This window comes from Micromonospora sp. H61 (assembly GCF_018070325.1).
Taxonomy (GTDB): domain Bacteria; phylum Actinomycetota; class Actinomycetes; order Mycobacteriales; family Micromonosporaceae; genus Micromonospora; species Micromonospora salmantinae.
The window spans coordinates 1-43615 of sequence record NZ_JAGPXY010000058.1 but is presented as its reverse complement, the minus strand read 5'-3'; the positions used below and the strand labels follow the sequence as shown (position 1 = coordinate 43615).

At 73.1% G+C, this 43615-nt stretch carries 33 protein-coding genes and 3 pseudogenes; 22 read left to right on the top strand and 14 right to left on the bottom strand.

The window, feature by feature from the left end:
- Both KBX08_RS24505 and KBX08_RS24500 read right to left on the bottom strand, forming a co-directional pair.
- Window positions 1-1065: polyprenyl synthetase family protein (locus tag KBX08_RS24505; RefSeq protein WP_210785728.1), on the bottom strand; the 1065-nt coding region annotated here is incomplete at its 3' end.
- 9 nt (window positions 1066-1074) lie between these two features.
- Window positions 1075-1464 carry a helix-turn-helix domain-containing protein gene (locus tag KBX08_RS24500; protein ID WP_238690617.1) on the bottom strand — a complete coding sequence of 130 codons (390 nt, stop codon included), beginning with the start codon at window positions 1462-1464 and terminating at the stop codon, window positions 1075-1077.
- Between the two features lie 249 nt (window positions 1465-1713).
- Between KBX08_RS24500 and metF the strand changes: the two genes are divergently transcribed.
- Both metF and KBX08_RS24490 read left to right on the top strand, forming a co-directional pair.
- The gene (gene metF / locus KBX08_RS24495) at window positions 1714-2631 is read left to right on the top strand and encodes a methylenetetrahydrofolate reductase [NAD(P)H] (RefSeq protein WP_112623915.1); all 918 of its coding nucleotides are present in this window, start codon (window positions 1714-1716) and stop codon (window positions 2629-2631) included.
- A gap of 44 nt (window positions 2632-2675) precedes the next feature.
- The gene (locus tag KBX08_RS24490) at window positions 2676-3365 is read left to right on the top strand and encodes a CDP-alcohol phosphatidyltransferase family protein (protein WP_210785727.1); all 690 of its coding nucleotides are present in this window, start codon (window positions 2676-2678) and stop codon (window positions 3363-3365) included.
- 44 nt (window positions 3366-3409) lie between these two features.
- Here the strand turns inward: KBX08_RS24490 and KBX08_RS24485 are convergent, their stop codons facing one another.
- From KBX08_RS24485 to KBX08_RS24460, 6 genes are all read right to left on the bottom strand, one after another.
- The gene (locus tag KBX08_RS24485; RefSeq protein ID WP_210785726.1) at window positions 3410-4897 is read right to left on the bottom strand and encodes an NAD(P)/FAD-dependent oxidoreductase; all 1488 of its coding nucleotides are present in this window, start codon (window positions 4895-4897) and stop codon (window positions 3410-3412) included.
- 12 nt (window positions 4898-4909) lie between these two features.
- Window positions 4910-6037 (bottom strand): glycosyltransferase family 2 protein, encoded by a 1128-nt coding sequence (locus tag KBX08_RS24480; protein WP_210785725.1) that lies wholly within the window; start codon window positions 6035-6037, stop codon window positions 4910-4912.
- The gene (locus KBX08_RS24475) at window positions 6034-6912 is read right to left on the bottom strand and encodes a carotenoid biosynthesis protein (protein ID WP_210785724.1); all 879 of its coding nucleotides are present in this window, start codon (window positions 6910-6912) and stop codon (window positions 6034-6036) included. Before KBX08_RS24475 ends, KBX08_RS24480 begins: the two co-directional genes overlap by 4 nt.
- Window positions 6909-7460, bottom strand: a complete 552-nt coding sequence (locus KBX08_RS24470; RefSeq protein WP_210785723.1) for a GNAT family N-acetyltransferase — start codon at window positions 7458-7460, stop codon at window positions 6909-6911. The genes KBX08_RS24475 and KBX08_RS24470 overlap by 4 nt, the downstream gene beginning before the upstream one ends.
- Window positions 7457-8167 (bottom strand): monooxygenase, encoded by a 711-nt coding sequence (locus tag KBX08_RS24465; RefSeq protein ID WP_210785731.1) that lies wholly within the window; start codon window positions 8165-8167, stop codon window positions 7457-7459. The genes KBX08_RS24470 and KBX08_RS24465 overlap by 4 nt, the downstream gene beginning before the upstream one ends.
- Before the next feature lie 98 nt (window positions 8168-8265).
- On the bottom strand, window positions 8266-8754 hold the full coding sequence (locus KBX08_RS24460) for a YbaK/EbsC family protein (protein ID WP_210785722.1): 489 nt from the start codon (window positions 8752-8754) through the stop codon (window positions 8266-8268).
- Window positions 8755-9199: 445 nt separating this feature from the next.
- On the opposite strand from KBX08_RS24460, the gene KBX08_RS24455 reads away from it, so the two are divergent.
- The 9 genes and pseudogenes from KBX08_RS24455 (at window position 9200) to KBX08_RS24415 (ending at window position 18791) form a co-directional block, all read left to right on the top strand.
- Entirely contained in the window at window positions 9200-9649 is a 450-nt protein-coding gene (locus KBX08_RS24455) for an SAV_6107 family HEPN domain-containing protein (RefSeq protein WP_007463070.1), read from the top strand.
- Window positions 9650-9730: 81 nt separating this feature from the next.
- On the top strand, window positions 9731-10456 hold the full coding sequence (locus tag KBX08_RS24450; RefSeq protein ID WP_210785721.1) for a hypothetical protein: 726 nt from the start codon (window positions 9731-9733) through the stop codon (window positions 10454-10456).
- Entirely contained in the window at window positions 10453-12066 is a 1614-nt protein-coding gene (locus KBX08_RS24445) for a DNA polymerase Y family protein (RefSeq protein ID WP_210785720.1), read from the top strand. Before KBX08_RS24450 ends, KBX08_RS24445 begins: the two co-directional genes overlap by 4 nt.
- A 33-nt stretch (window positions 12067-12099) precedes the next feature.
- Window positions 12100-15483 (top strand): error-prone DNA polymerase, encoded by a 3384-nt coding sequence (locus KBX08_RS24440; RefSeq protein WP_210785719.1) that lies wholly within the window; start codon window positions 12100-12102, stop codon window positions 15481-15483.
- Window positions 15484-15576: 93 nt separating this feature from the next.
- Window positions 15577-15753: a hypothetical protein gene (locus KBX08_RS24435; protein ID WP_167492956.1), complete on the top strand. Its 177-nt coding sequence runs from the start codon at window positions 15577-15579 to the stop codon at window positions 15751-15753.
- A gap of 75 nt (window positions 15754-15828) precedes the next feature.
- Window positions 15829-16027: pseudogene (locus KBX08_RS24430) on the top strand (SAM-dependent methyltransferase); the annotation flags it as partial.
- A pseudogene (locus KBX08_RS24425) lies at window positions 16007-16954 on the top strand (alkaline phosphatase family protein); the annotation flags it as partial. The pseudogenes KBX08_RS24430 and KBX08_RS24425, both read left to right, overlap by 21 nt.
- 62 nt (window positions 16955-17016) lie before the next feature.
- A complete protein-coding gene (locus KBX08_RS24420) occupies window positions 17017-18276 on the top strand; it encodes a DNA polymerase IV (protein ID WP_210785718.1) in 1260 nt (419 codons plus the stop codon).
- A 116-nt stretch (window positions 18277-18392) separates the two neighbouring features.
- A complete protein-coding gene (locus KBX08_RS24415) occupies window positions 18393-18791 on the top strand; it encodes a DUF3040 domain-containing protein (protein WP_030334542.1) in 399 nt (132 codons plus the stop codon).
- A 324-nt stretch (window positions 18792-19115) separates the two neighbouring features.
- Here KBX08_RS24415 and KBX08_RS24410 read toward each other — a convergent pair whose 3' ends face one another.
- From KBX08_RS24410 to KBX08_RS24400, 3 genes are read right to left on the bottom strand one after another with little or no spacing between them, the layout of a single operon-like run.
- Complete coding sequence (locus KBX08_RS24410; RefSeq protein ID WP_210785717.1) at window positions 19116-21587, bottom strand: DUF3488 and transglutaminase-like domain-containing protein; 2472 nt, start codon at window positions 21585-21587, stop codon at window positions 19116-19118.
- A gap of 16 nt (window positions 21588-21603) precedes the next feature.
- Window positions 21604-22902 carry a DUF58 domain-containing protein gene (locus tag KBX08_RS24405; protein WP_210785716.1) on the bottom strand — a complete coding sequence of 433 codons (1299 nt, stop codon included), beginning with the start codon at window positions 22900-22902 and terminating at the stop codon, window positions 21604-21606.
- 1 nt (window position 22903) lies between these two features.
- Complete coding sequence (locus KBX08_RS24400; protein WP_091407670.1) at window positions 22904-23959, bottom strand: MoxR family ATPase; 1056 nt, start codon at window positions 23957-23959, stop codon at window positions 22904-22906.
- Window positions 23960-24363: 404 nt separating this feature from the next.
- Here KBX08_RS24400 and leuS point away from each other — a divergent pair, with 404 nt between their 5' ends.
- A complete protein-coding gene (leuS, locus tag KBX08_RS24395; protein ID WP_210785715.1) occupies window positions 24364-27204 on the top strand; it encodes a leucine--tRNA ligase in 2841 nt (946 codons plus the stop codon).
- 336 nt (window positions 27205-27540) lie between these two features.
- On the opposite strand, the gene KBX08_RS24390 is transcribed toward leuS, so the two are convergent.
- The 3 genes from KBX08_RS24390 to KBX08_RS24380 are packed head-to-tail and all read right to left on the bottom strand — an operon-like array spanning window position 27541 to window position 30180.
- Window positions 27541-28227 (bottom strand): TVP38/TMEM64 family protein, encoded by a 687-nt coding sequence (locus KBX08_RS24390; protein WP_210785714.1) that lies wholly within the window; start codon window positions 28225-28227, stop codon window positions 27541-27543.
- Window positions 28224-28943, bottom strand: coding sequence for a type 1 glutamine amidotransferase (locus KBX08_RS24385; protein WP_091407683.1), 720 nt, complete (start codon window positions 28941-28943; stop codon window positions 28224-28226). Before KBX08_RS24385 ends, KBX08_RS24390 begins: the two co-directional genes overlap by 4 nt.
- On the bottom strand, window positions 28933-30180 hold the full coding sequence (locus KBX08_RS24380) for a MurT ligase domain-containing protein (protein WP_091407686.1): 1248 nt from the start codon (window positions 30178-30180) through the stop codon (window positions 28933-28935). The genes KBX08_RS24385 and KBX08_RS24380 overlap by 11 nt, the downstream gene beginning before the upstream one ends.
- A gap of 355 nt (window positions 30181-30535) precedes the next feature.
- Here KBX08_RS24380 and mraZ point away from each other — a divergent pair, with 355 nt between their 5' ends.
- The 10 genes and pseudogenes from mraZ to murC all read left to right on the top strand — a co-directional run.
- Window positions 30536-30967, top strand: a complete 432-nt coding sequence (gene mraZ, locus KBX08_RS24375; protein WP_030488958.1) for a division/cell wall cluster transcriptional repressor MraZ — start codon at window positions 30536-30538, stop codon at window positions 30965-30967.
- A 206-nt stretch (window positions 30968-31173) separates the two neighbouring features.
- Window positions 31174-32211 (top strand): annotated as a pseudogene (rsmH, locus tag KBX08_RS24370) (16S rRNA (cytosine(1402)-N(4))-methyltransferase RsmH); the annotation flags it as partial.
- A 63-nt stretch (window positions 32212-32274) separates the two neighbouring features.
- A complete protein-coding gene (locus KBX08_RS24365; protein ID WP_210785713.1) occupies window positions 32275-32880 on the top strand; it encodes a hypothetical protein in 606 nt (201 codons plus the stop codon).
- 3 nt (window positions 32881-32883) lie between these two features.
- Window positions 32884-35025, top strand: a complete 2142-nt coding sequence (locus KBX08_RS24360; protein WP_307850642.1) for a penicillin-binding protein 2 — start codon at window positions 32884-32886, stop codon at window positions 35023-35025.
- Window positions 35026-35077: 52 nt separating this feature from the next.
- Complete coding sequence (locus tag KBX08_RS24355; protein WP_210785712.1) at window positions 35078-36640, top strand: UDP-N-acetylmuramoyl-L-alanyl-D-glutamate--2,6-diaminopimelate ligase; 1563 nt, start codon at window positions 35078-35080, stop codon at window positions 36638-36640.
- Window positions 36637-38034, top strand: a complete 1398-nt coding sequence (murF, locus tag KBX08_RS24350) for a UDP-N-acetylmuramoyl-tripeptide--D-alanyl-D-alanine ligase (RefSeq protein WP_210785711.1) — start codon at window positions 36637-36639, stop codon at window positions 38032-38034. Before KBX08_RS24355 ends, murF begins: the two co-directional genes overlap by 4 nt.
- On the top strand, window positions 38031-39155 hold the full coding sequence (gene mraY / locus KBX08_RS24345; protein ID WP_030334519.1) for a phospho-N-acetylmuramoyl-pentapeptide-transferase: 1125 nt from the start codon (window positions 38031-38033) through the stop codon (window positions 39153-39155). The genes murF and mraY overlap by 4 nt, the downstream gene beginning before the upstream one ends.
- A 374-nt stretch (window positions 39156-39529) precedes the next feature.
- Window positions 39530-40981 carry a putative peptidoglycan glycosyltransferase FtsW gene (locus KBX08_RS24340; RefSeq protein WP_307850643.1) on the top strand — a complete coding sequence of 484 codons (1452 nt, stop codon included), beginning with the start codon at window positions 39530-39532 and terminating at the stop codon, window positions 40979-40981.
- Window positions 40981-42087, top strand: a complete 1107-nt coding sequence (gene murG, locus KBX08_RS24335) for an undecaprenyldiphospho-muramoylpentapeptide beta-N-acetylglucosaminyltransferase (protein ID WP_210785710.1) — start codon at window positions 40981-40983, stop codon at window positions 42085-42087. The genes KBX08_RS24340 and murG overlap by 1 nt, the downstream gene beginning before the upstream one ends.
- On the top strand, window positions 42084-43615 hold a 1532-nt coding region (gene murC / locus KBX08_RS24330), incomplete at its 3' end, for a UDP-N-acetylmuramate--L-alanine ligase (protein WP_247669979.1). The genes murG and murC, both read left to right, overlap by 4 nt.

Here is a 43615-nt window from a genome sequence, read left to right as displayed (position 1 = left end):
GGCGGCGATGGCCAGGTCGACCAGGGCTTGGCGGGCCTCGGTGTCGAGGTCGTCGGCGGTCAGGGCGGCCAGGGCGGCGTCGGTGAGTGTGACGATCCGCTGTTCGGTACGGGCCAGCGCCCCGCTCTCCGAGATCACCTCGCGGAGCCGGGCCACCCCGTGCTCGTCCAGCGCCGGGTCGCCGAGCCGGCCGAGCAGCAGCTCGCGGCCCGCGTCGTCGGTGGTCTCCACGGCCGCCGCCACCAGGTAGGTGCGCTTGCCCTCGCGTAGATCGTCCCCGGCCGGTTTGCCGGTCAGCGCCGGGTCGCCGAAGACCCCCAGCACGTCGTCGCGGAGCTGGAACGCCTCGCCCAGCGGCAGCCCGTACGCCGAGTAGGCCGTCCGCACGTCCTCCGGCGCGTCGGCCAGCGCGGCGCCGAGCAGCATCGGGCGCTCGACGGTGTACTTCGCGGACTTGTACCGGGCGACCTTGCTGGCCCGTTCCACCGAGGTGTCCCCGGTGACCTGCGTGAGCACGTCGAGGTACTGCCCGACGGTGACCTCGGTGCGCATCTCGTCGAAGACCGGCCGGGCCCGGGCCAACGACCACAGGTCCAGGCCGGCGGAGTGCAGCAGCTCGTCGGACCAGACCAGGCACAGGTCACCGAGCAGGATGGCCGCGGCGTCGCCGAAACCGTCCGCGTCGCCGCCCCAGCCGGCCTCCCGGTGCCGGGTGGCGAACCGTCGGTGTACGGCGGGCTCGCCGCGACGGGTGTCGGAACGGTCCATCAGGTCGTCGTGGATCAGGGCGCTGGCCTGGACGAACTCCAGTGATGCCAGGGCGGTCAGCACCTGGTCGCCATCCAGCCCGCCGGCCCCCCGGAACCCCCAGTACGCGAATGCGGGACGCAGCCGCTTGCCGCCGCCGAGCACGAACGCCTCGATGGCCTCGGCCACCGGACCCAGAGCGTCGTCCACGGCGGCGAGCCGGACCCGTTGGCCGGCCAGGAACTCGGTGAGAGCCTTGTCGACCCGCTGCCGCAGGCCGGCGCGGTCGACGGGGGACACGGGAGCAGCGTGGGTCACGTCCCGACGCTAGCCGGTCGTCCGTGCTCGTGCTCCACCGCCACGCGTAGTCCCGCCGGTGCGGCCGGGCCCCGTCCGCCCGGCCGGTCGCGTGCCGGCCGCCGCCGCGCGGCCCGGCCCGGTGGCCCGCGTCGAGCTGGCCCGACGGGTGGTCGCGGCGGCCTCGGCGAGCACCACCAGCGGCACGTCCAGGACGACGGCGAGCCAGCCGAGCCAGAACCCGCCCGGCACGCGACGCTGTCGTTCCCACCGGGAAACCTCGTGCCGACTCAACGTCGGCACCCCGGCGGCGGCACACAACTCGGCGGCGGCTCGCTGCTGGCTCAAGCCCCGGTCCAGTCGGCACCGGGCCAGCAGCGGCCCGAGCTGCGCGGGGCGCGGCGATGTGGGCGGGATCATGGGTCCTCCTGGCGGGCGTCGGTGCGGTGACGACCCACCCGCCCGGCCGGACGGGAGCGGCGTCACCGCTCGGTTGCTGACCCCCGCGCGGGACCCGGGCCACCCCCGCCGCCCCTCCCGCACCGTCCCTTCCTACCTCGGAGGTACGACGCCTTATCCGGGCGAAGCAGCCCACCGGACCGGGGCGGCACCGGGCCGCTGGGTGGGAAGGGCCTGGGTCCTGGTGCCATCGACCGCTAGAGTCGGGTCGTGGCGCTCGGTCTTCCCTCGACACTCCCCAATCCGCAGCCGGCGATCGGGGAGCTCATCCGTGAGCACCAGCCGACCTTCTCGTTCGAGTTCTTCCCGCCCAAGACCGAGGCGGGGGAGCAGTTGCTCTGGCAGGCCATCCGCGAGTTGGAGTCCCTGCGCCCGTCGTTCGTGTCGATCACGTACGGCGCCGGCGGCTCGACCCGGGACACCACAGTGGCGGTGACCGAGCGGATCGCCACCGAGACCACTCTGCTGCCGATGGCCCACCTCACCGCGGTCAACCACTCCGTCGCCGAGCTGCGGCACGTGGTCGGCCGCCTCGCCGGGGTGGGGGTGCGCAACGTGCTGGCCGTTCGTGGTGACCCCCCGGGCAACCCGGGCGGTGAGTGGATCCGTCACCCCGAGGGCGTCGACTACGCCGAGGACCTGGTCCGGCTGGTGCGCGACGCCGGCGACTTCAGCGTCGGCGTGGCGGCCTTCCCGTACAAGCACCCCCGCTCGCCCGACGTGGCCAGCGACACCGCCCAGTTCGTCCGCAAGTGTCGGGCCGGCGCGGAGTTCGCGGTCACCCAGATGTTCTTCGACGCCGACGACTACCTGCGGCTACGGGACCGGGTGGCCGCTGCCGGCTGTGACACCCCGATCCTGGCCGGCGTGATGCCGGTGACCCAGTTCAGCACCATCGAGCGGTCCGTGCAGCTGTCCGGTGCGCCGTTCCCACCGGCGTTGGCGGCCCGCTTCGAACGCGTCGCCGACGACCCGGACGCCGTCCGCCGGCTCGGCATCGAGCAGGCCAGCGAGATGTGCCGCCGACTGCTGGACGAGGGCGTGCCGGGAATCCACTTCATCACCCTCAACCGGTCCACCGCGACCCGCGAGGTCTGGCAGAACCTGAAGGCCGGCGCCCGCGTGTGAACGATGCGCCTGCGACACCTGTTGCCCGGCACGACGGTTGATCCGTGGTGGGCACACAGCTGAACTGGGATCAGTACGCCACGGCGTGGGCGCGGTTGCACGGCGGGTTCGACCCTCGGGTCGCCGCGCCGGTGGTGCGCGCCTGGCTGCGATTCGCGTACCACGTCGGATATGTGCTGGGTCGGCTGCGGGTCAGCCCCACCGCGGTGACCGTGGCCGGGGTGCTGCTCTGCTTCTGCGTACCGTTGCTGGTGGGCCGGCCGGGGGACGGGCCGTTCCTCGGCGCGCTGTTCGTGCTGCTCGCCGCCGTGGCGGACAGCGTGGACGGTGCGGTGGCGGTCGCCACCGGCCGCACCACCCGGCTCGGCTACGTCTACGACTCGGTCGCCGACCGGCTCGGTGAGGTGGCGTGGCTGCTGGCGTTCTGGCTGGTGGGAGCGCCGGGTGGGCTGGTGGTCGCGGGCGGCGCGCTGTCCTGGTTGCACGAGTACGTCCGGGCGCGGGCGGTCGCCGCCGGCATGCGGGAGATCGGCGCGGTGACAGTGGGCGAACGCCCCACCCGGGTCTCGGTGGCGCTGGCCGGCCTGCTGGTCGCCGGGCTGGCCGGGCTGATCGAGCCAGACCTGGCCGCTGGCACCATCACCATGGCGACCGCGGTCTGGGTGCTGCTGGCCGGTTTCGGCCTGGGGCAACTGCTCTCCAGCATCCGCCGCGCCCTGCTCGAGGCCGACTGAGCGGGCCAGCCCGACGCCGACCGAAATCAGGCGCCAGGCCGGGTCTACCAGGCGGGGCCGATCTCGTCGGCGACGATCTGCGCGGAGAGGGTCACCATCGGCAATCCGCCGCCCGGGTGGGTGGAGCCACCCACCAGCCACAGCCCGTTCGCCGGGCCCCGGTTCGCCGGGCGGAGCAGCCCACCGGCGGTGCCGTAGATCGAGCCACCTGGCGCGCCGGTCGCCACGTCCAGGTCGGCCGGGGTACGGATCTCGCGGAACAGCAGCCGATCGCGGACGTCCACGCCGCGCCGCGCCAGCACGTCCAGGATCCGGTCGGCGTACGCGTCGGCCAGCCCTGGGCGTCGCCAGTCGACCGCGCCCGCCGCGGTGCCCTGCCGGGCGGCGTTGACCAGCACGAACCACGCCTCGTGTCCGGCTGGGCGGACCATCGGGTCGTCGGCCACTGTGACGAACACCGCCGGGTCGGCCGCCGGCCGGGCCCGTACGCCGCGCCCGGGGTCACCGAAGACCGCGTCGAACTCGGCGTCGTAGTCGTCCGGGAAGAAGACGTTGTGGTGGGCCAGCCCGGTGCTGCCGGAGACGCCGAGCAGCAGCACGAAGCCGGCGAGGCTGCGGTCGGTCAGCGCGGCCAGCCGACGCGGGTGCGGCAGCAGGTCACGGTAGACGGTGAGCGCGTCCACGTTGGCCACCACCACGTCGGCGGGCACCGGGGCGGTGACGCCGACGAGGCGTACCCCGTGCACCCGGCCGCCGGTGGCGTCGATCCGGGTGACAGTGGCGTCGGTCTGCACGACCACGCCGAGGTCCAGGCAGCGGGTCAGCAGCGCGTCGGCGAGTGTGCCCAGCCCACCGCGCAGGTACCAGCCGCCGAAGGCCAGCTCGGCGTAGGGGACCGCGACCAGCGCCGCCGGTGCCCGACGTGGGTCGGCGCCGGTGTAGGTGGCGTACCGGTCCAGCATCATCCGCAACCGCGGGTCGGACAGGTGCCGGCGGCCCAGGCCGCGCAGAGTGCGGCCCGGGGCGATGGCGGCCAGGTCGCCGACGCGCCAGGCCAGCGACGCGAGGTCGCGGGGAGAGTCGACGGTACGACGCAGGATGTCCTGTGAGGAGGCCTGCCACACCCGCGCCGCCCGCCGCCACAGCCGCTGCCAGTCGGCTGCCGCCCGGTCACCGAACGCGGCCCCGATCCGGGCGGTGAACTCCGCCGGGTCGGCGCACGAGTCCAGGGTCGGGCCACCGTCGGGAAAGACGTGCCGGACGATCGGGTCCAGTCCGACCAGGTCCAGGTATTCGTCGAGCTTCGCCCCGGTCGCCTCGAACAGGTCGTGGAAGACCTCGGGCAGGGTGAGCAGGCTCGGCCCGGTGTCGAAGTGGAACGACCCGGCCGGGGTGTCGTGCGCGTACCGGCCGAGCTTGCCGCCGACCGTGTCGGCCCGCTCGAAGACGGTCACCTGGTGCCCGGTAGCGGCCAGCCGGGCGGCGGTGGCGAGGCCACCCACCCCGGCGCCGACGACCACGATCCGCGCCATGCCGCGTCCTCCCTAGCTGACCGGGCGGCCCCGCCAGGTCAGGCGGCGTCGCTTTCGCAGATGGTACGACCGCAGGGTCAGCCAACCGAGGACCACGACCGACACGGGGTGTGCGAGCGCGTCGGGCCACCACCGGCCACCGGTCGCGCGGGCGGTGAGCACCCGTCCGGCCACCCCGAGCACGTACGCGGCCAGGCCCACGGCGGCCACCCTCGGTGCGCCGGCCGCCGCACCCGTCAGCGCGATCAGTGGTGGGGCGGTGTAGAGCAGCAGCAGCGCCGCCACCACGGCTGCCGCCGCGCCGGGGTGCCCGAAGGACGCCCAGAGCGACTTCGAGTACCCGTCGCGCAGTTGCGGCCAGTTGTCGTACATCCGGCAGGTGGCCAGCCGGGAGCCGTCGGCCAGGGCGATCCGCCCACCGGCCCGCTTGACCGCCCGGGCCAGCTCGACGTCCTCCAGGATCTTGTCGGCGACCGCGGCGTGCCCGCCGGCGGTGGTGTAGCCGGCCCGGTCCACCACCAGGAACTGCCCGCCCGCCGCGGCCAGCGACGGCCGCGACGAGCGCTCCATCGCGCGCAGCGGCAGGAAGGTCAGCCAGAGCCACTGCAACAGCGGCTGCACCAACCGGTCGCCGGCCGTCGCCACCACGATCCGGGGGTACGGCGACAGCAGCGTCACCCGGGCGGCGCGCAACTCGGTGACGGCAGCGGTCACGGCGTGCGGGGCGAGCACCACGTCGGCGTCGACGAAGACCAGCGCGGTGGCGTCCGGGTCGGCCCGGGTGGCCAGCTGCCAGCAGGCGTGCGGCTTGCCCAGCCAGCCCGGCGGTGGGGCGACCCCGGTGAGCAGCGTGACCCGGGGGTCGTCGCCGGCCACCGCGCGGACCACGTCGGCGGTACCGTCGGTGGACCCGTCGTCGAGGACCACGACGCGCAGCCCGGGTACGCCGCGCTGGGCCAGCAGGGCGCGCAGGCAGGGTGTGACCCGGGTGGCCTCGTCGCGCAGCGGCAGCAGCACGGTGACCGGCTCGTCGACGTCGCCGGGCCGGTCGGTGGGTCGGCGCAGCCACCGGGTGGCGTTGAGCCAGGTGTGCCCGGTCAACGCGGCGACGGCGATGAGCAGGGCGAGCAGGGCGGTCATCGGGTCGCGTCGACGCCGGGGCGGTGTGGCTGGTGGGTCTCCCGACCGGGGTCACCGCCCCGGCGGGCACGCAGGAGGGTCACCGCCAGGGGTACGGCGGTCACCGACATGCCGGCGGCGCCCCAGAGCGCCGAGGCGGGCAGGTCGAGGAAGACGGCGTGGGCCAGGATGCTGGAGAAGTACGTCCACAGGTAGAGCGCGACCATCGGGTGGTCCCGTCGGTCGGTGTGTTCGGCGGCCGGCCCGGCCAGCGGGCGCAGCGCGCTCATCATCAGCACGGCGAAGAGCAGCCAGCCCAGGTAGTTGCTGACCGGGATGCCGGCCAGGCCGGGCAGGGCCGGGGTGGCGTCGCGCCAGACCCAGTAGCCCTCGGCCACCATCTGCGGGTCGAGGAAGAGGTCCCAGGCGGCCAGCCCCACGGTGGCCAGCGCGATCCGCCCCACCCACCGCCCCACCGTCGACCCGCTGCCGCCGCCTGCCGACCCGCTGCCGCCGGCCGTTGCGGCAGTGCCGCCGGTCAGTCGGACCGCTGCCAGCCAGGCCGGCCAGGCCATCCAGGTCCAGGCCAGCGGAATGATCAGTGGCACGCCGGCCAGCTTGGGGCCCAGCTCTCCGGAGTAGTCGTAGCTGCCGAACGGCACGCCGGTGGCCACCCCGATCGCCTCGATCGCGAACCCGCCGCCGGTGGCCACCGCGACCAGCGCCGCCGCCACCCGTAGGCCCCGGCTGAGCAGCGCGTGGCCGACCGAGAGCAGCCAACCGAGGACGACGGTGGCCACTGTGAGCCCGGCCCGGGTGGCGCCGGTGGTGAGCGGGTAGCAGATCTGGGCGAGCACCAGGACGGCGAGCATCGTCCAGGAGATCCGCCGGGTCATGACGCCGGTGGCTCGAGCGGCAGATCCCGACCGAGTACGCCGAACGGTCGCTCGTCGCCGGGGAAGTGGAAGTCGCGCAGCACGTCGACGAAGCCGAACCGTCGGTACAACCGCCAGGCCCGCGAGGTCTGCTCGTCGGCCTCCGGGGTGGACAGCAGCACGGTGTCGCCCTCCGCCATGCCGAGCAGCGCGCGCAGCTGACCGGCGCCCAGGCCGTGCCCCTGCGCCGGTGGCCGGACGTGCAGCTCGACCACCTCGAAGCAGTGGGTGAGCCAGCGCGTGCGGGTCGGGGTGTCCAGCGCGCGGTGCACCTGGTCGTGCCACCACTGACCGGAGGCGCCCAGGTAGCCGTAGCCGAAGCCGGCGAGGTGACCCTCACTGGTCAGGCTGGCGACCGCCCGGAAACCCGGCCGGCGGACGTGGGTGGCGATGTAACCGCGCCGGGCCTCCAGCAGGTCGGTGCGGTATCCCATCGCCTCGCCGTAGACGGCCACCACGTCGTCCAGCCGCCGGACGAGATCGTCCGGCGTCCAGCGCACCAACCTCATGCCCGTCCACCCTTCACCGTTTCCGGGCCGCCGTCGGCGACCCATCCGAGCACCGACCGGTCGCCGACCACGTCGCGCACCTCGAACCGGGCGAACAGCTCCTCGGCGTACCAGCCCGCGGTGGGGGTTCGCATGATCGCCGCCCGATGCTCCGGGTGACGGTACGCGAACGCCACCAGGTCCGTCGGGGCGCGCCACACGCTCACCGTGCCCTGCCAACCCAACGGGGCCTCTCCGACCCCGAACCGGGCCAGCAGCCCGGGCGCGTCGCGCAGGGCGGCGACCACCGGCGGGATCGCCCGCCAGAAGGTGGCCGCCCGGCGGGCCCGCAGCCGGGCCCGGGTCAGCGCCAGCACCGGGCCGGCGACCCGGCCGCCCGACGGGTCGCCGAACGGCCGCTGGCCGGACCACTCGCCCCGGCTGGTCAGCGGGCGTAGGTCGATTCGCGCCTGGGCGTGGGCGATGCGCGCCCAGGCCCGCCCGACCGGCGAGTCGTCGAAGCCGGCCGCCGCGGCGGGAGAGTCCCAGACGGTCAGCGCCGCCCACCGGGTCAGGTCGGCGTCCCGTGGCCCGAAGTCGGTGCCGGTCCCGGTGCCCAGCAGCTTGCCGAACCGAACGCCGGGGAGGGCCCGCAACCGGCGGGGGTCCACCGCCATCCGGGTCAGCGCCCGGGGCAGCGCGCCGTGGGAGGTCCGCCACACGTGCAGCGTGACGAGCTCCGGGGCCGCGCTGACGTCGCCGCTGGGCCCGCTGGTTCGCTCGCTCCGCTCGTTGCTGTGCCCGCTGGTTCGCTCGCTCCGCTCGCTCACGCCACCTCGGCCGGGATGCCGGCGGTGACCCGCAACAGCTCGGGGTAGGTGGTCGGGAAGACCGCCTGGGGTACGCCACCCGCGGCCCAGATCTCCGGGTACGCCGCCAGCGCCGTGTCCACCAGGGTGCGTAGCGGGTGCGGGTGCCCGAGTGGGGCGACCCCGCCGATCGGCTGCCCGGTGTGGGCCCGGACGAACTCCGGGGTGGCCCGGCGCAGTCGGGTGACGCCGATCGATGCCGCCAGGCCGGCGGTGTCGACCCGGTGTGCGCCAGAGGTGAGGACGAGCAGCGGAGTGTCGTCCGCGTCGAAGATCAGTGAGTTGGCGATCTGGCCGACCTCGACGTCGAGTGCCTCGGCGGCCGCCGAGGCGGTGTGCACCGCGTCGGGCAGCAGACGGACCATGCTGGGCTCACCGGCGCCGTCGAGAGTGCCGGCGGCGGTGAGCGCGTCCTGCACCGCCCGTACGTTCGGGTGTGGCTGCATCCCGCCATTCTTCCCGGTCCGCTGGTGGCCGGTTCAGCCGGCCGGCACGCTCGGCGCGTCACACGTTGCATTTTCGTCGGAGGGGAGGTGTACTGTCAGCAGCAGTTAGAACGAGTGTTCGATTGCCTCGAACGCCCGTTCCAACCAGCCGGAGCGCGGCGTTTCGCGGCGCCACCTCCGGGCGGTGCGGCTCCGCGGGCCGCACCTGGGTTTCCGGGCAGTCGCGAGCCTGGTCCCAACAGGCAGGAGCGTTGCCCGCCGCCCACGACCCCCGGGCGGCGGGCGACGCACCCGCCGGTCCGCCGGCCGGGTGTGGTGTGGGGAAGCATCCACACCCGGCCGGCCACACCCGGTGCGTCTTCCTCCGCACCACCCCGACCTCGGCGTCTCGTCGGCGGCATCAGCCGCCGCAGTGGCGTCTCGGCCACGTGGAGGAGAGACATCCATGCCGACCAACCCGGCTCAGGCACCGACGGTGCCGGCGCACGTGTTGCCGCACCGCACCCCCGCCCAACTCCTCACGTTGGCCCGCCGTGGGCTGGTCGAGGCCGGCCAGACCCGACCTGACGGTCTGCGCTACGCGGCTGCCCACCTTGCTGCCCTGCGCGCGGCGGCGGCCCTGCTCGCCGCCCGGGCCCGACCCGCGCCGAGTCGACGCAACCGGATCACCAGCGTCTGGGTCCTCCTCTGCGCCGTCGCTCCGGAGCTCGACGAGTGGTCCCGGTTCTTCGCCGCGGGGGCCAGCAAGCGCGCCGCCGCCGAGGCCGGCATCCCCCGGGTGGTCAGCGCCCGGGAGGCCGACGATCTGCTCCGCGCTGCCGAACAGTTCGTCACGGTGGTGGAAACCGCGCTCGGCGTGGCCCACCAACCGGCCCTGGACGGCCTCGCCGCCTGATCCCGCCGTGCCACCGGGCGCCCGTGGGCACGGCGTGCCGGTCCTGATCTGATCCACAGCAACGACGGGGGAGTTGGTCCAATGGCGGGCCGCATGGTGGTCGGTTCCGCCGCGCTGGCCGATCTGGTGCGCCCGGCGAGCGCGCCCGACCCAGTCGGTGGCCACCGGGTGCTGCCGGTGGTGCCCGAGCTGACGGGTCTGCTGCCCAACAGGGGCCTGCGCCGGGGCAGCACCATCGCTGTCGCCGCCGGCCAGCCCCGCCGCAGCGGTGGCACCTCGCTGATGCTGGCCCTGCTCGCCGAGGCGTCCCGGGCCGGCTCGTGGTGCGCCGTGGTCGGGGTGCCGACGTTCGGTGCGGGCGCGGCGGCTGAGCTGGGCATCGCCCTGGACCGGCTGGCCCTGGTGCCGAACCCCGGCCCCGAGTGGGCCACAGTTGTCGCCGCGCTGATCGACGGGGTGGACGTCGTGGTCACCACAGTGCCGGCCTCGGTCTCCGCCTCGGTCGCCACCCGGTTGGCAGCCCGGGCCCGGCAGCGCGGCAGCGGGCGCGTCCCGTACGGCCGGTGGGACGGCGCGGACGTGACGCTGCAGGTGGTCCGGGGAGTCTGGGAGGGTCTCGGGTTGGGTCGGGGGCGGTTGCGCCGCCGGGAGATCACCGTTTCGGCGCGCGGGCGCGGGGCGGCCGCCCGGCCCAAGGAGATCAAGGTCTGGCTCCCGGGTGACGAGCTGACCCGGGTGATCCCTCGTGCGCTGCCGTCGCCCGTGGGCCGATCGGCCGCGCCACTCGCGCTGGTCGGTCGGGGGTGACCGGCGCGCCGGCGCGCACGCTGCTGCTGTGGTGCCCGGACTGGCCGGTGCTCGCCGCCGAGATCGTCGACGGGGTGCCGGCGACCGGCCCGGTCGCCGTGCTGCACGCCAATCGGGTGGTCGCCTGCTCCGAGCGGGCCCGCGCCGAGGGGGTGCGTCGAGGGCTGCGCAAGCGGGAGGCGCAGGGGCGCTGCCCGCAGCTCACCGTCGTGGAGTACGACCCCGGCCGGGACGCCCGGGCGTTCGAGCCGGTGGTCGCCGCGGTGGAGGAGTTGGTCGCCGGTGTCGAGGTGGTCCGTCCGGGTGCCTGCGCGGTGGCCGCCCGGGGGCCGGGCCGTTACCTCGGCGGTGAGGAGGCGGCCGCTGAGCGGATCATCGAACACGTGGCGCAGTCGTGCCTGGTGGAGAGCCAGGTCGGCATCGCCGACGGGGTGTTCGCGGCCGGGTTGGCCGCTCGCGCTGGCCGGGTGGTGGCACCGGGTGGGACACCGGAGTTCCTGGCCGGGTTGCCGGTCGAGGCGCTCGGCCGGTCGGCGCTGGCCGACCTGCTGCGTCGGCTGGGGGTACGCACCCTCGGCGACTTCGCGGCCCTGCCGGCCGGCGACGAGCTGGCCCGGTTCGGGTTCGACGGTGCGCTGGCCCACCGGCTGGCCGCCGGGCGGGACCACCGCCCACTCGCCGTCCGACAGCCGCCGGCCGACCTGACGGTGACCGCCGAGCACGACGAGCCGATCGACCGGGTCGACGCGGCGGCGTTCGTGGCCCGGGCGCTGGCCGAGCGGCTGCACGAACGGCTGGCCGGGCACGGGTTGGCCTGCACCCGGCTCGGCATCGAGGCGGTGACCGAGCACGGGCAGGAGTTGCACCGGGTGTGGCGGCACGATGGCCTGCTCACCGCCGCGGCCATCGCCGACCGGGTGCGCTGGCAGCTCGACGGGTGGCTCTCCGGCAGCAACGGCCGCGCCGGTGCCCGGCCGGCCCGACCGACGGCCGGCATCATCCGGCTGCGACTGATCCCGGACGGGGTGATCGCCCAGGCCGGTCTGCAGGCCGGGCTCTGGGGGGAGACCGGCGAGGAACGGGAACGCGCGCACCGGGCGTTGAGCCGGGTGCAGGGCATCCTCGGCCCGGAAGCGGTGGTCACCGCGGTGCTCGGTGGTGGGCGCTCCCCGGCCGACCAGGTGCGACTGGTGCCGTGGGGCGACGAACGCGTCCCCGCCCGTCCTGGTCCGCCGGCCGATGCCGGCGCCGACCCGGCCACCGGCCGGGGTGCAGGCGGGGTTCCGCCGTGGCCGGGCCGGCTGCCGGCGCCCGCGCCGGCGGTGGTGCTGCCCAGCCCGCTCGCGGCGACGGTGCACGACGCCGCCGGCGAGCCGGTGGTGATCAGCGCGCGGTTGGCGGTGAGTGCCCCACCGGCTCGGCTGGTGGTCGGCACCGGTCAGCCGGCGGAGATCGTGGGCTGGGCCGGCCCGTGGCCGGTGGACGAGCGGTGGTGGGCGCCGGTCGAGGCCCGCCGCCGGGCCCGGTTCCAGGTCAGCCTGGCCGACGGCGCCGCCCTGCTGCTGGCCGTCGAGGCCGGGCAGTGGTTGGTGGAGGCAATCTATGACTGAGCCGGTGCTCCCCAGGTCGGAGGCGGATGCTCGATGAGCTTCCACAACCCGAAGATGCCCTGGTCGGAGCTGGAGCGGGTGCTCTCCGGGCGGGCCAGCGGCTCCGGCCGGTCGGGCGGCGGTCGGTCGCGCGAGGAGCGGCACCTGCACGTGGTGGATCCGCTCGCCGTGGACGCCGACGGCGGCGACTCCCCGGCGTGGAGCCGCCGCCGCGAGCAGTACCAGCCACCGGAGCTGATCCGCCCCGACGGCGTGGTGCCCTACGCGGAGCTGCACGCGCACACCAATTTCAGCTTCCTCGACGGCGCCAGCCACCCGGAGGAGCTGGCCGAGGAGGCGGCCCGGCTGGGGCTCACCGCGCTCGCCGTCACCGACCACGACGGCTTCTACGGGGTGGTCCGCTTCGCCGAGGCGGCTCGTACGCTGGGCCTGCCGACCATCTTCGGCGCGGAGCTGTCCCTCGGCCTGCCCGGCCCGCAGAACGGCGAGCCCGACCCGCACGGCGCGCACCTGCTGGTGCTCGCGCACGGCCACGAGGGGTACGCCCGGCTGGCCACCACCATCGCCCGCGCCCAGCTGCGCGGCGGGGAGAAGGGCCGCCCGGACTACGGGGACCTGGAGGAGGTCGCCGCCGAGCTGCGTGACCATGTGCTGGTGCTGACCGGCTGCCGCAAGGGGCACGTGCCGGGGGCACTGCTCACCGAGGGGGTGGACGCGGCGGCCCGCGAGTTGGACCGGCTGACAGCGCTCTTCGGCGCGGAGACGGTGGCCGTGGAGCTGACCGACCACGGCCATCCCATCGACGCCGACCGTAACGACGCGCTCGCCGAGCTGGCCGCCGCGGCCGGGTTGCCGACTGTGGCCAGCAACAACGTGCACTACGCCAGCCCCGGCCGGCGTCGGCTGGCCACCACCGTCGCCGCGGTCCGGGCCCGCCGCAGCCTGGACGAGATCGACGGCTGGTTGCCCGCGGCGGCCACCGCCCACCTGCGCAGCGGCGCGGAGATGGCGGCCCGGTTCGCCGCGTACCCGGGTGCGGTGGCGCGGGCCGCCGAGTTCGGCGCCGAGTTGGCCTTCGACCTCCAGCTCGTCGCGCCGCAGCTACCGGCGTACCCGGTGCCGCCGGGGCACACGGAGATGAGCTGGCTGCGGAAGCTGACAGCTGACGGGGCACACGAGCGCTACGGGCCGCCGCAGGCGCACCCGACGGCGTACGCGCAACTCGACCACGAACTGAACATGATCGAGGAGCTGGGTTTCCCCGGCTACTTCCTGGTGGTCTACGACATCGTCACGTTCTGCCGTGACCAGGACATCTACTGCCAGGGTCGGGGTTCGGCGGCCAACTCGGCGGTCTGCTACGCGTTGCGGATCACCAATGTGGACGCGGTCCGGCACCAACTGCTCTTCGAGCGGTTCCTCGCCCCGGAACGGGACGGTCCACCCGACATCGACGTGGACATCGAGTCCGACCGCCGGGAGGAGGTGATCCAGCACGTCTACACCCGTTACGGCCGGGAGCACGCCGCCCAGGTCGCCAACGTCATCTCCTACCGGCCCCGGTCGGCAGTGCGGGACGTGGCCAAGGCGTTCGGCTACTCGCCGGGGCAGCAGGACGCCTGGAGCAAGCAGATCGACAGGTGGGGCTCGGTCGCCACTGTCGATGTCGAGAACATCCCCGAGCAGGTGGTGGAGTACGCCAACGAGTTGCAGACGTTCCCGCGACACCTGGGCATCCACTCCGGCGGCATGGTGATCTGCGACCGGCCGGTGATCGAGGTCTGCCCGGTGGAGTGGGGGCGGATGCCCGGGCGCAGCGTCCTGCAATGGGACAAGGACGACTGCGCCGCGGTGGGCCTGGTCAAGTTCGACCTGCTCGGCCTGGGCATGCTCTCCGCCCTGCACTACGGCTACGACATGATCGGGTCCCGGCTCGACCTGGGCGACATGACCCTGGACGACCCGGAGGTCTACGACATGCTCTGCCGGGCCGACTCGGTCGGGGTGTTCCAGGTGGAGAGTCGGGCCCAGATGGCCACCCTGCCCCGACTCAAGCCCCGCGAGTTCTACGACCTGGTGGTCGAGGTGGCGCTGATCCGCCCCGGCCCGATCCAGGGCGGATCGGTGCACCCGTTCATCCGTCGCAAGAACGGCCAGGAGCCGGTGACCTTCGCGCACCCATTGATGCGTAACGCCCTGGAGAAGACCCTGGGTGTGCCGTTGTTCCAGGAGCAGCTGATGCAGCTCGCCATCGACCTGGCCGGCTTCGACGCGGCCGAGGCCGACCAGTTGCGCCGGGCGATGGGCGCCAAACGGTCGGTCGAGCGGATGACCCGGATCGCCGACCGGCTCTACGCCGGGATGGCCGAGCGGGGCATCACCGGTGAGCTGGCCGACGACGTCTACCGCAAGCTCACCGCGTTCGCCAGCTACGGCTTCCCGGAGAGCCACGCGATGAGCTTCGCCTACCTGGTCTACGCCAGCTCCTGGCTCAAGCGTTACCACCCCGCGCCGTTCCTGGCCGCGCTGCTCAACGCCCAGCCGATGGGTTTCTACTCGCCGCAGACCCTTGTCGACGACGCCCGCCGGCACGGGGTGGAGGTCCGTCGTCCGGACATCAACGCCAGCGGGGCTCTGGCGGTGCTGGAGTCCACCCCGGAGACCCGGTGGGGCAGCGGGCCGGGGGAGCCGCCGCACGCCTGGGGGCTGGGCGGTCCCGCCGTCCGGCTCGGCCTGTCCGGTGTGCGGACCCTCGGCGCCGACGTGGCCGAACGGATCGAGGCCGAACGGGTCGCCGGTGGGCCGTACCGGGACATGCCGGATGTGGCCCGGCGGCTCGGTCTCACCGCCGCGCAGCTGGAGGCGTTGGCCACCGCGGACGCCTTCGCCTGTTTCGGGCTGACCCGGCGGCAGGCGCAGTGGGCCGCCGGCGCGGCGGCCCCGGACCGGCCGGGTCGGCTGCCGGGCACGGTGACCGGCGCGGCGGCGCCCACGCTGCCCGGGATGGAGGCGGTGGACCGGCTGGTCGCCGACGTGTGGGCCACCGGGTTGTCGCCGGAGAGCCACCCCGCCCGGTTCATCCGGGCTCAGCTCGACGTGCTCGGCGCGGTGCCGATCGCCCGGCTCGGCCGGGTGGAGCCGGGGCAGCGGATCCGGGTCGGTGGCATCGTCACCCACCGGCAACGCCCGGCGACCGCGGGCGGGGTCACCTTCCTCAACCTGGAGGACGAGACGGGGATGCTCAACGTCACCTGTTCGCCGGGGCTGTGGCAGCGCTACCGGCGGGTGGCGCGGACCAGCGCCGCGCTGGTGGTCCGGGGGCGGTTGCAGCGGCACGAGGGGGTGACCAACCTGGTCGCCGACCGCCTGGACGCCATCGAGCCACCGGTCAGCCCCGCCTCCCGTGACTTCCGCTGATTCAGTGATCCACATTACGGTTTCCCGAGCCGTCGAGCGGGAGACTCGTTCCGAGCGGGCAGAGCGGCCCGTGATCCGTGAGGGGGAACGACAGTGACGGGAAATCACGCGTACACCGGTGGAATCGCCAACGCCCGGCGGACCCGACTGGGCACCGGCTGGGTGCCGTCGCACCTCGCCGACCCCCGCGAGTACGAGGTGACAAACGGTCCGGTGGCCAACGAGCGCCGGTCCCGGGCGGAGGACGAGGCCGAGGGCACCGAGGCCTGACCGGCCGCCGCACCACGCACCGATCGGGCGTGTGGTGGGCGCCCCCGCCACACGCTCGCACCACCACCGGGCCGGGTGACTAGGCTCGACCGGGTGGAGCAGACCCGAGGCCGGTTCGCCGAGCCGCCGCTGACACCCCGTACCGCCGTGATCTGGTCGGTGCTCCGCGCCGAGCTGGACCGGCGCGGCGACGCCGAGCTCACAGTGCTGGACGTGGGCGGTGGCACCGGCGGTTTCGCCGTTCCGCTGGCCCGCGCCGGGCATCGCCGGGCTCGCCGCGACTGTGGCCCGGCCGCTCATCGCCGGCTTCCCGTCCACCACCCCGACCAGCCTGGTGTCGCTGGGCACCGGTGTCGCGCCGGGCGCACACGGGGTGCTCGGCTTCACAGTGCGGGTGCCCGGCACCGATCGGGTGCTCACCCACACCGACTGGGCCGCCGATCCGTCGCCGCTGCGCTGGCAGCCGGTGCCCACCCAGTTGGAGCGGGCCCGCGCCGCCGGGGTGACGACGAGCGTGGTGAGTCGTCCGGAGTTCGGCGGCAGTGGGTTGACACTGGCCGCCAACCGGGGTGGCGACTTCCGGGGCGCCGCCGGTGGGGACGCGGTGGCCACCGCCATGCTGGCCGCGCTGGCCGCCGGGGCCGGGCCCACACTGGTCTCCGGCTACCACGCCGACCTGGACCGGCACGGCCACGTCAGCGGCGTCGACTCGGCACCCTGGCGGGTCGCCGCCACCGAGGTGGACGCCCTGGTCACCCGCCTGGTCGACGGGCTGCCGCCGGACGCGGCGCTGCTGGTGACCGCCGACCACGGGCAGCTCGACATCCCTGCCGCGCACCGCTTCGACCTGGACACCGATCCGCGACTGCGCGCCGGCGTGCGGCTGGTGGCCGGCGAGGCCCGGGTGCGTTACCTGCACGTCGAGCCGGGCGCGGTCGACGACGTGCGGGCCGCCTGGTCGGAGGCGCTGGGCGCCACGGCCCGGGTACGCACCCGCGACGAGGTGGTGGCCACCGGCTGGTTCGGGCCGGTGCCCGAGGAGCACCTCGGCCGGATCGGCGACGTGGTGGTGATCTGCAACGACACGTACGCGGTCATGGCCAGTCGCACCGAGCGGCCGATGGCGTCGAAGTTGGTGGCCTACCACGGGTCGGACACCGCCGCGGAGCTGACAGTGCCGCTGCTGGTCGTCCGGGGCTGACCCGGGGACGGTTCGGCCCACTGGCCGATGGTGGTGTCGTACCCCCGGGTTAACCTGCCGGGATGGGCCGCAGCCAGTCGTTGCCCCGGGGCGACGATCCACGCTTCGGGCCGGACGCCGACGACTCCGCCAGCCCGATCCTGCACGTCGACATGGACGCCTTCTTCGCCGCCGTCGAGGTGCGCCGCCGCCCCGAGCTGCGCGGCCGACCGGTGGTCGTCGGCGGTGTCGGCCCGCGCGGGGTGGTCAGCTCGGCCAGCTACGAGGCCCGCCGGTACGGCGTCCGCAGCGCGATGCCGACCAGTCAGGCCCGGGCCCGCTGCCCCCACGCGGTCTACCTGCCACCGGATTTTTCCGCCTACACGGCCGCCTCCCGGGCCGTCATGCAGATCTTCCGGGACGTCACGCCGCTGGTCGAGCCGCTCTCCCTCGACGAGGCGTTCCTCGACGTGACCGGCGCCCGGCGGCTCTTCGGCTCTCCGGCCACCATCGCCCGGCTGATCCGTCGCCGGGTCGCCGACGAGCAGGCGCTGACCTGCTCGGTCGGGGTGGCGCCGACCAAGTTCGTGGCCAAGCTGGGCTCCACCCGGGCCAAGCCGGACGGCCTGCTGGTCGTGCCCCCGGGGCAGGTGCTCGACTTCCTGCACCCGCTGCCGGTGAACGCCCTGTGGGGGGTGGGGGAGCGCGCCGCCGAGGCGCTACGCCGGCTCGGCCTGACCACCGTCGGCGACCTCGCCGAGGCACCGGTGGGCATGCTCCGCCGGGCCGTCGGTGCCGCCTCGGCATCCCACCTGCACGAGTTGGCCTGGGGGCGCGACCCGCGCGGGGTCAGCCCCGAGCACGTCGACAAGTCGATCGGCGCCGAGGTGACCTTCGACGTCGACGTGGCCGACCCGTTGGAGATCCGCCGTGCGTTGCTCGCGCTCAGCGCGAAGGTCGGTGTCCGGTTGCGCGGCTCCGGGCAGGTCGGGCGCACCGTCTCGCTCAAGGTCCGGCTGGCCGACTTCCGCACCGTCAGCCGATCTCGCACCCTCGACGTTCCCACCGACACCGCCCGCGAGATGTTCGACACGGTCTGGGCGCTCTATACCGCGTTGGACCCTGGCGAGCGGATCCGCCTCGTCGGTGTCCGGGTGGAAGGGCTCGCCTCGGCGCAGGGCGCTCCCCGGCAACTCACCCTCGGCGCGCCCGAGCGTGGCTGGCGCGAAGCGGAAGCTGCCGCGGACGCCGCCGCTGCCCGTTTCGGGCGGTCCGTCATAGGTCCGGCCAGTCTGATGGGCGACCGTGATCCCCGTCGAAACGAAAATCCACCCCGCCCATAGGTCGTCCCGCTTTCCGACGCGCGACCCCCCTCGTAGACTTGCGGGTAAGCAGCCGGTTGGCTGCCACGGTCTGTCGGCCCGAGTGGGCCCGACCAACGTGACCGGGGAGGAGTGCCGTGCCGCTCTCGGAGCACGAGCAGCGGCTGTTCGAGCAGATCGAGCGGTCGCTTGCCGAGGACCCCAAATTCGCCTCGGCCGTGCGCGCCAGCGATCCGCGCTTCCATGCGCGGCGTCGCCTGCTCGTCGCCGCCGGCGTCATCATCGCTGGCTTGGCTCTACTGGTCTATGGCGCGGTGATCAAGACTCCACCACTGGCGGTGGCGGGCTTCGTCGTCATGCTGGCGTCGGCGGCGTTCGCGGTGCAGTCGCACCGGCGGGCGCAGTCACCCGACCTGCACGTGGTGGGCGGCACGACGAGTCGTCGTCGTCCCCGCGGTGGCCGATCCGGTCGCCGGTCGTCAATCCTGGACCGCATGGAGGACAGGTGGCGGCAGCGCCCGGAGGGGCACCGCTGAGCCGGTCCCGCCGCTGAGGCGGGCCGTACGCCGCGACGAGCGGTCGCCGGGCACAGCCCCCGGCGACCTCCGTCGTATCCGCGCGCCCTCTGCCGTTGCGCGCCCTCTGCCGTTGCGCGCTCTCCGCAGGGATGCCCCGACCCGCAGAAGCACCTCACCGAGGAGCGACCACTCTGCGCATGATCGTGCTCGGTCCTGGATGTAGTGGCATCGTGCGCCCGGGAAGGGCCTATCTCCTGGATCGAGCACGACCTAGGGTGGCGGCAGCTGAGGCGGGTGGGGCGGCGGTGGTGGCCGCCGCCCCACGGACCTGGAACTGGTCGGTCAGCGAGCGGCCCGGTCGGCCAGCAGCCGTCGAGGGTTCCACCGCAGCAGCCGGTACCGGGCCTGCCCGGTGAGCGCCACCATCCGGCCGGACCTGTCGGCCATGGCGGTGCGCCAGCGCAGCAGCACCGAGGGCGGCAGCACGGCGGCGAGCAGGCGGGTCCGTCGGTCCGCCCGTGTCGCGAGCGCCGCACGGACCGCGCGTAGCGCCGGCAGCAACCCCTCACCGGTCAGCGGATCCCGCGCGTAGCGGGCCCGCTCCTCCGCCCGGCCGAGCAGCCGCGCCGACCCGATCGCGTCGTCATCGTCGAGGGAGTCCCGGACAAGCCGGTCCGCTGTCGCCCTGGGCGTCTCGGTCGGATCGACCGGGACCCGGAAGTCCACAAGCGTGTCGAGCAGCTCCGCCCAGGCGGCGTGCGCGTCCGCGCGGGCGCGGTTGGCGTCCGCGCTGACCACCACCGGACGTGCCCCCGGCTCGCTGCCGCCGTCGACCCTCGCGGAGACCATCGCCCCGCTCGCCGCGCGGCCACTGCGTCGGCGGCGCAGGGCCATCCGGCGCAGCGCGGGCACCGCGAGCAGCACCAGCAGGGCCACCAGGCCCGCTGCCCACCACGGCCAGACCGGTGGCTGCTCGTTCGGCGTCGTCCCGCCGAGAGAGAGCCCGTCGTCGGTGTCCCGGTCGGCGTTGTCCGGGCCGGTCGACTCCGTCGAGGCGCCCGGGTCCGTCGGGGCGCTGGTGGCGCCGCTGCTCGGGCTGGGCTCCTCCGGCGCGTCAGTGTCCGGTGCCCAGGCCGACCGGGTGGAGCCGGGCACCCCGTACGCCGGGGTGGCGTCGAACGGCACCCAACCAGCCCCGTCGAAGTAGACCTCGGTCCAGGCGTGCAGGTTGAGATTGGTCAGCGTGAAGGTGTCACCGTCGCGCTTGCTGCCGTTGGTGAACCCGAAAGCCACCCGGGCCGGGATGCCGGCCGAGCGGACCAGCCAGGCCATCGCGGCGGCGTACTGCTGGCAGTAGCCGACCTTGTTGGTCAGAAAGTTGACGATGTCCTGACCGCTGCTGCCGCTCTCGGTGCTCAACCGGTAGCTGAAACCGTTGTCCGCCGAGAAGTGCTGGTAGATCGACAGCACCCGGTCGTAGTCAGTGCGTTTGCCCTGGATCAGCCCCTTGACCAGCTCCTCCACCTCGGGCACCGGCCCGGGGGTCGCGGTCATCTGTCGGCGTACGGGGTGTTCGGTAGGCAGCGGCTTCGCGGTCCGCAACGCGTCGGGTGTGAAGGTCGAGCGAACGTAGTCGAAGGAGTACTTCCGACCGCGGGAGTTCTCCCGGTTGGAGAAGACGACCTGCTGGTTGGCGTCGTAGAGCCAGTTGTCACTGAGGTCGTCGGCGCGGGTCGGTTCGGCGTACACCGGCATCAGCGACATGCTCAGGCTCTTGGTGACCTCGACGGTCGCCTGGTAGGTGGCCTGCCGCACGCCTGGCCCGGCCCGGTCGGCCGGGTTCGGCAGGTCCCGGTTGACCGACCTGCCGCTGGGGCTGCGCGCCTGGAAACCAGCGGGGCGCAACTCGTCGGCGACCGCGTAGCGCAGGTAGAACGGGTTCTGCTCGGACGTCTTCACCTTCACCAGGTCGGCCACCTGGGACTGGTTGAGCTGGCCGGCGAGCGAGGCGAAAAGGTCGATCCGACCCGACGTGCCCCCCGAGCCGGACCCGTTGCCGGTGCCGTTGCCCGGCCCTCGGCTGAGCGAGTCGAGCAGCCCGCCGGTCATGCCGGGCACCGCCAGCGGCAGCACCACCGCCAGGGCCACCCCGACCGCCGCGAGCCGACGGCCGGCGGACGCCAGCGGAGAGGCCTCCCACACGTCGACGTCACGGCCATCACCGGTGAACCGGCGCCCGAAGCGGCGCACCCGGTCGACGTTGTCGGTGACCAGCAGCCAGAGGTAACCGGCGGCGCCCACCACGAACGGCACCGCGGGGACGCTGTCCACGTAGACGGCGACCGGCACCGAGTAGATGGCGAGCATCGGCAGCCCCGCCAGCGCGGGCCGGCGCAGCCCCACGGCCAGTACGTCCACCAGCACGGCGACCCCGCCGACGCCGAGCACGGCGATGAACAGCAGCGGGTCGGTGTCCGGGACCTCGACCCCGTACGAGCGCATGTCCTGCATGGAGCCGGCGAGCAGGTCCCCGAAGTACGCGAACGTGCCCGGGGTGGGCAGGATCGCGAACAGCTCCTGGCCGCTGGGGAACAACCAGGTCAGGGCGAGCATCAGGCCGGCCAGCATGCCCAGCACCTGACCCCACAGAGGTGCCCGGGCAAGGCGGGTCAGCGCGGCCACCCCGGCCACCACGGCGACCGCGATGATGGACTCGATCAACCACGTCCAGCCCTGGAAGATGGCCGACAGCGGCGCGGCGGCCAGCAGCGTGGCAGCGGCCGCCACCATGCCGATGTTCCGAGTGCTGATCATGCGGAGAACCTTCCGTTCATCGCACACCGCCGGCGACCGTCTCGGCCAGCGCGGCCCGCAGGGCGAACCCCTGGGCGCCCCGACCGACCTGCGGCCACAGCGCCGGCAGCCGGCCGCCGTGGTCGACGCCGACCACCCGCCAGCCACTCTGCAACATGGCGAGGACGGCGGCGGCGTGGGCGTGCTCCGCCTCGGCCCGCGCCTTCTCCGGCAGGCTGAGCCAGGTGGAGCTGTTCAGGAGGAAGCCGACACAGGTGGCGCCGTTGCCCCGCAGCCCGGCCAGCAGCTCCGCCTCGGCGACGCTCACCGTGCCGAACAGGCCGATGATCAGACCGCCGTCGGCGCGTTGGCGGACCCGCTGCACGAGGCCGGTGACCTCGGCGCGCTGATCCAGTCGGACCTCCGCGAGGTGGTCGAGCAGCGCACCGTCCCCGCCGGCCTCGGAGGCGTCCACATCTGCCCCCGAGCCGGTGACCAGGCGCAACTTGTAACCGGCCTGCCGCAGGTGAACGGCGATGCTCGCGGCGGCCGAGACCGACCACTCGAAACTGGCCGTCGGCCCCTCGCCCCGGTGGCCGTACGCCCGGGTGTCCAGGACGACGGTGGCCCGGCTCTCCCACGGTTGCTCCTCGCGGCGCACCATCAGCTCACCGGTGCGGGCGGTGGACTTCCAGTGCACCCGGCGCAGGTCGTCGCCGCGCCGGTACTCCCGGGTCGCCGCGTCGTCCTCGCCGTGCACCGCCACCGAGCGGGCCCGGCTGTCGCCGCTGCCCGCGTACTCCCCGGGGAGCCGGACCGACGGCAGCGGGGTGACCTGCGGGATGACCGTCAGGTGGTCGGTGCTGGGGAAGGAGCGGGTGAGCTCGCACAGGCCGAACGGGTCGGTCATCCGGACGACCAGCGGGCCCACGTCGTAGCGGCCCCGCACGTCGGCCCGCACCGTGTACGCCACGGAGCTGGCCTGGTGCGCGCCGAGCCGCTCCAACACCACCCGGGGCCGGCTGCCCAGCGCGTAGGGCAGCCGGTCCTCCAGGAGCAGGGTGCCGGTCGGCAGCCGGGACAGGTTCTGTAGGCGCAGCACCACCCGGGAGTTGGCGCCGACCGGAACCCGGTGCGGGTCCAGGGAACGGTTGCAGGCCAGCTTGTACCGGCTCCGCCCGACGTAGGCGGCGGCCAGCAACGGCAGGATGGCCAACAGCACAGCCACCCGGAGCAGGTCCTTCTCGCCGAGGATTCCGGCCGAGATCGCCGCCGCGACCGCAGCGGCGAGGAAGGACCGCCCGCGGGTGGTCAGCCCGCGCAGCCCGGCACGCACGTCATGGCCTCCGCGGCTCGTAGGGTGCGCGACCGTTGCCGGTGGCGGGGGGCCGGGTGTCGTACGGGTTGCGCTGCCGGTCGTGTGGCAGCGGCAGGCGGTGCACCAGCTCGGAGACGATCGCGTCGGTGGTGCGCCGGGCGAGCTGCGCGTCGGCGGTCGGGATGATCCGGTGGGCGAGCACCGGCACCGCCAGGGCCTGCAGGTCGTCGGGGAGGACGTAGTCGCGGCCCTCCAGGGCGGCGACCGCCCGGGCGGTGCGCAACAGTTGCAGGGTCGCCCGGGGGGACGCGCCGAGCCGCAGGTCGGGGGCCTCGCGGGTGGCGGTGACCAGGTCGATCGCGTACTGCTTGACCGCGTCCGCCACGTGCACCTGCCGGACGGTGGCGATCAGCTGCCGGACGATGGCCGCGTCGGAGACCGCGCGCAGCTCGTGCAGCGGGTCGGTGGCGCCGTGCCCGTCGAGCATGGCCAGCTCGGCGTTGGAGTCCGGGTAACCCATAGCGATGCGGGCGGTGAACCGGTCGCGCTGCGCCTCCGGCAGCGGGTAGGTCCCCTCCATCTCGATCGGGTTCTGGGTGGCGATCACCATGAACGGGGTCTGGAGCTGGTACGTCACCCCGTCGACGGTGACCTGCCGCTCCTCCATGCACTCCAGCAACGCCGACTGGGTCTTCGGCGAGGCCCGGTTGATCTCGTCGCCGACCACCAGGTTGGCGAACACGGCACCGGGGCGGAACTCGAAGTCGTGCGTCTCCTGGTTGTAGACGCTGACCCCGGTGACGTCGCTGGGCAGCAGGTCGGGGGTGAACTGGATCCGTCGCACTGTGCAGTCGATGGACCGGGCGAGGGCCTTGGCAAGCTTGGTCTTGCCGACACCCGGGACGTCTTCGATCAGGAGGTGACCCTCGGCGAGCAGGACGGCCAGGGCGAGCCGCACGGTGGCGGTCTTACCCTCGATGACCTGCTCGATGTTGGCCACGATGGCCTCGCTGGCGGCGCGGAACTCGTCGTGCGGCAACAGGCCGCCCACCTCGTCCCAGGTCTGTTGTGTCACGGGCCTCCTCCTCGTCGCCGTCACGGCAGCTCTCTAGAGAGCACCTGGACCCGCCGTTGGGTTCGCGACGTCGAGCCTCGTTTGCCGCAGGAATCTCACTAGTCTCTCAGGCTAACCATGTTTGTCGTTATCGCCGACCCCCGCAGGTAGTCCGTCGGTTACGCACCGATATTCGCCAGCTCGGGGGAACGGGTTCGACACCGCCCGGGGGCCGGGCAGGGCGAACCGTGGAAGAGGTACACTGCGGGGCATGGCCGGAGTCTTCCTGCTTCTTACCGGGCCGTGCTGATGCGCTGAACCCAGCGACAGCACGGCGGCCCCTCCTGCGCGAGGGGCTTTTTTGTGCCCGCCGCCGGCCCGGCCCGGTGGTGCCGAGACGAAGCGAAGCGAAGCGAGGAGAGACGATGAGTGAGGCAGCCGCACCGGCGGGCGACATTCCCCCGTTCCGGTACACCGCGGCCCTGGCCGACGAGATCGAGATTCGTTGGCAGGACAGCTGGGCGCGCGAGGGCACCTTCCACGCACCGAACCCGACCGGCCCGCTGGCCGACCCGACCCACCCACGCGCTGGCGCGGAGAAGCTGTACGTGCTGGACATGTTCCCGTACCCCTCCGGGGCGGGCCTGCACGTCGGCCACCCGCTGGGCTACATCGGCACCGACTGCTACGCCCGCTACCAGCGGATGGCCGGCCGCAACGTGCTGCACGCGATGGGCTTCGACGCGTTCGGCCTGCCCGCCGAGCAGTACGCGGTGCAGACCGGCACCCACCCCCGGACCACCACCGTCGCGAACATCGAGCGGTACAAGGCGCAGCTGCGCCGGCTGGGGCTGGCGCACGACGAGCGTCGCTCGGTGGCCACCATCGACACCGACTTCTACCGCTGGACCCAGTGGATCTTCCTGCAGATCTTCAACTCCTGGTACGACCGCGACGCCAACCGGGCCCGTCCGATCGCCGAGCTGATCGCCGAGTTCGAGGGCGGTAACCGGCCCACCCCGGACGGCCGCGCCTGGGCCGAGCTGAGCGTCGCCGAGCGCCGCCAGGTCGTCGACGACCACCGCCTGGCGTACGTCTCGCAGGCGCCGGTGAACTGGTGCCCGGGGCTGGGCACCGTGCTGGCCAACGAGGAGGTCACCGCCGACGGCCGTTCCGAGCGGGGCAACTTCCCGGTCTTCAAGCGCAACCTGAAGCAGTGGATGATGCGGATCACCGCGTACGGTGACCGGCTGCTGGACGACCTGGACAGCCTGGACTGGCCCGAGCCGATCAAGCTGATGCAGCGCAACTGGATCGGCCGCTCCATCGGCGCCCACATCGACTTCCCGACCAGCGCGGCGCCGGTGCGGGTGTTCACGACCCGCCCGGACACCGTCTTCGGTGCCACCTACATGGTGCTGGCGCCCGAGCACGAGCTGGTCGACGCGCTGGCGCCGGCCAGCTGGCCGGACGGGACGAGGGACGCCTGGACCGGCGGGCACGCCAGCCCCCGGGAGGCCGTCGAGGCGTACCGCAAGGCGGCGGCCGCCAAGACCGACGTCGAGCGGCAGTCCGACAGCAAGGAGAAGACCGGCGTCTTCATCGGCGCGTACGCCACCAACCCGGTCACCGGTGGGCAGATCCCGATCTTCATCGCCGACTACGTGCTGGCCGGCTACGGCACCGGCGCGATCATGGCGGTGCCGGCGCAGGACGAGCGGGACTGGGCGTTCGCCGAGGTCTTCGAGCTGCCCATCGTCCGTACCGTGCAGCCCGCGGAGGGCTTCGACGGCAAGGCGTACACCGGGGACGGCCCGGCGATCAACAGCGCCGCGCCCGAGCGCGGCCTGGACCTGAACGGCATGGGGGTCGCCGACGCCAAGGCGGCGATCATCGCCTGGCTGGAGGCGAACGGGCACGGCGCCGGCGCGGTGACCTACCGGCTGCGCGACTGGCTGTTCTCCCGGCAGCGTTACTGGGGCGAGCCGTTCCCGATCGTCTACGACGAGACCGGCGCGGCCATCGCCCTGCCGGAGGAGATGCTGCCGGTCGAGCTGCCGGAGGTCGACGACTTCTCCCCGAAGACGTTCGAGGCCGACGACGCCAACAGCAACCCGGAGACCCCGCTGTCGCGGCGGCGCGACTGGGTCGAGGTCGAACTGGACCTGGGTGACGGACCGAAGCGCTACACCCGGGAAACCAACGTGATGCCGCAGTGGGCCGGCTCCTGCTGGTACGAGCTGCGCTACCTGGACCCGACAAACAGCGAGCGGTTCGTCGACGCGGAGAACGAGCGGTACTGGATGGGTCCGCGCGCCGACGGCGACTGCGGGGGCACCGACCTGTACGTCGGTGGCGCCGAGCACGCCGTGCTGCACCTGCTGTACGCGCGGTTCTGGCACAAGGTGCTGTTCGACCTGGGGCACGTGTCGTCGTTCGAGCCGTTCCGCAAGCTGTTCAACCAGGGCATGATCCAGGCGTACGCGTACACCGACTCGCGCGGCAGCTACGTGCAGGCCGAGGAGGTCTTCGAGCGCGACGGCGCCTACTACCTGGGTGACCTGGCGGTCAACCGCGAGTACGGCAAGATGGGCAAGTCGCTGAAGAACGTGGTGACGCCCGACGACATGTGTGCCGCCTACGGCGCGGACACCTTCCGGGTGTACGAGATGTCGATGGGCCCGCTGGAGGTCTCCCGCCCCTGGGAGACCCGGGCGGTGGTCGGCTCGTACCGGTTCCTGCAGCGGGTGTGGCGGGCCGTCGTCGACGAGCAGACCGGTGCCCTGCGGATCACCGAGGACCCGGCCGACGAGGCGACCCGCCGGCTGCTGCACAAGGTGATCGACGGGGTCCGTGGCGACATGGACGGCATCCGGTTCAACACAGCGATCGCCAAGCTGATCGAGCTGACCAACGGGCTGACCCGACTGTCGGCCACGCCCCGCGAGGTGGCCGAGCCGCTGGTGCTGATGGTGGCGCCGTTCGCCCCGCACGTGGCCGAGGAGTTGTGGCGCAAGCTGGGCCACGACACCTCGCTGACGTACGCGGACTTCCCGACCGCCGACCCGGCGCTGCTGGTGGCCGACACGGTGACCTACCCGGTGCAGGTCAACGGCAAGGTCCGTGGTCGCATCGAGGTCCCCGCCGACGCCTCCGAGGAGGTCGTCCGCGCGGCGGCCCTGGACGCGGTGGCGGCGACCCTGAACGGGAAGGAACCGCGCAAGGTCATCGTGGTCAAGGGCCGGATGGTCTCGGTCGTCGCCTGACTGCGAGCGATACGCACCGTGACGTCCACGGAGGCGGGCACCGCGGTGAGCGTTATGACTCAGGGGCATAAATATGCCTCTGAGTCATAACGCTCTCCGGCGTATCCCCCGCCGGTCTCCGCACAACCGGCTCGTGCAGTCGCCGGATCAACCAGACCAGCCACCCGACGGTTGCGCTCCGGTGGTCACGGGCGGGGCGGCAGTGGCGGCAGCCGGTCCGCGCGGAGCAGCGAGTACGCGTGCTGCTGTGCGGGGTCCGAGTTGTTCCTCGCCGAGGATCCTGGTGACGGCGAGCTTCCCGTCGCGCAACGGGGGCCGGAAGAGGAAGTCCGCGGTTCAGACCGGCATGGTGCGACGGCGGCGGCGTTCGGCGCGCCACCACTGGTGGATGAGCACCAGGCTGGCGATCAGGCCGAGGCTGGCCGGGGCGGCGGCGTACCAGTTGACGTGGCCGGGGGAGCTGACCGCCGCGCCGATCGCCGCGTAGCCGAAGGCGGTCGGCGCGGACGCGATCACGCTGCCGGCGAGGAACGGCAGCACTCGGGCGCCGGTCGTGCCGTAGCCGTAGCTGACCAGGCCGAAGCCGGCGATCGGCAGCAGCCGGACGGTGACCACACCGAGCACGCTCTGCCGGGCGAACCAGCCGTCGAGGCTGGCCAGGCGACCGCGGACCCGTTCGGCCACGAACTCCCGCCCGAGCAACCGGCCGACAGTGAACCCGATCGCCGCCGCCACCAGCGCGGCGCCGAGGGCGTACGCGGCGCCCTCCAGCGGGCCGAAGATCGCACCTGCGGCGAGCGTGATGAAGGTCCGGGGCACCAGCGCGACCAGCAGCAGCGCGCCACCGAGGATCGCCGCCACCGGAGCGAGGTCGCCCAGCCGGTCGGCGACCAGCGGTAACTGCGCCGGATCCGGCCGGGGCACCAGCAGCAGCAGTAACCCGCACCCGCCGATCAGCAGCACGAGCAGGGCGAACCGGGCGGCCGACGGCTGCCGGAGCAGCCGTCGGACGGCACGGATCATGCCCGGGCGGCGGCCACCGCGGAGCGGCGCTCGTTGCGGAGCCGGTCCGACCAGGTGTCGTCCAACGGCGGGAGCTGGTGTGCCCCGGTGGCCCAGCGCAGCAGCAGGTCGGCCAGGGCCGGGTTGCGAGCCAGCGCCGGCCCGTGCGAGTAGGTGCCCAGCAGCTTGCCGCGCCACGCGCCCTCGGTGGCGCCGTCGTTGCCCACCCCGGCGGTGACCCGGGCCAACGGGGACACCTCCGGACCGAGGTGGGTGCGGCCGCCGTGGTTCTCGAAACCGGTCAGCGGGGGCAGGCCCAGCCGGGGGTCGATCTCACCGGCCAGCTCGCCCACGGCCCGGCTCTCGCCCCGGTCGGACCGCAGGTCGAGCAGCTCCAGCCCGCGGCACTGCACACCCTTGGCGAAGAACGAGGTGCCGAGCAGCTGGTAGCCGGCGCAGACGCCGAACACCACCGAGCCCTGCGCGACGGCGCGGTGCAGGCCGCCGTCGGCCAGCAGCCGCTGGGCGCCGAGCGCCTGCGGGCCGTCCTCGCCGCCACCGACCAGGTAGATGTCGGCGGTCGCGGGCAGTCGCTCGTCGGAGCGGACCTCCAGCACCTCGACCGGCATCCCACGCTGCCGGGCCCGCCGGGCGAGGATCAGGGCGTTGCCCCGGTCTCCGTAGGTGGAGAGCAGGTCGGGGTAGATCCAGACGATGCGCAGACTCTCAGATGACACGGTCCAACTCCGCTCGGATGTCCTGGAACGCGGTGTAGTTCGCGATGACCTCCAGCCGCCCGGGCGGGACCGACCGGAGTGCGTCGTCGAACGTGCGGACGTGCTGGAACGGCACGTCGTTGACGTCCAGTCGAACCGCCAGGTCGTATGCCCGGTCGCCGGTGATCAACACCTGCCGGCCGCGGAGCGGGGCGAAGTCGACGTCGTAGAGCCAGGAGGTGTCCAGGCCGTCGGGGTCGCGCGCGTTGATGGAGAGCAGGGTCGGCGCGTCGTCGGCCATGTCGAACGCCTCCAGCCAACTGGCCGGGTTCTTGGCCAGCAGCAGCCGGATGTTGCGCCCGTCCTTGTCGACCTGGGCGTAGCGGCCGGCCACCGAGGTGACGATGCCGAGGCGGGACACCGCGTCGACCGGGCGGACGCCGAACTCGGCGGCCACCGCCAGCGCGGTCGCCGCGTTGCCGAGGTTGACCTTGCCGGGCAGTTGGAGGGAGACCTTGTGCCAGGCGCCGGTGGGGTCGAGCACGCCCTCGTCCTCGACGACCCAGTGCGGCTCCGGTCGGCGTAGCGGGCAGCCGGTGCACCACCACTGCTCGCCGGAGCGCTGGATGGTGGAGCCGCACTCCGGGCAGACCCAGGAGTCGTCGTGCCAGCGTTGGCCGGCACTGAACCACGTCACGTGCGGCGGGTTGATGCCCCGGGCGGGGTCGCCCGGTGGGGTGGCGGCCCACACCACCAGCGGGTCGTCGGCGTTGGCCACCACCCGTACGTCGGTGTGCCGGACCAGCGCCGCGCGCCAGAGCTGCGCCATCATGGCGACCTCCTTGGCGCGGTCGAGCTGGTCGCGGGAGAGGTTCAGCAGCGCGACAACGTGCGGCTCGGTCGCCTCCAGCACCTGCGCCAGGTAGTGCTCGTCGACCTCCAGCACCGCGTATGGGGTGCTGCCGGCCTTGGCCAGCGCCGAGGTGTGCCCGCTGGGCATGTTGGCGCCGAACGAGTTGGTGGCGACCCGGCCGAGCACGCCGACCGCAGCGGAGGTCAACCGGGTGGTGGTGGTCTTGCCGTTGGTGCCGGAGACGAGCGCGATCGCGCGCCCGGCCGACAGGTGGGCCAGCAGGTCCGGGTCGATCTTCAGGCCGATCCACCCGCCGATCACCGAACCGTCGCCACGGCCGGCGGCCCGGGAGAGCGCCGCGGCGGTCCGTGACACGGAGCTGGCCACCTTGGCCCGTAGGGGCATTTTCGCGTCCGTCACGCGAGCGAGGTTACCGGACCGCCGGCCCCACCAGATCGCCGCCGACGGTGAACCGTTCGGCCGTGGTGGCTGCGCGGGCGGCCGGGTCGGCGTCCCCCGGACGGAGTCGATCTATGTCGGAAAGCGGACCACGCCGAGGGGCGGCCGGAGCCCTCCACTCCGCTCCACCCCTTGTGACGTGCGGTTTTGTCGCCGGGTCAGGCGCGCCACGCGGGCGAATTTGGTTGCGGGTGGAGGGAAGTGGAGTAGAGTGGGGACCAATGGTGAGGCCGGGAGGGCTCACCGGCCCGGGGGGTCAGCGGCGCCGCGAACGCCGCTCAGGGGCGAGGGGGTTGGGCCGATGTTTCTCGGCACCCACACTCCGCGCCTGGACGAAAAGGGCCGGTTGATCCTTCCGGCCAAGTTCCGGGATGAGCTGGCGGGGGGTGTCGTGGTCACCAAAGGGCAGGAGCGCTGCCTCTACGTCTTCCCGACCCCTGAGTTCCAGCGGATCGCGGAGCAGTTGCGCGCACAGCCGATGACCCACAAGGCGGCCCGGGCCTACAGCCGGGTCTTCTTCGCCAGCGCGCACGACGAGGTTCCAGACAAGCAGGGTCGGGTGACCATTCCGGCTCACCTGCGGGCCTATGCCGCACTGGACCGCGAGTTGGTGGTGATCGGCGCGAGCACGCGGGTGGAGATCTGGGACAAGGTCGCCTGGGAGACCTACCTCGCCGAGAGCGAAGACGACTTCGCCGACATCGAGGAGGGGGTGCTGCCCGGCGGTCTGTAGGGCGGTAACGGCGCCCGACGTACTGCGAGATCTCCAGCCGCTTTCGAGTTCCTGGCATCACTTCCCCGGTGCCAGGCGCACGATCCAGTCATTGGGCGACGGTCCGGTGTCAGGCGGGAGCGGATGGGGATCTGGCGGTACGACGGCAGCGCCGTCCGACGACAGGCGCACGAGAAGAACGGACGTTTCAACCAGTGGGGGTCATCATGGGGGAGTTGCGCGGCACGCACGTGCCGGTGCTGCTCGAGCGGTGTCTCGAGCTGCTGGCCCCCGCGCTGGGTCGAGGCGGCCGGACGGTCTACGTCGACGCGACGCTCGGTCTCGCCGGGCATGCGGAGGCGGTGCTCGAGGCGCATCCGGAGACGGTCCTGATCGGGCTCGACCGGGACACCGAGGCGCTCGCTCACGCGCGGGTACGGCTGGCCCGGTTCGCCGATCGGGTGCACCTGGAGCACGCCGTCTACGACGAGTTGCCGGACGTGCTGGACCGGCTGGGCTATCCGGCCATCGACGGCATCCTGTTCGACCTGGGTGTCTCGTCGTTGCAGTTGGACGCGCCCGACCGAGGGTTCGCGTACGCCCAGGACGCGCCGTTGGACATGCGGATGGACCAGACCCGGGGGGTGACCGCCGAAGAGGTGGTCAACACGTACGCGCATCCGGACCTGGCCCGGGTGCTGCGGGTCTACGGCGAGGAGAAGTTCGCCGGTCGGATCGCCTCGGCGATCATCCGGCAGCGGGAGCGGGCCCGGATCACCTCGTCCGCGCTGCTGGCGGAGCTGGTTCGGGACTCCATTCCCGCGCCAGCCCGACGAACGGGTGGGCACCCGGCAAAGAGAACGTTTCAGGCTTTACGGATCGAGGTAAACAGAGAGCTGGCAGCGCTGGAGACAGCGTTGCCATCCGCACTCGACGCACTGACCGTGGGCGGTCGCATGGTGGTCCTGTCCTACCACTCGCTGGAGGACCGGCTCACCAAGGCGGCCCTCACGGACCGGGTCCGCAGTAAGGGCCCGATTGACCTCCCGGTCGAGCTTCCCGGGTCCGGTCCGACGTTCCGGCTGCTCAGCCGGGGCGCCGAACTGCCGGGGGAGGCGGAGGTCGCCGCGAACCCGCGGGCCGCCTCGGTGCGGCTGCGGGCCGCGGAGCGACTCGACCCGAACGCGACAGAGCAGGGGCGGACCGACCGCGAACGGTCTCGCCGACGGGTGAAGGGAATGCACCAACCGGGCACGGGGTCCGCCTGATCCGTGGGGGGTCAGGGGCACCGGGACGGCTAGAGGGACGGATGTTGAGGGGGAGGGGACATGAGCATTGACAAGCGCGACCGCCGGGACGTCACCGGCGGCGGGCAGCGCGCACCGCGGTCGGGGGGCCGGATCGCGGCGGAGCGGGCTCCGCGCCTCGGAAACGGTACGCCACGCATCGATCGAACGAATCGGCAGGGGGAGACTCGCGCCCGGGGGGCGCGCGAGTTCCCGACTCAGGGCACGGCCGCGCTGCGACCGGTCGAGAAGGCCGCCAGCGCGACCAGCGCCCGGCCGCCGCGGCTGCGGGTGGCGCCGCCGCCGCCGATCTCGGTGCCGCGTGCGCCGTTCGCGGCGCTGATCGTGGTGCTGGTGGTCGGTGGGGTGCTGGGCATCCTGGCGGTCAACACCAAGATCAATGAGAACGCGTTCCGGCTGGAGCGGTTGCAGCAGCAGCAGGCTCGACTGGACCTGGAGAAGCAGCAACTGGACAAGCAGATCGCCGACGCCGAGGCGCCGGGCAACCTGACCGCCAACGCGAAGCGGCTGGGCCTGGTCGACGCCGGCGAGCCGGGCTACATCCGGCTGCCGGACGGCAAGACCATCGGTGTGCCGCAGCCGGCGAACGGCCAGCCGTCGGTGACCAGCCAGGGTGCAGGAGGCTGACCGGTGCCACCAAGGTCGGACGAGCCGCGCACCGGCGAGCCGGGCATCGGGGGCATCTCCGGCGCCCGGGCGTACACCCCGAGGGGTCGGACCGTCCGCGAGGAGCACGGCACGCCGGCGCGCGGTCAGGGCGCCGAGCAGCGGCGTACGCCGCGCAGCACCCGGTCCGGTGACCCGTTCCGGCCGGCGTTGCAGGTGCTCGACGGCGGTCGGGCCGCCGCCCGGGCCGGCCGGCGCGACGCTCCGGCGGCCGGACGCGGTGGGGTGGTGCGCACCGTCGCGCCGCGAACCCCCGGTGGCCCGGGTGGGGACGAGCCGCCGCCGCGCCGCCGGACCACGCCACGCGCGCCGCGGCGCACCGACCGACCGGCGGCCCGGCGGCCGTCGCGCAAGCCACGACGCCCGCCGAAGCTTGCCGACTCGCGACTGCGGCTGCGGCTGGGCACCGTGCTCGCCCTGACGCTCTTCGCCACCATCGGGATCCGGCTGATCTTCCTCCAGACTGTCGACGCTCCGGCGTACGCCGGGGGCGGCATCGTCGACCGGCTCCGCACCGTCGAGCTGCCGGCGCCGCGGGGTGCGATCTACGACAGCACCGGCGCGCCGCTGGCCCGCAGTGTCGAGGCGCGGTACGTGTACGCCGATCCGACCGAGGTGGAGGACTCGGCCGCCGTCGCCAAGGCGCTCTCCCCGCTGCTCGGTATCCCGGTGTCGAAGCTGATGGAGCTGATGAAGCCCCGCAAGCTGGAGGACGGTAAGGCGTCCCGATTCGTGTACCTGGCGCGGGGGGTGGAGATCTCGACCGCCAAGCGCGTGCAGGCGCTGGAGCTGTCCGGCATCGGGGTGCACCGCGACGAGCGTCGCGAGGTGCCCGGCGGTGACCTGGCGGCCAACCTGATCGGCTTCACCAGCCAGGACATGGTCGGGTTGGAGGGGCTGGAGGCCCGCTACGACGACGTGCTCGCCGGTCAGGACGGCAAACGGGTGTACGAGGCCGGCCTCGGCGACCTCGCCGCGCCCATACCCGGTGGCTACAGCCGGACCACTCCCGCCAAGCCGGGCAGCTCGCTCGCCCTCACCCTCAACCGTGACCTGCAGTTCCGGACGCAGCAAATTCTCAGCGCGGGCATGGCCCAGGCGCCGGGCGGCACCGGTGCCGCCGTGGTCATCGAGATTCCCTCCGGCGCGGTGCTGGCCCAGGCCAGCAACCCCACCTACGACGCGGCGAAGCCGACGCCCAGCGACCCGGTCGCCCGGGAGGACGCCGCGACCAGCTTCGTGGTGGACCCCGGCTCGGTGCACAAGGCGATCACCTACGGCGCGGCGTTGCAGGAGGGAGTGATCACGCCGGACACCACGCTGCCGATCGCCAACAGCATCAAGAAGGGCGACACCTGGTTCTCCGACACCCATCCGGCCAACGGCAAGCGGATGAGCGTGCCGGGGATGCTCGCCTTCTCGTCGAACGTCGGCACGATCACCATCGCCGACGAACTCGGTCCGGATCGGCTGATCGACTACCAGAAGCGGTTCGGGCTGGGCAAGCCCACCGGCGAGGGGATGCCCGGGGAGGCCAGCGGTCGACTGCTGCCGGCCGACGAGTGGAGCGAGTCCTCGCAGGGGTCGGTGCCGATCGGGCACAGCGTCGACGCCACCCCACTGCAGATGGCCGCCGCGTACGCCGCCATCGCCAACAACGGCACGTACGTGCAGCCGCACCTCGTCAAGGAGGTGATCGGCCCGGACGGCAAGCGCACCCCCGCGCCGGCACCGGTGACCCGCTCGGTGCTCAGCCCGCAGAACGCGGCGGCCCTGCGCACCATGCTGGAGGCGGTCACCACCGTCGACGGCGCCACCGGCGTCACCGCCGCGGTTCCCGGTTACCGGGTCGCCGGCAAGACCGGCACCGGCTGGCGGCTGGTGAACGGCAAGAAGCAGCCCGGCGAGGTGTCCTCGTTCATCGGGATGGCTCCCGCCGAGAACCCCCGGTACGTGATCGCGGTGTTCGTGTATGCGCCCAACGGCGGGGGCGCGGCGATCGCCGGGCCGGCGTTCCGGGACATGATGCAGTTCACTCTGCGTCACTACCGGGTACCGCCCTCCACCGGCGGATCCGCGCCCAAGTTCGTGGTCTATCCGCGCTGAGCAGCAACGGCGGGACATCATCGGTGAGTGCCGACGAACCACCGGGGCGGCTGTGCGGCCGGAACCGGACGACCGGGTAGGGTCTGACGCCGTGCCCGGCAATCCACGTCCACGTACCGTGACCGGAGTCCGGCTCGGTGATCTCGCCGTCCGGCTCGCCGTCGACCTTCCGGCGGACGCCGCCGCGGTGGTCGTCTCCGGGGTCACCCACGCCAGCCAGGAGGTTCGCCCCGGCGACCTGTACGCGGCGCTGCCCGGTGCCCGTCGGCACGGCGCGGAGTTCGCCGCCGCCGCCGTCGAGGCGGGTGCCGTGGCGCTGCTGACCGACAGGGCCGGCGCGGAGTTGGCGGCGGGAACCGGCCTGCCCGCCCTGGTGGTGCCCGACCCGCGCGCCGTGCTCGGCGAGCTGGCCTCGGCCGTGTACGGCGACCCGACCGCCGACCTCACAGTGATCGGGGTGACCGGCACCGCGGGCAAGACGTCCACCGCGTACCTGATCGAGTCGGGGCTGCGGGCCGCCGGGCACACCACCGGGCTGGTCGGGACTGTGGAGACCCGGCTCGGTGATCTGGTGATCGACAGTGTCCGCACCACTCCCGAGGCGACCGACCTGCACGGCATGTTGGCCACCGCTCGCGAGCGTGGGGTCACCGCCGTGGTCATGGAGGTCTCCAGCCACGCGCTGGCCATGGGCCGGGTGGGTGGTGTGCGGTTCGCCGTCGGTGGTTACACCAACTTCGGCTCCGACCACCTGGACTTCCACGCCGACAGCGACGACTACTTCGCGGCGAAGGCCCAGCTCTTCGACGGGCGCTGCGCGGTCGAGGTGCTCAACCACGACGACCCGGCGTTGAAGCCGCTGCTCAAGCCGAGCACTGTCACCTACTCGGCGGCCGGTGAGCAGGGCGCGACCTGGTGGGCCGACGGTGTGGGCGGCGAGGGGTACGCGCAGCGGTTCACCGCGCACGGCCCGAACGGCGTGGCGGTGTCCGCCGGTGTCGCGCTGCCCGGCCGGCACAACGTGGCCAACGCGCTGCTGGCCATCGCCGCACTGGTCGGTGCCGGGGTGGACCCGGTGACCGCGGCGACCGGTGTGGCCGCCTGCGGGGGCGTCCCGGGCCGGCTGGAGTTGGTCGACGTGGCCGCGCCGGTGCGCGGGGTGGTCGACTACGCCCACAAGTCTGACGCGATAGTGGCAGCGCTTGCCGCGCTGCGAGAGTTCAGCGCCGGCCGACTGATCTGTGTGATCGGCGCCGGCGGGGACCGGGATCGGGGCAAGCGGCCGGTGATGGGCGCCGCCGCGGCGGAGGGAGCCGACGTGGTGCTGGTGACCGACGACAACCCGCGCACCGAGGACCCGGGGGAGATTCGCGCCGAGGTGCTGGCCGGGGCGTACCGGGCCGGCACTGCCGCTCGGATCATCGAGGTGGCGGGCCGCCGTGCCGCGATCGACGAGGCGGTGCGGCTGGCCGAGCCGGGCGACGTGATCGCGCTGCTCGGCAAGGGCCACGAGCGCGGCCAGGAGGTGGCGGGCCAGGTGCTCCCGTTCGACGACAGCGTCGAGTTGGCCGAGGCGCTGCGGGCCCGCTTCGGGGACCTGGCGGGTCAGCGGTGATCACGCTGAGCCTGGCCGAGGTGGCCGCGGCGGTCGACGGGCGGCTGGTGGCCGCCGACCCGGCCGCCACCGTCACCGGATCGGTGGAGTTCGACTCGCGCAAGGTGGGGCCCGGTTCGCTCTTCGTGGCCTTCCCGGGGGAGAAGGTCGACGGGCACGACTACGCGGCGACGGCGATCCAGGCCGGCGCGGTGGCGGTGCTCGGCAGCCGAGAGGTGCCCGGGGTGCCGATGGTGCTGGTCGACGACGCCCTGACCGCGATGGGCCGACTGGCCCGCGCGGCGGTGGACCGGCTGACCGGGCTGACCGTGATCGGCGTGACCGGCTCGTCCGGCAAGACCACCACGAAGGACCTGATCGGTCAGCTCACCGCCCGACTCGGGGCCACTGTGGCGCCGCCCGGCTCGTTCAACAACGAGCTGGGGCACCCGTACACCGCGCTGCAGGCCGACCCGGGCACCCGCTACCTGGTGATGGAGAAGGGCGCGCGCGGGGTCGGGCACGTGCGGTACCTGTGCGAGCTGGTGCCGCCAAGGATCTCCGTGGTGCTCAACGTCGGCACCTCGCACATCGGCGAGTTCGGCTCGCAGGACACCATCGCCGTGGCCAAGGGCGAGCTGGTCGAGGCGCTGCCGCCGGACGGGCTGGCCGTGCTGAACGCCGACGATCCCCGGGTGGACGCGATGGCGAGCCGCACGCAGGCCCGGGTGGTCCGCTACGGCGAGGCACCGGATGCCGACGTGCGCGCCGAGGACGTCACGCTCGACGAGCGGGGTCACCCGTCGTACACCCTGGTCACCCCGGAGGGGCGTGCGCCGGTGCGGCTGCGGCTGGCCGGCCGCCACCAGGTCTGGAACACCCTCGCGGCGGCGGCGGTCGCCCGGGAGCTGGGCATGCCGCTGACCGAGCTGGCCACGGCCCTCGGCGAGCTGGGGCTGGTCTCGACCCGACGGATGGACGTCTTCGACCGCCCCGACGGGGTGACAGTGATCGACGACTCGTACAACGCCAACCCGGCCTCGATGGCGGTCGCGGTGCGGGCGCTGGCCAGCATGGGCCAGGGGCGGCGTACCGTCGCGGTGCTTGGTTACATGGCCGAGCTGGGCCCGTTCGAGTACGACGGCCACGCCGAGGTCGGCCGACTCGCGGCCGAGCTGGGTGTCGACCGGCTGCTCGTGGTGGGTGAGCCGGCCGCGCCGATCCACGAAGGCGCGACAGCGGTAGCGAACTGGGGAGGAGAGTCGGTGCTGCTCACCGATCAGGCGGCGGCCGTCGAGGTGCTGCGGAGCGAGCTACGACCGGGTGACGTCGTCCTGGTCAAGGGTTCCCGGTACCGGACCTGGGAGGTGGCCGACGCCCTGCGCGCCGACGCCGGTGGGGAGTCGACCCGATGAGGGCGGTCATCGTCGCCATCGGGGTGGCCTTCCTCGTATCGCTCTTCTGCACCCCGATCGCGATCAAGGTGTTCACCCGGCTCAAGGCCGGTCAGCCGATCCGGTCCGACGGCCCCGCCATGCACCAGGGCAAGAAGGGCACGCCCACGATGGGTGGCGTGGTCTTCATCCTGGCCACGGTGATCGCGTACGTGGCCGGGCACCTGGCCCTGACCACCCTGCCGGACCAGCAGATCGCCCAGGTGGAGCCGACCATCACCGCGCTGGTGCTGCTGGGGCTGATGGTCTTCTCCGGCGCTGTGGGTTTCCTCGACGACTTCCTCAAGGTGCGCAAGCGCAACAGCGCCGGGCTGAACAAGCGCGGCAAGTTGCTCGGCCAGATCCTGGTCGGTGCGGTCTTCGGGGTGATCGCGCTGTGGTTCCCGAGCACTATGACAAACGGTTCGGGCCTGGCGACAAACACCGAGACGGTGGGCAGCACCACGCTGAGCTTCATCCGGGACATCGACTTCCTGGAGGTCAGCAAGGTCGGCGCGGTGATCATCTTCATCTTCGTGGTGATGGCCGCGACGAACGGCGTCAACCTCACCGACGGCCTGGACGGTCTGGCCACCGGCGCGTCGGTGATGGTGCTCGCCGCGTACGCGCTGATCGCGTTCTGGCAGTACCGCCACTGGTGCGCCGACCCGAACTACACCCAGCCGTACTGCTACGAGGTCCGCGACCCGTTGGAGATCGCGCTGATCGCCGGGGCGGCGGCCGGGGCCTGTGTGGGCTTCCTCTGGTGGAACACCTCCCCGGCGCGGATCTTCATGGGCGACACCGGGGCACTGGGGCTGGGCGGTCTGATCGCCGGCATGGCGATGTCCACCCGCACCATCCTGCTGCTGCCGATCATCGGCGGGCTCTTCGTGATCATCACGATGTCCGTGGTGATCCAGATCATCTCCTTCAAGACCACCGGTAAACGGGTGTTCCGAATGTCTCCGCTCCAGCACCACTTCGAGCTGGCCGGCTGGAGCGAGGTCAACATCGTGGTGCGTTTCTGGATCATCGCCGGCATCGGCGTGGCCATCGCCCTGGGCCTGTTCTACAGCGAGTTCCTCGCCAACATGACCTGATCCGCGGGGCCCGCGCCCCGCGCCCACCCCCTCATCCGTCGATCTTGCACTTTCGGATGGCGGAACGTCCCTTCATGGGTGTTTTGCCGGCACAGAAAGTGCAAGATCGACGCGGGAGGGCGGCGTGGGGACGGGTTCGACACGCCCGGTGGGGCGTTGTGGGGCGGTGGGGCGTGTTCAGCGGTGATGATGTCGGGGTGGGGGAGGACATCGGCACTGAGGGCAGGGCAGGCGGGCGGGCGCGTCGGTCGCCGGGCGCGTCGGGGCGTACGCAGTTGGCCGCCGGGGCACGTGGCCCGGAGCCTGGCGCGGCGGCCCGCGAATCCGGGCCGGGGGCGCGGGAGCCTGGGCCGGCGGGACGCGAGCCGGAGGCCGTGGCGTCGACCCCGCTGCGCGGTATCGACGCGGCCGGCGGGCTCGCCGCGCTGCGCGGCCTGCTGGACCGGCCGCTGACCTCCTACTACCTGCTGCTGTCCTGCGCCGGCCTGCTGCTGCTGATCGGGCTGACAATGGTCTTCTCGGCGACCAGCGTCAAGGACTACGCCGAGGACGGCAACGCCTCGGCCTCGGTGACCAAGCAGGCAATCTTCGCGGTGATCGGCATCGGCGCGTTCTGGGTCTGCCAGCGCCTGCCGGCCAGCACCTACCGGTCGCTGGGCCGGCCGCTGCTGTTCACCTCGATCGGGCTGTTGCTGCTACTCAACCTGCTGCTCGCCTACGCCCGGCTGGCCGATCAGGATTCCGCCCGGATCGGCCCGATCGAGGCGCGGCTGCTCTGGCTGTTCATCGGCGGGATCCAGGTGCAGCCCTCCGAGCTGGCCAAGTTCGCCCTGGTGCTGTGGGGCGCGCACCTCATCGCCCGCAAGGGCGCCTCGCTGGGTTGGTGGAGGGAACTGGCCACCCCGCTCTTCCCGGTGATGGGCCTGCTCTTCGTGCTGGTCGGCTACAACGACGTGGGCACGATGCTCTGCCTGCTGGCCCTGGTGATCGGCCTGCTCTGGGCCGCCGGCGTCCGGATGCGGGTCTTCGGCGCGCTGACGGTGGTCGGTCTGCTCGGCGTCGGTCTGCTCATCGCGGTGGCGTCGCTGGGCGCCGGCTCCGGCGAGCGGGGCGCGGACAACTACCGCCTGGCGCGCCTGACGCTCTTTCTCAACCCACCGCCGCCGGACAAGTGCGGCGACCCCTGCTACCAGTTCTACCAGGGGCGGCTGGCCATCGAGCACGGCGGCTGGTTCGGTGTCGGGCTGGGCAAGGGCAGCCTGAAGTGGGACTGGCTCCCCGAAGCGCACAACGACTTCATCTTCGCGATCATCGCCGAGGAACTGGGCGTGATCGGGTGCGTCGTGGTGCTCAGCCTCTTCGCGGTCCTCGCGTACACCGGTTTCCGGATCGCCCGGCGGGTCGACGACCCGTTCCGCCGGCTCGCCGCCACCGCCGTGACCACCTGGCTGGTCAGCCAGGCCGTGATCAACATCGGTGGGGTGGTGGGGCTGCTGCCGATCACCGGTCTGCCGTTGCCGTTCATCTCCGACGGCGGAAGTGCCCTGGTGGTGACGTTGGCCGGCATCGGCATGCTGGCGTCCTTCGCCCGCGCCGAACCCGATGCGGCCAGAGCACTGCATGCCCGTCCGCCGGCCCGGTGGGTCCGACTACTCTGGGCCCCGTTGCCGCCGCTTCCCGGCCGGCGCCGCCGCCCGGCGACGCCGCCCGCTGGCCGAGGGTCCGTACCCCGGTCCCGCGAGCGGCGCCATGACGATCAGGCCGCGCCGCGCGGGGTCCGACAGGACCGCAGCCGCAAGGGTGCGGCGAGCGAGAGGAGACGCTGATGGGTCCGCTGCGTTCGGTGGTGCTCGCGGGAGGTGGCACCGGGGGGCACGTCTACCCGCTGCTCGCCTTCGCCGACTGCCTGCGCCGACACGACCCGGGCGTCCGGATCACCTGCCTCGGCACACCACGGGGCATGGAGAACGACCTGATCCCGCCGAAGGGCTACGACCTGCGGCAGATCCCGGCGTACCAGCTGCCCCGGTCGGTCAACATGAACCTGGTCCGCACACCGGGCCGGATGTGGACCGCGGCGCGCGCCGCGGGCAAGGTGATCGACGAGGTGCGCGCCGACGTGGTCGTCGGCTTCGGCGGGTACGTCTCGGTGCCGGCCTACCTGGCCGCGTGGCGCCGCGAACTGCCCATGGTGATCCACGAGGTGAACGTGCCACCGGGCGTGGCCAACAAGCTGGGCATGAAGTTCACCAAGAACGTGGCCGTCGGCTTCCCGAACCAGCCGAGCCAGGCCGAGTCGCTGCGGGACGCCACGGTCGTCGGTGTGCCGCTGCGCCGCAGCATCGCCGGTCTGGACCGGTACGCGCTGCGCAACGCCGCCCGCGCCCACTTCGGGCTCCGCCCGGACCTGCCGGTGCTCTTCGTGTCCGGCGGCTCGTCCGGCGCCCGCTCGATCAACCTGGCGGTCTCCGGGGCGGCCAAGGAGCTGGCCCGCAACGGCGTGCAGGTGCTGCACGTGATGGGCGCCCGCAACGAGCCGGTGCCGATCCCCACCGACCTGCCGGTGCCGTACGTGACGCTGCCGTACCTGTCCGAGATGGAGCTGGGCTACGCCGCCGCCGACCTGATGCTGGCCCGGGGCGGGGCGATGACCGTCGCCGAGGTGGCCGCTATCGGGATGCCCACGATCTACGTGCCGTACCCGCACAGCAACCAGGAGCAGCGGCGCAACGCGCTGCCCGTGGTGGAGGCCGGCGGTGGACTGCTGGTCGACGACGCGGAGCTCACCCCGGACTGGCTGGAGCGCACCGTCATCCCCCTCATCCGCGACCCGCAGCGGCTCTACAACATGGGTGCCGCCGCCGGTTCGTACGGCCGGCGTGACGGCGACGAGGCGCTGCGTTCCTTCGTGCTGGCGGCGGTGGCCCGATGACCGCGCAGTTCACCCCGGCCGGCACACTGACCGCCGAGGACCTGGGCGCCGTGCACCTGATCGGAGTGGGCGGGGTGGGCATGCTCGGCGTGGCCCGGCTGCTGCTCACCCGCGGCATCCGGGTCTCCGGCAGCGACCTGCGGGAGTGGCCCTCGCTGGCCGGCCTGCGGGCGCTCGGCGGCACCATCCACCTCAGCCACGAGGTGACCAACCTCGACGGCGTGGACACTGTCGTCTACTCGTCGGCCATTCCCCAGGACCACCTGGAGTTGGTCGAGGCGCGTCGGCGTGGCCTGCGGGTCCTGCACCGTTCGGAGGCGCTCGCCGCGGCGATGACCGGCCGTCGGGCGGTGGCCGTCGCCGGCACGCACGGCAAGACCACCACCACCTCGATGGTGACGATGGTGCTCCAGCAGGCCGGTGTGGACCCGTCCTTCGTGATCGGTGGGGAGATCTCCGAGGTCGGCTCGGGCGCCCACCACGGCACCGGCGAGCACTTCGTGGTCGAGGCGGACGAGAGCGACCGCTCGTTCCTCATCTACCGCCCGTACGTCTCGATCATCACGAACGTCGAGGCGGACCACCTGAACACCTACGGCGACTACGCGACGCTGGAGGCGGCGTTCGTGGAGTTCGCCCGCCTCACCGACCCGGACGGGTTCATCATCACCTGCGCCGACGACCCGGGCGGTCGGCGGTTGGCCGAGAGCCTGCGCTCCGAGGGACGACGGGTGTTCACCTACGGCGAGGCCGCCGACGCCGACCTGCGATTGACCGAGATGGTCTCCTCGGCGCGTGGGGTGCGCTACCTGGCCGCGATCGACGGCCGGTCGCTGGGCGAGTTCCGGCTGCCGGTGCCGGGGCGACACATGGGGCTGAACAGCGCAGCCGCGGTGCTGGCCGCGTACCTGCTGGAACTGCCGCTGGAGGCGGCGGAGGCCGCGCTGGCGGTCTTTCCCGGGGTGCGACGGCGCTTCGAGCGCAAGGGTGTCGCGGACGGCGTGCTGGTCTACGACGAGTACGCCTACCACCCGACCTCGATGACGTTGGCGAACCAGACGTTGCGCGAGGTCGCCGGGGACGGCCGGCTGATCGTCGTCTTCCAGCCGTACCGGCTGTACCGCACCCGCGACAACCAGGCGGAGATCGCAGAGGCGCTGGCCATCGCGGACGAGGTGGTGCTCCTGGAGGTCTTCGGGCCGGGTGAGTTGCGTCAGCCCGGCGAGGGCTCGGCGGCATTGATCGCGGCGGTGGATCTGCCTGCCGACCGCAAGGTCTTCGTGGAGTCGTGGGAGCAGGCCCCGGTCGAGGTGGCCCGCCGCGCCCGCTCCGGGGACGTGGTGGTCACCATGGGTGCCCCGCCGATCTCGCTGATGGGTGACGAGCTGCTGGCCGCCCTGGGTGAGCGTAACGGCGGCTCGGCGCCGACCGCGACCGTCGACCCGGTGGCCACCACCCCGGCGATCGGTGATCCGGTGCCGGGTGGGGCGACGTCCGGCGGCGACGGCGCGGCTCTCGGTGGCACCGC

Coding starts and splice junctions, on each gene's coding strand:
- KBX08_RS24500 (WP_238690617.1), bottom strand. CDS start 1,464: ATGATCCCGCCCACATCGCCGCGCCCCGCGCAGCTCGGGCCGCTGCTG.
- KBX08_RS24485 (WP_210785726.1), bottom strand. CDS start 4,897: ATGGCGCGGATCGTGGTCGTCGGCGCCGGGGTGGGTGGCCTCGCCACC.
- KBX08_RS24480 (WP_210785725.1), bottom strand. CDS start 6,037: ATGACCGCCCTGCTCGCCCTGCTCATCGCCGTCGCCGCGTTGACCGGG.
- KBX08_RS24475 (WP_210785724.1), bottom strand. CDS start 6,912: ATGACCCGGCGGATCTCCTGGACGATGCTCGCCGTCCTGGTGCTCGCC.
- KBX08_RS24470 (WP_210785723.1), bottom strand. CDS start 7,460: ATGAGGTTGGTGCGCTGGACGCCGGACGATCTCGTCCGGCGGCTGGAC.
- KBX08_RS24460 (WP_210785722.1), bottom strand. CDS start 8,754: ATGCAGCCACACCCGAACGTACGGGCGGTGCAGGACGCGCTCACCGCC.
- KBX08_RS24455 (WP_007463070.1), top strand. CDS start 9,200: ATGCCGACCAACCCGGCTCAGGCACCGACGGTGCCGGCGCACGTGTTG.
- KBX08_RS24450 (WP_210785721.1), top strand. CDS start 9,731: ATGGCGGGCCGCATGGTGGTCGGTTCCGCCGCGCTGGCCGATCTGGTG.
- KBX08_RS24440 (WP_210785719.1), top strand. CDS start 12,100: ATGAGCTTCCACAACCCGAAGATGCCCTGGTCGGAGCTGGAGCGGGTG.
- KBX08_RS24420 (WP_210785718.1), top strand. CDS start 17,017: ATGGGCCGCAGCCAGTCGTTGCCCCGGGGCGACGATCCACGCTTCGGG.
- KBX08_RS24410 (WP_210785717.1), bottom strand. CDS start 21,587: ATGATCAGCACTCGGAACATCGGCATGGTGGCGGCCGCTGCCACGCTG.
- leuS (WP_210785715.1), top strand. CDS start 24,364: ATGAGTGAGGCAGCCGCACCGGCGGGCGACATTCCCCCGTTCCGGTAC.
- KBX08_RS24390 (WP_210785714.1), bottom strand. CDS start 28,227: ATGATCCGTGCCGTCCGACGGCTGCTCCGGCAGCCGTCGGCCGCCCGG.
- KBX08_RS24380 (WP_091407686.1), bottom strand. CDS start 30,180: ATGCCCCTACGGGCCAAGGTGGCCAGCTCCGTGTCACGGACCGCCGCG.
- mraZ (WP_030488958.1), top strand. CDS start 30,536: ATGTTTCTCGGCACCCACACTCCGCGCCTGGACGAAAAGGGCCGGTTG.
- KBX08_RS24365 (WP_210785713.1), top strand. CDS start 32,275: ATGAGCATTGACAAGCGCGACCGCCGGGACGTCACCGGCGGCGGGCAG.
- mraY (WP_030334519.1), top strand. CDS start 38,031: ATGAGGGCGGTCATCGTCGCCATCGGGGTGGCCTTCCTCGTATCGCTC.
- murG (WP_210785710.1), top strand. CDS start 40,981: ATGGGTCCGCTGCGTTCGGTGGTGCTCGCGGGAGGTGGCACCGGGGGG.